Annotated in this window: 45 protein-coding genes and 1 riboswitch (1 of these 46 running past the window's edge); of the genes, 24 read left to right on the top strand and 21 right to left on the bottom strand. The window is 42.1% G+C overall.

Annotated elements, in window-relative coordinates; genetic code table 11:
- A protein-coding gene (locus OLM34_RS02055; RefSeq protein ID WP_264404894.1) for an aldo/keto reductase crosses the window boundary here: on the bottom strand, positions 1–164 show its 5' portion. The gene continues 832 nt to the left of window position 1, outside the view; 164 of the gene's 996 nt are visible here — the first part of the coding sequence; it begins with the start codon at positions 162–164; its stop codon lies beyond the left edge, outside the window.
- Positions 165–354: 190 nt separating this feature from the next.
- Between OLM34_RS02055 and OLM34_RS02050 the strand changes: the two genes are divergently transcribed.
- The 3 genes from OLM34_RS02050 (at position 355) to yihA (ending at position 3154) form a co-directional block, all read left to right on the top strand.
- Entirely contained in the window at positions 355–987 is a 633-nt protein-coding gene (locus tag OLM34_RS02050) for an HAD family hydrolase (protein WP_264404892.1), read from the top strand.
- A gap of 79 nt (positions 988–1066) precedes the next feature.
- Complete coding sequence (locus tag OLM34_RS02045) at positions 1067–2551, top strand: sodium:solute symporter (RefSeq protein WP_264404890.1); 1485 nt, start codon at positions 1067–1069, stop codon at positions 2549–2551.
- A 3-nt stretch (positions 2552–2554) separates the two neighbouring features.
- Positions 2555–3154, top strand: coding sequence for a ribosome biogenesis GTP-binding protein YihA/YsxC (yihA, locus tag OLM34_RS02040; RefSeq protein WP_264404888.1), 600 nt, complete (start codon positions 2555–2557; stop codon positions 3152–3154).
- 7 nt (positions 3155–3161) lie between these two features.
- On the opposite strand, the gene aroB is transcribed toward yihA, so the two are convergent.
- The gene (aroB, locus tag OLM34_RS02035) at positions 3162–4217 is read right to left on the bottom strand and encodes a 3-dehydroquinate synthase (RefSeq protein ID WP_264404886.1); all 1056 of its coding nucleotides are present in this window, start codon (positions 4215–4217) and stop codon (positions 3162–3164) included.
- A gap of 30 nt (positions 4218–4247) precedes the next feature.
- Complete coding sequence (locus OLM34_RS02030) at positions 4248–7211, bottom strand: glycoside hydrolase family 3 N-terminal domain-containing protein (protein ID WP_264404885.1); 2964 nt, start codon at positions 7209–7211, stop codon at positions 4248–4250.
- 234 nt (positions 7212–7445) lie between these two features.
- Between OLM34_RS02030 and rplS the strand changes: the two genes are divergently transcribed.
- The 3 genes from rplS to OLM34_RS02015 all read left to right on the top strand — a co-directional run bounded on the left by rplS (position 7446) and on the right by OLM34_RS02015 (position 10247).
- A complete protein-coding gene (gene rplS / locus OLM34_RS02025) occupies positions 7446–7796 on the top strand; it encodes a 50S ribosomal protein L19 (RefSeq protein ID WP_264404884.1) in 351 nt (116 codons plus the stop codon).
- A 111-nt stretch (positions 7797–7907) separates the two neighbouring features.
- The gene (recO, locus tag OLM34_RS02020; protein ID WP_264404883.1) at positions 7908–8630 is read left to right on the top strand and encodes a DNA repair protein RecO; all 723 of its coding nucleotides are present in this window, start codon (positions 7908–7910) and stop codon (positions 8628–8630) included.
- Between the two features lie 189 nt (positions 8631–8819).
- Positions 8820–10247: an MATE family efflux transporter gene (locus tag OLM34_RS02015; RefSeq protein WP_264404882.1), complete on the top strand. Its 1428-nt coding sequence runs from the start codon at positions 8820–8822 to the stop codon at positions 10245–10247.
- Here OLM34_RS02015 and OLM34_RS02010 read toward each other — a convergent pair.
- The 4 genes from OLM34_RS02010 to OLM34_RS01995 all read right to left on the bottom strand — a co-directional run bounded on the left by OLM34_RS02010 (position 10208) and on the right by OLM34_RS01995 (position 14571).
- Complete coding sequence (locus tag OLM34_RS02010; RefSeq protein ID WP_264404880.1) at positions 10208–10882, bottom strand: thiamine diphosphokinase; 675 nt, start codon at positions 10880–10882, stop codon at positions 10208–10210. The genes OLM34_RS02015 and OLM34_RS02010 overlap by 40 nt on opposite strands.
- Before the next feature lie 73 nt (positions 10883–10955).
- The gene (locus OLM34_RS02005) at positions 10956–11657 is read right to left on the bottom strand and encodes an SIMPL domain-containing protein (protein ID WP_264404879.1); all 702 of its coding nucleotides are present in this window, start codon (positions 11655–11657) and stop codon (positions 10956–10958) included.
- A gap of 57 nt (positions 11658–11714) precedes the next feature.
- Entirely contained in the window at positions 11715–12329 is a 615-nt protein-coding gene (gene pnuC, locus OLM34_RS02000; RefSeq protein WP_264404878.1) for a nicotinamide riboside transporter PnuC, read from the bottom strand.
- A gap of 4 nt (positions 12330–12333) precedes the next feature.
- Positions 12334–14571 carry a TonB-dependent receptor gene (locus OLM34_RS01995; RefSeq protein ID WP_264404877.1) on the bottom strand — a complete coding sequence of 746 codons (2238 nt, stop codon included), beginning with the start codon at positions 14569–14571 and terminating at the stop codon, positions 12334–12336.
- A 108-nt stretch (positions 14572–14679) separates the two neighbouring features.
- Positions 14680–14777, bottom strand: a riboswitch (TPP riboswitch).
- 422 nt (positions 14778–15199) lie between these two features.
- On the opposite strand from OLM34_RS01995, the gene OLM34_RS01990 reads away from it, so the two are divergent.
- The 4 genes from OLM34_RS01990 (at position 15200) to OLM34_RS01975 (ending at position 18613) form a co-directional block, all read left to right on the top strand.
- Positions 15200–16060, top strand: coding sequence for a YicC/YloC family endoribonuclease (locus OLM34_RS01990; RefSeq protein ID WP_264405067.1), 861 nt, complete (start codon positions 15200–15202; stop codon positions 16058–16060).
- A 13-nt stretch (positions 16061–16073) separates the two neighbouring features.
- Positions 16074–16637, top strand: coding sequence for a guanylate kinase (gene gmk / locus OLM34_RS01985; RefSeq protein ID WP_264404875.1), 564 nt, complete (start codon positions 16074–16076; stop codon positions 16635–16637).
- 3 nt (positions 16638–16640) lie between these two features.
- Positions 16641–17567 (top strand): alpha/beta hydrolase, encoded by a 927-nt coding sequence (locus OLM34_RS01980; RefSeq protein WP_264404874.1) that lies wholly within the window; start codon positions 16641–16643, stop codon positions 17565–17567.
- 131 nt (positions 17568–17698) lie between these two features.
- Positions 17699–18613, top strand: a complete 915-nt coding sequence (locus OLM34_RS01975; RefSeq protein WP_264404873.1) for a bile acid:sodium symporter family protein — start codon at positions 17699–17701, stop codon at positions 18611–18613.
- Here the strand turns inward: OLM34_RS01975 and OLM34_RS01970 are convergent.
- Positions 18610–21165: a beta-mannosidase gene (locus OLM34_RS01970; RefSeq protein ID WP_264404871.1), complete on the bottom strand. Its 2556-nt coding sequence runs from the start codon at positions 21163–21165 to the stop codon at positions 18610–18612. The two genes, OLM34_RS01975 and OLM34_RS01970, sit on opposite strands and share 4 nt — an antisense overlap.
- A 235-nt stretch (positions 21166–21400) precedes the next feature.
- On the opposite strand from OLM34_RS01970, the gene rnr reads away from it, so the two are divergent.
- Positions 21401–23545, top strand: coding sequence for a ribonuclease R (gene rnr / locus OLM34_RS01965; RefSeq protein WP_264404870.1), 2145 nt, complete (start codon positions 21401–21403; stop codon positions 23543–23545).
- Positions 23546–23651: 106 nt separating this feature from the next.
- Here the strand turns inward: rnr and OLM34_RS01960 are convergent, their stop codons facing one another.
- The 3 genes from OLM34_RS01960 to OLM34_RS01950 are packed head-to-tail and all read right to left on the bottom strand — an operon-like array spanning position 23652 to position 26892.
- A complete protein-coding gene (locus OLM34_RS01960; RefSeq protein ID WP_264404869.1) occupies positions 23652–24560 on the bottom strand; it encodes a glycosyltransferase family 2 protein in 909 nt (302 codons plus the stop codon).
- Positions 24545–25438 carry an FkbM family methyltransferase gene (locus OLM34_RS01955; protein WP_264404868.1) on the bottom strand — a complete coding sequence of 298 codons (894 nt, stop codon included), beginning with the start codon at positions 25436–25438 and terminating at the stop codon, positions 24545–24547. Before OLM34_RS01955 ends, OLM34_RS01960 begins: the two co-directional genes overlap by 16 nt.
- 2 nt (positions 25439–25440) lie before the next feature.
- Entirely contained in the window at positions 25441–26892 is a 1452-nt protein-coding gene (locus OLM34_RS01950) for a lipopolysaccharide biosynthesis protein (protein WP_264404867.1), read from the bottom strand.
- A 93-nt stretch (positions 26893–26985) separates the two neighbouring features.
- Here OLM34_RS01950 and queG point away from each other — a divergent pair, with 93 nt between their 5' ends.
- Positions 26986–27906 (top strand): tRNA epoxyqueuosine(34) reductase QueG, encoded by a 921-nt coding sequence (gene queG / locus OLM34_RS01945; RefSeq protein ID WP_264404866.1) that lies wholly within the window; start codon positions 26986–26988, stop codon positions 27904–27906.
- A 53-nt stretch (positions 27907–27959) separates the two neighbouring features.
- Positions 27960–28994: a Holliday junction branch migration DNA helicase RuvB gene (gene ruvB, locus OLM34_RS01940; protein WP_264405066.1), complete on the top strand. Its 1035-nt coding sequence runs from the start codon at positions 27960–27962 to the stop codon at positions 28992–28994.
- Between the two features lie 82 nt (positions 28995–29076).
- Here the strand turns inward: ruvB and OLM34_RS01935 are convergent, their stop codons facing one another.
- Both OLM34_RS01935 and OLM34_RS01930 read right to left on the bottom strand, forming a co-directional pair.
- Entirely contained in the window at positions 29077–30423 is a 1347-nt protein-coding gene (locus OLM34_RS01935; RefSeq protein WP_264405065.1) for a DUF4270 domain-containing protein, read from the bottom strand.
- A 79-nt stretch (positions 30424–30502) separates the two neighbouring features.
- Positions 30503–31318: a glycogen/starch synthase gene (locus OLM34_RS01930; protein ID WP_264404865.1), complete on the bottom strand. Its 816-nt coding sequence runs from the start codon at positions 31316–31318 to the stop codon at positions 30503–30505.
- A 216-nt stretch (positions 31319–31534) separates the two neighbouring features.
- On the opposite strand from OLM34_RS01930, the gene panC reads away from it, so the two are divergent.
- The 7 genes from panC to OLM34_RS01895 all read left to right on the top strand — a co-directional run bounded on the left by panC (position 31535) and on the right by OLM34_RS01895 (position 38618).
- Positions 31535–32392: a pantoate--beta-alanine ligase gene (panC, locus tag OLM34_RS01925; RefSeq protein ID WP_264404864.1), complete on the top strand. Its 858-nt coding sequence runs from the start codon at positions 31535–31537 to the stop codon at positions 32390–32392.
- Positions 32392–32745 (top strand): aspartate 1-decarboxylase, encoded by a 354-nt coding sequence (panD, locus tag OLM34_RS01920; RefSeq protein ID WP_264405064.1) that lies wholly within the window; start codon positions 32392–32394, stop codon positions 32743–32745. The genes panC and panD overlap by 1 nt, the downstream gene beginning before the upstream one ends.
- Before the next feature lie 11 nt (positions 32746–32756).
- Positions 32757–33782, top strand: coding sequence for a hypothetical protein (locus OLM34_RS01915; RefSeq protein ID WP_264404863.1), 1026 nt, complete (start codon positions 32757–32759; stop codon positions 33780–33782).
- Between the two features lie 45 nt (positions 33783–33827).
- On the top strand, positions 33828–35825 hold the full coding sequence (ligA, locus tag OLM34_RS01910; RefSeq protein ID WP_264404862.1) for an NAD-dependent DNA ligase LigA: 1998 nt from the start codon (positions 33828–33830) through the stop codon (positions 35823–35825).
- A gap of 300 nt (positions 35826–36125) precedes the next feature.
- Positions 36126–36626 (top strand): PEGA domain-containing protein, encoded by a 501-nt coding sequence (locus OLM34_RS01905; RefSeq protein ID WP_264404861.1) that lies wholly within the window; start codon positions 36126–36128, stop codon positions 36624–36626.
- Positions 36627–36805: 179 nt separating this feature from the next.
- Positions 36806–37240 carry a LexA family protein gene (locus OLM34_RS01900; RefSeq protein WP_264404859.1) on the top strand — a complete coding sequence of 145 codons (435 nt, stop codon included), beginning with the start codon at positions 36806–36808 and terminating at the stop codon, positions 37238–37240.
- A 124-nt stretch (positions 37241–37364) separates the two neighbouring features.
- Positions 37365–38618, top strand: coding sequence for a Y-family DNA polymerase (locus OLM34_RS01895; protein ID WP_264404857.1), 1254 nt, complete (start codon positions 37365–37367; stop codon positions 38616–38618).
- 118 nt (positions 38619–38736) lie between these two features.
- On the opposite strand, the gene OLM34_RS01890 is transcribed toward OLM34_RS01895, so the two are convergent.
- From OLM34_RS01890 to OLM34_RS01855, 8 genes are all read right to left on the bottom strand, one after another.
- Positions 38737–40887 (bottom strand): GH92 family glycosyl hydrolase, encoded by a 2151-nt coding sequence (locus OLM34_RS01890; RefSeq protein ID WP_264404856.1) that lies wholly within the window; start codon positions 40885–40887, stop codon positions 38737–38739.
- A 20-nt stretch (positions 40888–40907) separates the two neighbouring features.
- Positions 40908–42038, bottom strand: a complete 1131-nt coding sequence (locus OLM34_RS01885) for a glycoside hydrolase family 76 protein (protein WP_264404854.1) — start codon at positions 42036–42038, stop codon at positions 40908–40910.
- Between the two features lie 182 nt (positions 42039–42220).
- Positions 42221–43363, bottom strand: coding sequence for a SusE domain-containing protein (locus tag OLM34_RS01880; protein ID WP_264404853.1), 1143 nt, complete (start codon positions 43361–43363; stop codon positions 42221–42223).
- Positions 43364–43374: 11 nt separating this feature from the next.
- A complete protein-coding gene (locus tag OLM34_RS01875) occupies positions 43375–44499 on the bottom strand; it encodes a SusE domain-containing protein (protein ID WP_264404851.1) in 1125 nt (374 codons plus the stop codon).
- 39 nt (positions 44500–44538) lie between these two features.
- Complete coding sequence (locus OLM34_RS01870; RefSeq protein ID WP_264404850.1) at positions 44539–46161, bottom strand: RagB/SusD family nutrient uptake outer membrane protein; 1623 nt, start codon at positions 46159–46161, stop codon at positions 44539–44541.
- Positions 46162–46176: 15 nt separating this feature from the next.
- Positions 46177–49566 carry a SusC/RagA family TonB-linked outer membrane protein gene (locus OLM34_RS01865; protein WP_264404849.1) on the bottom strand — a complete coding sequence of 1130 codons (3390 nt, stop codon included), beginning with the start codon at positions 49564–49566 and terminating at the stop codon, positions 46177–46179.
- A 205-nt stretch (positions 49567–49771) separates the two neighbouring features.
- Positions 49772–50962: a FecR family protein gene (locus tag OLM34_RS01860; protein ID WP_264404848.1), complete on the bottom strand. Its 1191-nt coding sequence runs from the start codon at positions 50960–50962 to the stop codon at positions 49772–49774.
- Between the two features lie 90 nt (positions 50963–51052).
- Entirely contained in the window at positions 51053–51592 is a 540-nt protein-coding gene (locus tag OLM34_RS01855; protein ID WP_264404847.1) for an RNA polymerase sigma factor, read from the bottom strand.
- A gap of 680 nt (positions 51593–52272) precedes the next feature.
- Between OLM34_RS01855 and OLM34_RS01850 the strand changes: the two genes are divergently transcribed.
- From OLM34_RS01850 to OLM34_RS01835, 4 genes are all read left to right on the top strand, one after another.
- The gene (locus tag OLM34_RS01850) at positions 52273–53331 is read left to right on the top strand and encodes a metallophosphoesterase family protein (RefSeq protein ID WP_264404846.1); all 1059 of its coding nucleotides are present in this window, start codon (positions 52273–52275) and stop codon (positions 53329–53331) included.
- A 6-nt stretch (positions 53332–53337) separates the two neighbouring features.
- On the top strand, positions 53338–55956 hold the full coding sequence (locus tag OLM34_RS01845; RefSeq protein WP_264404845.1) for an ATP-binding protein: 2619 nt from the start codon (positions 53338–53340) through the stop codon (positions 55954–55956).
- Between the two features lie 88 nt (positions 55957–56044).
- Positions 56045–57238 carry an MFS transporter gene (locus OLM34_RS01840; protein ID WP_264404844.1) on the top strand — a complete coding sequence of 398 codons (1194 nt, stop codon included), beginning with the start codon at positions 56045–56047 and terminating at the stop codon, positions 57236–57238.
- Between the two features lie 241 nt (positions 57239–57479).
- The coding region (locus tag OLM34_RS01835) for an apiosidase-like domain-containing protein (protein ID WP_264404843.1) at positions 57480–57671 on the top strand (192 nt) is incomplete at its 3' end.

Genomic DNA, 57671 nt, shown 5'->3' with positions numbered 1-57671 from the left:
ACCGGAAAAACTTCATATCCCGTTTTTCCGAGCTTCCTTTTCGTGACGTTTCCTTTTTTGGGAGAAATTGGCATCATCTCGGCAGGCGTAAGGGAAATTTTTGTTGAAGCTCCAAGAACAATTGCTCCTGCCATACTTCGTTTAATGAATTCTCGCTTATCCATAGCTGTTTATTTATCATTTTTATTTATATAACAATATATATAAAAAATGGTTTATAAGGGTATTGTTATATTGTGTAGAAATATTTTACACAAGAGCGAATTTATACCCCTTTTGTTTTTAACGTTTGTTTAATTGCCCTTTCGCTTATTGTTACGTACTTTTGCATTCAAAAAACTTTAAAACAGAAGAATGTTAAAACCCGACAGTTTGATTTTTGATATGGACGGTACCCTGTGGGATAACGTCGATACGTATGTTAAGGCCTGGAACAAGGGACTGGAAACCAAAGGGTATGAATTACGCATTCGTCGGGAGGACTTGGCGGGATTGATGGGAAAAGAAATCGGAATGATGCTTAATAAAATCGTTCCGGAAGGTTCGCCTGAAGAACAAAAAGAACTGTTCGATGCTATTGTAAAAGCATATCATGCGTTGCGAAAAACCATGACCCCCAAAGTATTTCCCGGTGTGCGAGAAGGATTGGAGAAATTAGCGACCAAATACAAGCTTTTTATGCTGAGCAATTGTGAAAAGGACGGCATATTGAATTTCATGAATTTTACCGGAACTCGCCACCTTTTTACCGACTATATGGAGCATGGGCAGAATTTTCAACCTAAAAGCTTCAATATGAAATTATTGATAGAGAGGAATCACCTTCAATCTCCGGTATATATTGGGGATACCGATTCCGATAGTCGTGAAGCGGCGAAGGCGGGCGTTCCTTTTGTATATGTGACTTATGGTTTCGGGAAAACCGATAATTATGTCTTAAAATTTGACTCTTTTGCCGAATTGACTGACTATTTTATGAACCTGTAAGATTAGGATTTCAAAAGGAAGTTACACTGAAGTCAAGTTAAGTAATCTATTTTTTATGAACATAAGGGATTAGGATTTTATGCAGGGAATTTTCGTACTGATTGTGATTGCCCTCTATTTGGGGTTATTGATGCTGATTTCGTACCTAACGAGCAGGAAAAGTGCCGATAACGACGCTTTTTTTCGCGCCAACAAGCAATCCAAATGGTATGTGGTGGCGTTTGCAATGATTGGCACTTCCATTTCGGGGGTTACTTTCATATCGGTGCCCGGTATGGTTAGGAATCTGGATATGACGTATATGCAGATGGTTTTCGGCTTTTTCTTCGGATACCTGGTTATTGCGTATGTGTTGCTCCCTTTGTATTACAAACTCAATCTGACCACCATTTACGGCTATCTCGATCAACGTTATGGACCCCAATCCTATAAAACCGGTGCGTGGTTTTTTCTGATATCAAAGATAGTGGGAGCTGCTGCCCGTCTCTATCTGGTGGCATTTATCCTTCAGTCGTTGGTTTTTGATGCCTGGGGTGTTCCCTTTGTGGTTACCGTTATCGGCATCATTTTGGTCATATGGATGTACAGTCATAAAAGTGGTGTTAAAACCATTATATGGACCGATTGGTTACAGACATTGCTTTTCCTTACCGCGTTGATCCTTATTATTTTCGAAGTCACATCCCGACTCAATTTTAATTTGGGCGATACCGTTGTTGCCATTAAAAACAGTCCGCATTCACGTATTTTCGTTTTCGACGATTGGGGCAGTACGCAAAACTTTTTCAAACAGTTTTTCAGCGGTATGTTCATCACCATTGTGATGACCGGCTTGGATCAGGATCAGATGCAGAAAAACCTCACCATCAAAAGTTTGAAAGATGCACAAAAAAATGTGGTTTCGTATGGTTTGGCTTTTGCTCCTGTCAATTTTCTCTTTTTGTGCCTGGGTGTGCTTCTGCTTGTTTTTGCAGAGCAAAACGGAGTCGTTCTTCCCGAAGTTTCCGATAATATATTGCCCCATATTGCCAGTCAATATCTCGGGAATACAGTCCTGGGTATTTTTATCGTTGGTATCGTGGCCGCTGCTTTTTCAAGTGCCGATTCGGCTTTGACAGCTCTCACCACCTCCTTCTGTGTGGATATTCTGGGAATGAAGAATAAGGAGAACGATCCGGAGGCAGAAAAACGAAATATCAGCATCCGTCGCCGGGTGCATTTGGGAATGAGTGCGCTATTTGTGGTTATTATTCTGATTATAGAAGCCATTGGTTCCGACAGTATTATCACGGCTATCTATAAGTTGGCATCCTATACCTACGGCCCGTTGTTGGGATTGTATTTCTGCGGCTTATATACCAAAGTAAAACCTGCCGACAACTATGTTCCCTATGTGGCGTTTGCCGCTCCCGTTTTGTGTTTCGTTATCGAAATCGGTATGAAAGCGGTTTTCCAATACACCGTAGGGTATGAGTTATTGTTAATTAACGGTGCTCTCACGGCTTTCGGGTTATGGATTATCTCGTCAAAAAATCGTCAATCACAATCTATCCAAAAACTTTGATCTATGGTTATTCATGATGCTCAATTTATAGTCAGCAATATCGATTATCGGCAATGTCCGCAAGATGACAAGCCCGAATATGCTTTTATAGGACGTTCCAATGTGGGAAAATCTTCGTTGATTAATCTGCTCACGAATCGCAAATCACTTGCCATGACCTCTTCAACTCCGGGAAAAACATTGCTCATCAATCATTTCCTCATTAATAACGAATGGTATTTGGTGGATTTGCCTGGTTATGGTTATGCACGAAGAGGAAAAAAAGAGCGTGATCGGTTAAAAAAAAGAATCGAGGAATATGTGCTGTGTCGTACTCAAATGACGCTTCTTTTCGTATTAGTGGACAGCAGGCATGAACCTCAAAAAATCGATTTGGCATTCATTGAGTGGTTGGGCGAAAACGGCATCCCGTTTGCTCTTGTTTTTACCAAATCCGATAAATTGAGTGCGACTAAACTGCAACATCAAATCGAACAGTACAAGCAGACGCTTTATGAATCGTGGGAAGAGTTGCCACCCATTTTTGTTACTTCTTCAGCAAAAGGAACAGGTCGCGATGAGTTGTTGGATTATATTGAACAGATCAACAGGAGTTTGAAATAACAAAATTTCATAAACCTACCGAATCGCGATAAAAATCGAGCGCTTCGTAAATCAGTTTTTTGTCGGGAGTCTGATTGATTTTTACATTGCCGATATCCGACAGGAGGGTAAAATTAATGACCTCTCCTTCGTTTTTCTTGTCGTGGGTCATAATTTCATAGAGCGTTTCGTAGTCGTCGCACGTGATCGGGAAAGCTCCGTAATTTTTTTCGATAAAATGAATGGTTTTTAGCAATTTGTCTTTTGGAAAATCGCAAAGACGATGTGAAAGATAAAGTTCTGCTATCAGTCCCCACGCAACGGCATAGCCGTGTAGTACCGGTTTTTTATTGTCGATGGCAAAGCTTTCAAAAGCATGACCAATGGTATGTCCAAGATTCAGCGCTTTGCGGATATCTTTTTCGTAAGGATCTTTTTCAACGATATGTTCCTTGATGGAAACCGAGCGGAAAACCAGTTCGTTTAGTTCTTCAAAATCAACGGGATCGAAAGGAAATGACAATAGTTTTTCCCAATCCGTTTGTGAGTGGATGAGAGAATGCTTGAGCATCTCTGCAAAGCCGGAAAGGAGGTCTTCTTTGTCGAGAGTTCGGAAAAATTCTGACGAGATAAGGACATATTCCGCCGGATAGAATGCACCAATTTCGTTTTTATACCCTTCAAAATTGATTCCCGTTTTTCCTCCCACCGCAGCATCTACGGCACCCAAAAGCGTGGTGGGGATGTTGATATATTTGATCCCTCGCTTGAATGTTGCTGCAGCGAAACCGCCCAAATCGGTAACCATTCCTCCTCCCAGGTTAATAAGCAGTGAGTGGCGTGTGGCGCTGTTTTCGGTGAGATTTCTCCACACCCACGAAAGATTTTCAATATTTTTATTGGTGTCGTCGGCCGGAATCACGATATGTTTGGCTGTCCGGATCAATTCCGAAGAAGCTATCAGCGGAAAACAATACGTTGAGGTGTGGTCATCGGTGAGAACAAAACGTTTGTCGTGATGAATGTTATGCACCACTTTTTCCAAGTCGTTTCTAATATGGTTGCTTTTTATGATCTCTTGCATATGAGTACGTGTAAATGATAGATTTGGTAGTTATTTTGTAAATGCATTATAGATTTCATCTTGAATGCGCTCTCGTATTTCCATTGATGAAAGTTTGTTTGGAGTGCGCGAGGGGTAAACTCTGTTCGATAAAAAGATATAAATCAACTGATTTTCAGGGTCAACCCAAAAACAGGTACCCGTGAAACCGGTATGCCCGTAAACCGAAGATGGCGTTTTTTTACCACACGGACTTGCTTTGGGATTTTGAGGGTCGGGTTTATCGAATCCCAACCCACGACGACTGACGTTGCTTTTTGTCGTGGTAAACAACCGGACGGTTTCTTTGCTGAGGAAGCGTTCTCCGCCATATTTCCCTTCGTTTAGCCACATTTGATATATTTTGGCCATATCGTTGGCATTCGAAAAAAGTCCGGCGTTTCCCGAAATGCCGCCAAAAAGTGCAGCTCCCTCATCATGAACATAACCGCGTACCAGCTGTTTGCGGAAAAAAGGATCGTTCTCGGTGGGAGGTATATCGTTTATCGATAAATAGCGTATGGGTTGAAAGGTAGTTGTCGAGGCGCCAAGTTTACGATAGAAATTTTCTTGGACAAAGGTATTCAGGTCTTCCCCCGAAATGTTTTCTATCGCTTCTTTCAGCAGCATGAAGTTGAGACAACTGTACGTATATTTTCCTCTGCTTCCCAACTGGGTATCGATGATGTCTTTCAACAATACATCATGCATTTTTTTGCTTGCGTACATATCTTTCGCCACCGGCATATCAAAAGTATCCGATAATTGATTCGAAATCAAATCGGAACGAAATCGATAATCGGTGCGCCCCCATGCGCCTGCATAGTAGGCAGGATAGGTTTCCGATTTGCTGCCGAACAAGGGTCCGACGTAACTGTTTTTGTCGATGGCCGACGTATAATAGGGGATGAAGGGCGCGATTCCCGATTCGTGAAACAACAATTCCCGTATCGTAATGTTGGCTTTGTTGCTTCCTCTTGTTTCGGGTACAAATTTACGGAGAGGATCCTGCAATTGTATCTTTTTTTGGTCGTACAATTTCATCACTGCCGGAAGGGTGGCAGTGGCTTTGGTAACCGATGCCAAATCGTAAACCGTTTCGTCGGTAACAACTGAACTTATGCCGTATTCAAATTTTCCGAACGATTTTTCGTAAATCACCACACCCTCCTTGGCGATCAGAATTTGGCAACCGGGGTATGCCCGGTTTGTTATCCCTTCCCTTGCAATTTCCTCAATGCCGGCCAATGTTTCCGACCTGATTCCTACTTCTTCGGGCAGATTATAGGCCAGTCTCGTTTTGGTGGTTTCGATCCCTGTATTGAGGGGAAAATTCGCTGCCGATACTTGTAATTTCCCTTTCAGGGGGATCCCTCCAAAAATTCCCTGAGCTGCACTTTTAGCGGCAGCAGGGTTATTGTCTTGTGCCAGAACAACGGCTTGCGCATTTTCGATGGAGGTTTTGTATCCCTCTAATTCGTAAGGGGAAGTAAAAAAAACGAGAATGGTATTTTTGCTTTTTATCAGCTTTTGTAATGTTTCATCTTCTGTGTTTTGGGCTCCGTGAATAGAAAGGATCAGCAGATTACAATCGGACACTTGCTTTTCGATTTCCTCCAGTCCTTTTGTGTCCGAAAGCTGAAAAGTTCGTATATTGTCGTATTTTTTCAACATCCGTTGAAACTCATTTGGTGTTGTTTCACCAATGACTATCGAGGCAATGATTTTGGCATCTAACTCGTTGATGGGAATGAGGTCGGATTTGTTTTTCAGCAGTGTCACCGCATTATCATAAAGTTTGCGTTTTAGCCACTCGGCACCGGGGGTGTTTACCTTTTCGTACACTTTTGCCGTATCGATGGGTTTGAAATTATGCACTCCCAATATGTATTTGTAGGAGAGAATTTTACGCACTTTTTCCTCCACCAGCTGTTCAGAGATAATTCCTTTGGCTATGGCTGCCTTAACCGATTCCAATTCATTTGCCTGATGGGGTACACCCAGAATGATATCATTGCCGGCCAGAATGGCTTTCACACTCAAATCAGATTGTTTGGCTACTCCACGCATTGCCATTCCGTCAGTGAATATCAGTCCGCCGAATCCCATTTCTTGTTTCAGCAATTTTTCTCCGATGTTGGGCGACAGGGAAGCGGGCGTGCCGTTTGTGTTTAATGCCGGAACATTTAGATGCCCGATCATGATGCCCGATAAACCGCCTTCGATGTATTTACGGAACGGTATAAGTTCCACCTCATTCAACCGTTCGGATGAATGCCTGATGGTAGGCAGGGTTTTATGGGAATCTTCCGAAGTATCGCCATGACCCGGAAAATGTTTAGCTACAGCCATCACGCCGTTGTCTTCCAATCCTTTGGCGTAGGCAATCCCTTTGCGGGCTACATTTTCGGGATCGGAACCAAAGGCACGTATGCCGATGACAGGATTTTGCGGATTGCTGTTAACATCAATGGTTGGCGCAAAATTGATATGGATGCCCATTTCGTGACATTGTCGGGCTACTTCTTTTCCGTAAAGATAAAGCAAGGTATCGTTTGTAATAGCACCCAACACCATGTTCTTGGGAAAATCGGGGGCATCGCTTAACCGCATCGAAAGTCCCCATTCGGCATCTGCAGCAATAAAAAGAGGTATTTTGGTTACGCTTTGTGCATAATTGATGAGTTCGGCTTGTTGCGATAGCGTTCCTTTACTGAGCAAAAGTCCCCCTACTTTCTGATTGCAAATGTAATCGTTTAATTTGGGTTTATTTCCGTTATTGGTTTCCACGACCGGCATAAACAGTTGCCCTATTTTTTCGTCGAAACTCATGCTTTTATAAACCGAATCTACCCACGCTTGCATTTTTTCTTTATCGGCTCTCTCCTGCAGATGAGTTTGGTGCTGGCCGTATAACGATCCGTACAAAGAAACGAAAGTAAATAACGCTGAAATCAGGAAAAGAATGTTGTTCATTTTTACGTTTATTCCGAAGTCTCCGGTGATGTTTTTATGATCGTGTCAAAAGTACACATTTTTCCGTAAGCTGCCAAAGGAAGAAAATCGAAAAATAATATAAAAAGACTTGATTTTTGAAGGAATGAATAATTATTACTATCTTTGCAACCGCTTTGCGCAATCTCTGTCGGGAAAAAACGCCGTTATATTGCGTTCTTATTCGTTAAATATTAACATAAAGCTTTATCAGTTATGGATTTAATTAAAGTAGTGGAAGAATCTTTTGCAAGAGAGAAGAAAGAATTTCCTAAATTTAAGAGTGGGGATACCGTTACGGTGGCCTATCGTATTGTAGAAGGGAACAAGGAACGTATTCAGCAGTATCGCGGCGTTGTGATCCGTATTTCCGGACATGGCGACAACAAGCGTTTCACTGTTCGCAAGGTTTCCGATAATATTGGTGTCGAACGTATTTTCCCATTGAATTCTCCTTTCATTGAAAATATAATTTTGAACAGCGAAGGTAAAGTTCGCAGGGCAAAACTGTATTATCTACGATCGCTTCGCGGAAAGAAAGCCCGCATCAAAAAGAAAGCTTTTTAATTTGGCTTTTAAAAGAAATAACAAACGCTCTGAAGTTTTCAGGGCGTTTTTTGTATTTTTGCTTTGCGTTTGTATGTTATTCTGTTAAAGTTGACGATTGAAAACGGTTCTATGCAATACAAAACACAAGGTCTTGTTCTCTATACGTCGCGTTACAGCGATATGTTTTCCGTAGCCCATGTTTTCACACGTGATTTTGGCCGCATGGCTTATCTCTTGCCGAAAAACGGCGGGAAAAAGTCAAAAGTAAAAGCTTCACATTTTTTCCCTCTCTCGCTGTTGAATATGGAGGTAGAGCATCTGCCCTTGCGTGAAATTCAGCGGCTGAAAGAAGTAGAAAGGGAGTTCCCTTTATATGAAATATGCACGGACGAGGCCAAGATGTCGATTTCGTTTTTTTTGTCGGAATTCCTTTCGAAAGTGTTGCGCGAAACCCATGAAAGCAACCTGCTTTTCGATTACCTCAAACAGTCGGTGCATGTTCTGGAAGAATCGCACCGGGGGCTCGGCAATTTTCACCTGGCGTTTATGTTCGGACTAACTCGTTTTTTGGGAATTTCCCCCAATCCGGACGATTACCGCCCGGGGGCTTATTTTGACTTGCTGAACGGCATATTTGTGCAACAAATGCCCTCTCACCCTCATTACCTTACTCAAGCACAAAGCACTTATCTCAGTGTCTTTCGCCGAATCAACTATAGCAATATGCATCTTTTTCGCATGTCGCGTGCCGAGCGTAATGCCCTTATCGATTATCTGTTGGTGTATTACCGTCTGCATATATACGATTTTCCCCCATTGAAATCGCTGGAAGTGTTACGAGAACTGTTTTGAGTACGTATCCGCAGCGTAGATACGTAATAATTACAGCATAACAATGAGCGTTGTCAATTATGCTTGATACTTACCTCGAAAGAGAGGGGATGGATAATGCATTGGGATGCCTTGTTAAGGAAGAAATACATTTGGATGCATTTTGGAAGCGAAGGGACGACTATAGTAATCAGACATAAAAACATAAGAATGGAAGAACAAAGAAAACGAAAAGTTGAGGAAGGGTTAGTAGAAGGAAAACTCTCCGGCTCCATTTGGAAACTTGCTGCTCCAATGATGATTGGAGGAGCTCTGCAAGATCTTTTCTCCCTCGTGGATTTGTTTTTCGTGGGGAAACTCGGACATGTTGAAGTTGCAGCGCTCGCTATTGCGGGAACCACAATGGCAATATTGACCATGCTGGTGCAGGGTATCGGTGTAGGAACAATGGCGCTTATTTCTCATTTTACGGGAGAAAAAAATTATGAAATGTCGGACAAGGCTTTAGGTCAAACGTTTGCCCTCGGTGTTATGGGGTCGATCCTGATGTTGATCGTTTCTTTTTTTCTGGTAGAACCCCTCTTGAAACTTTTTGGCGGCACGGGCAATGTCTTGGTATATGCAGCTGATTACCTTCAAATCAATTTTGCTTTTTCTATTGTTATTTTTCTTTTTTCAGGCATGACCAATGCATTGCAAGGTTCAGGCGATGCCAAGACTCCTCTTTATGCCTTAATCGTTGCCAACATTCTTAATATTATTCTTGACCCACTGCTTATTATGGGGTATGGGCCTTTCCCTTCCATGGGTGTTGCCGGTTCTGCCGTGGCAACGGTAATTACACGGGGATTTGGCGTTTTGTACCTTTTTTTTCATCTTTTATTTGGCCATTCTACACTTCATTTCAAGTGGAAATACCTCAAGCCGTTGCCATCTTTGATGGGAAGAATTGTAAACATCGGTTTTTTTGCTTCGCTTCAAGTATTTATTCGCGAAATATCGTTTCTGTTTTTGATGCGTTTGGTGACATCTTTTGGCGATGCAACCCTTGCTGCCTATGGCATTGGTTCTCGACTCCGTACTTTCATTATGGTGCCCGGTTTTGGGTTTGCTAGTGCTGCCGCAGTGTTGGTGGGTCAAAATTTAGGCGCAGGAAAGCCCGAACGAGCAAAAAAATCGGCGTGGCGAGCCGTGATCTATTACGAGTTAATTGCCATTCCGTTGGCTATTCTTTTTCTGATTTTTGCGCAGCCTATTGTTGGAATTTTTAATGATCATCCTGAAGTAATTACAGTAGGGAGCTCTTTTTTGCGCTATCTTGCCGTTACTTTCCCTTTCCTTGCTTTTTCGCTGGTGTTTTCGCAGGCCTTAAACGGTGCCGGCGATACCAAAACGGCTACCCTTATCAATGCTATCGGTCAACTTGTTTTCCGTATACCCTTTGCATACCTTTGTGCGTTAACGCTCGGATTGGGCTACCAAGGCATATGGTTGGGTATTAATGCTTCCGATATTGTTCAAGGTCTCGGGATGATAGTTGTTTTTAATTCGGGACATTGGCAAAAGGTATTTATCGAACACAAAAAGAAATTGAGCCGTCATAGCGATGCGGATGCAGGTGAAGCGGGAGCAGGGTAATGGCCACAAAAAACAAGTGTTCGGCCCCACGTCTCAATGGAAAAGGCATCGCCAAGCGATTCGTTGAGTGTGCCTTGCCACCAATTGGTGAGTACGGCTTTATCCAGTGGATACCGCAAACCGTGTAGGGTTACCTCAGTGCGATCGATGCAGAAAAACGAAATGCGCTGCCCTCGAAAACTGGGGAAAGTAGTAGGCGAATGAATGGGGAATATAATGCCGTAATCGGTTATCATGGCCACGTTGGAATAATACATATATTCGGCCAGGAGGGAGATGTTTCCCAATGCGTGATCTTCGCTTTTGCCGGTTGCAGCAACAATAATCAGGTTTTCCATTCCTTGTTGTACACAAAACTGAACCGACTTGGTGAGGTCGTTTGTAAACTGGTCGGGGTCGGGATGAATGATATCGGCAAAGCGGATTTTGTTTTCTTCCGAAATGGAATCGCAATCGCCCACAATGGCGTTGGGATGCCCTCCTCGGGCGATAAAACCGTTGGCAGCCCCGTCGCAACAAACAATGTAGGTTGCTTTTTCAATGTATGACAGGGGTATCTCATGCGTGGGGTAGTTGCCGTTTGCAATGATCACCGCATCGGGATTGCCTATGAGAGAGGTAAAAAAATCGGACATGAGAATCCTTCTTTTTTGTATGAAAATCACAAATAAAGCATTCAAGTTCGAATAAAAAGCTTGATGCGCATATTTAATCTTTTAAATAATAACTTACCGTGCTCACTACCCGTACGTTTTTGATGTAAGGAGTATTGGCATCGCGATCGGTAATGGAAAACTGCCCTTGATTGGCGCTTTGTATTTTACCGAGTTTACTGCCGGAATCTTTGGCAAATTTTTCGGCAGTTGCACGTGCATTTTTGGTAGCCTCTTCAATCATTTTGGGTTTGATATCGTTGAGTTTAGTGAAGAGAAACTGCACTTGATGTTGATAATCTTCACCCATTACGGCAATGCCCTGATTTAGCAGTTCGCCCTGTTCGCTCATCAGTTTGCGCACCAAATCCACATTATCCGACATTACCGTTACTACCGAAGTAATGTTGTAGCGGTAGGGAGATTTGGACACATTGTATCGTTCTGCTTGCATATCCACTACCTGAGGGGCAGAGATGCTTATTTCTTCGTCTTTTATGCCTTTGCTCTTCAGGAACGACAGAATGGTTTGATTTTTCATTTTCAGGTTGTTATAGAGGGAGGGCAAATCATTGCCCACCTCTTTATAAGGGAGAGGCCAGATGACTTTGTCGGCCGGCATTTCTATTTCTGCAAGCCCTTTTACCGTAACGGTGCGGTTGCGTTGCGAAAATGCGTTGATGCCGCTCCTGATGGACAGTCCCAACAAAAGCAATCCCAACGCGACGATGGACGATTCAACGATTCTATTCTTCATTCTATTCCGTATTTTAAGTTAAGTAGTGTTTTTACGTTGAAAAACAAAGATAAACATTTATTTGTCTATATGTTGCATTTGTGGAATTTTATATTCGGAGTCCATCATCATTTTTTTCCACCGGAAATAGCCGAATACCGAAATGACGGAATAAATCATGAATAAAACGGAAGTGGGGTATAATCCTTTCCATAAATAAAGCGCACTCGACACCACATTCACCACAAACCACAACCACCATTGTTCCAGGTATTTGTGTGCAAGCATCCACATACCGATGATACTGACGGCAGTGGTAAAGCTGTCGCCATAGGGAACCGGACTATCTGTGAAACGGATAAGAATAAAAGCAATGAGGGCGAAAAGCAAGGCACACACGATGCCCAACGGGACGACGTATGCAGTCGGCGTGTGGCTGATGCGGTTTTCTGTTGGCATGTTCTCGATTTTTGTCCATCTGATCCAGCCGTAAATACTGGCGAAAAAATAGTAAATGTTGATGGCCATGTCGGCGTAAAATTTGCCTTCGTAAAAGATGATGATGTAGATAAGCGGCATGAGTATGCCCACCGGCCACAGCCATTTGTCGGCCTTGTATTCGAGATAAAGATACACAAGGCCGACAATTGCGCCGATGATTTCGAATCCTGTGGATTGAAAGAAGTCTGTCATTTCGTTAAAAGTTTACGGTCAGGTTTGCCAGTATATTGGTTCCGGCTTGGGGAAAATAGCGTTTTTTGTTCACGCGTTTGTCGTCCACATAGTATGTCTCCGAGTTGTACCCGTTGGTTTCGTATTCCACGTTAAAGAGGTTATTGATTTCCAAACCTGCTGTTACCGATTTCGTGTGAGGCAGTGAAAAGGTATATCCCAGGCGGAGGTTGTTAACGAAATACGGATCGATAGAACGGTCTTTGCATGACGTGTTGTCGATGTATTGACGACTCACATAATTGCTGTGTAGCACGGCTTCGAATCGATTGTACGTGAAGGTGAGCATACTGTTGGCAATGACGTTGGGAGAATAGGCAATGTCGGTGGTGCCCAAATAGGTCGAGCGCGATTCGAGCCAGTTACCTTCGACATCATACACGTTGATATCTTCTTCAGTGAAGTTTTTGATTTTGTTTCGGCTGAGGGTGAGGTTTCCATCCCAGCGCAACAAAGGATTGAACCGGATGGCCGAGGTAAGTTCCCATCCCATCCGGTAGCTGTTCGGAATATTTGTGGTGAGCATTTCGCCGATTTCGCTGATTTTTCCGGTGAGGATGAGCTGGTCTTTATACTTCATGTAATATACATTGCTTTCGAAACTAAACGACGGTGATTGATAACGATAACCGATTTCCGTATCGTACAGCTTTTCATCGGTAGGTTTTTCGTTGGGGCCGGCTTCGGTGTAATTGTCGCGATTCGGCTCGCGGTGGGCAACCGAAAAGGAGGCGTACACACTGTTATTGGCATTTGCGCGGTATGTAAATCCTACTTTGGGATTGAAGAACGGAAAGGTGTGTTCTTGCGTAATATCGCGCATGGCACCGGTTTCTTCGTCGTATTTGTCGTCTGTGCCTTTCATCGTATATTTAATGTAACGAAACTGCACATCGCCGTACATCCAAAAATTTCGGGCAATTTCCACATTAGCCTTCAGGTAGGTGTTTACATCGGTTTTTTTCGAAGTATTTCGATACCAGTCTTTATCGGGATCGAAATTGTTTGGAATGCGCACCCACCGTATTTTGCCGAAATGATCGCCTTCAAAATTGCTGCCTGCCCCGCCAAACACAACATTCCAACTGCTTTTTTGGTAATGAAGAGCAAACGTGGCACCGTAAAAATCGTTATCGAGCCATTTTTGGCGGATAAGATCGGTCTTTTTCAGCGGAACACCGTCAATGACAGGTGGCGTGAGCAGATATTCCGTGTATTTACGGTCGGTTTTGTATTCTTCGTAAAAGCCTTCGCCTGCCGTATAATGCAGGGCGGCATTCAGATACAGGTTTGGGGAAAATTCCTGCGTCAGGTGAAGCTGATAGTGCGTTTGCGTATAGTTGTCGGTCTGATTATCATAAAACTGTACTTTTCCATCGTCGTCGATATACCTCCCCAAGTCGTTGTAGTGACGCGTATAGTTCAAAGGGTCCCTTTGCACCAAATCCAAATCGACCCCGTTCCATGCCTGATATGTTTTTTCTTTTCCTCCGAAAGTAAGGAATTTAACCAGCGTTTGGTCGGCCGAGTAGGCCAGAGAAAGGTGATACGACTGCATATCTACCCATGCCCGGTCGATGTAGCCGTCGGAGTTGACCACAGAATAACGTCCGTCAACGACAAAATGATTGCCGATAAGTCCCGAACCTGCTTTAATCGAAGTTTTAACGGTGTTGAAAGAACCTACACTCGAACCTATTTCGGCATAAGGCTCCGTGTCAATATTATCTGTTTGCATGTTAACACTTGCTCCAAATGCAGCGGCACCATTGGTAGAAGTGCCCACACCCCGTTGTATCTGCATGGACGAAAGCGATGAGGCAAAGTCGGGGAGATCCACAAAAAATGCCCCGTGCGACTCCGGATCGTTATACGGAATGCCATTGATAGTGACGTTAATACGGTTCACATCCGTTCCGCGCACGCGAAAAGCGGTGTATCCGATGCCTGTTCCTGCGTCGGAAGTGATGGTTACCGAGGGGGTCAGTGCAATAATGTAAGGGATATCCCTACCGAAATTGTTTTTCTTGATGACGTCTTCCGGGATATCCGAAAAGGATATCGGTGTAGTTTGTTTGGCACGTGTGGCGGAAATCACCACTTCTTCCAGTTGAATGTTTCTTAACGTATCGGGTTGTATTTCTTCTGCAACCAAAGGACATAACGTGGTTAGTCCTGAAAGCACAATAAAAACCTTTTTCATTTTACAATCAATTTTTGGCATCCGACGTTTATTCCTTGCCGGATAGTAGTTGTGAAACAAAAAAGGGGATTGATTAAGAGAAAAATACCGAAGAAAAATGAAGCCGCGAAGGCACGTTTTTCTCTTTTCCCTACGCCGGCATTATCCGGATCAGGTGATTGGGTATGATCTCAGCCCGTTATTATAAGGCACCCCTTGTGAATTATTAGAATGCAAAGATAGGAATATTTTTTAAATTTCCGTCATTTTTTATTTGCAGATTCAACATTGTAGAGTCAACAGAAATGTGAAAAAACGAATTACACCTTCTCCGTACCAAGTCCGTACCAAGGCTGCACCATCCTCGCTCCAACTCCGCTCCCGGATTTTGCTTTTTTTGCTGTAAAAACGCAGGTGGGTCTTATCACAAATCAACAACATCCGATGTTTTTCTCCTTGCCTTGATGCAAGCATGAAGCGAACCTAATACTTACTTAGTGGCTACTTTTGTTTAAAAACTTTTTCTATTGTCTATTTCACAAAATACCGTATCTTTGTGGGTGTCGATGCGGCTGCTATCATGCGACCTTTGCATTTGCTTTCATTGTTAGATATTCATTCATTAAGATTAATAAAAATGGTATATTCGATGACCGGATACGGCAAGTCGACAGCCGAAATCCCGAACAAAAAAATAACCGTCGAAATTCGCTCGCTTAACAGTAAACAATTCGACTTGTCTGCGCGCATACCGATGGCATATAAAGATAGAGAAATTGCTTTGCGCAACGATTTATCTCGTCGACTTGAACGGGGAAAAATTGATCTTACCATTACGGTTGAACTATTGACGAAAGATGTTTCTTCAAAAATCGATCATCATGTGGTGGCTCAATATTACGAAGAAATAAAGGATATTGCCGACGAACTGCAGATTGAAGAACCCAAGGAATGGTTTGCCGTGTTGTTTCGTTTACCCGACGTGATGAAGCAAGATGTCGAAGAAATCAGCGAGGAAGAATGGCAAGCCATCGAAAAGGCTGTGGAAGATGCAGTGAACGAAGTCATTGCTTTTCGTCAGCAGGAAGGAGAGATGTTGGGTAATGTGTTGCGGGAAAAAATCGAAAATATTCGCAGTTTGCTGGGTATGATAGACCCTTACGAAGCGGAACGCATCGAAAAGGTGAAGCTTCGCCTTTATGAAGGGTTGAAAAGTTTGGAAGGCATTGAGTACGATAAAAACCGTTTCGAACAGGAGTTGATCTATTACATCGAGAAACTCGATATCAGCGAAGAAAAAGAACGGCTTGCCAATCATTTGGACTATTTCATCGAAACGCTCGATAAGGAACAATCGCAAGGCAGGAAGTTGGGATTTATTGCTCAGGAGATCGGTCGCGAAATCAATACGATGGGCTCAAAATCCAATCACAGTGAAATGCAACGTCTTGTAGTGCAAATGAAAGACGAATTGGAGCAAATTAAGGAACAGGTACTCAACGTGCTGTAAAAAATACGAAACTATGGGGAAACTAATCATTGTGTCGGCTCCGTCCGGAACAGGAAAATCCACATTGGTACGCTATCTGCTTTCAAAAGATCTGAATCTGGAATTTTCTATTTCGGCTACGAGTCGGCCTCCGCGCGATGGGGAGCAAAACGGGGTAGATTATTACTTTCTTACGCCGGAGGAATTTAAGCGGCGTATAGCTAACGGCGAATTTCTGGAGTATGAAGAAGTTTACGAGAATACCTTTTACGGTACATTGAAAAGTGAGGTCGATCGGCTGCTTGCCAAAGATAAAAATGTGATTTTCGATGTGGATGTGAAAGGCGGATTGAACATAAAAAAAATCTATGGCGATCAGGCGTTGAGCGTTTTTGTGATGCCTCCTTCGATTGAAGAGTTGCGCAATCGTCTCGAAAAACGCGGCACGGAGACACCGGAAGCAATCGAAAAGCGTTTGGCTAAAGCCAAATATGAAATGAGTTTCGCACCGCAGTTTGATGTGGTGATACTCAACGATGACTTCGATCGGGCTAAAGAAGAAGCCTATGAAGTCGTAAAAAAATTCTTGGAAAAGTAACGGATGACAAGGTACAAAAGATTATTGGTATTTTTTTCGGTTGTCTTGCTCCCGATGTTGCTTTTTGCGGCAAAACCAGCGAAAGATACACGAGTATATGCCGTGAAAGACGGACAGGAACTGAAAATGGATATTTATACTTTTCCGTTTGAAACGAAAATGGAACAACCCTGCCTCATGTTTGTTTTTGGAGGTGGATTTAAGGAGGGATCGCGTGACGCCGCAGACTATGCCGATTATTTTACGTATTTTGCCGAAAGAGGCTTTGTTGTTGTTTCCATCGATTATCGGCTTGGAATGAAGGATGCACCTGCACCGGGAATTTTCAATACCCAACCGCTTCGCAATGCCATCGCTATGGCTGTGTCCGACTTGTGTAGCGCAACCGATTATGTGTTGCGAAATGCGCAGGAGCTGAATGTCGATTCTACCCGCATCATCATCAGTGGTTCGAGTGCCGGTGCCATCACGGTGTTGCAGGCCGATTATGAAGAACGCGATCATAAACCTTCGGCCGATGTGTTGCCCGAAAAATTTCATTATGCCGGCGTTGTTTCGTTTGCCGGCGGAATTTTTAGCACCGAAGGCGTTCCTTCATATACCCGGGCTCCTGCACCAACGCTTTTCTTTCACGGAAGTGCCGATAAATTGGTACCTTATGACAAGACGCGTTTTTTTCGTCTCGGTATGTTCGGTTCTTTTTCGTTGGCAGCGCGTTTCAGAGAAAAAGGCTACCCCTACCTGTTTTACAGTATGGAAGGCATGGGGCACGAAGTGGCCGGTTATCCGATGAAGGAGTTTTTGCCTGAGATCGAACAATTTATCGTCGATTTTGTGTTCAATCGCAAACAGTGGTTGGTCGATGTCCGTTTTAAAGATAAGTTGCGACGTTCGGACAAAACGGTTACTCCTAAAAACTACTACAATTAATGTGTTGGCTATTTCGGCAACGAATTATTTTCTTTAGGTATTTAAAGCTCATTACACCTTTAAGCTCTTCACGCATTAAAACCCATTACGTATTTTAAAGCTTTCAGTTCACATTTTAAAACGAATCTGTTGTGAAACGGTTTTTGGATAAATATCTTCTTCTTATCGCTATGGTTATCGGGATAGGGTTCTACCGGCCTCTGTCCGTTTTGTCGTTCCTCACACCGTTCTTGCTCTCGACAATGTTGTTCATTACTTATACGCGCGTGTCGTGGCATGATATACGGTTGACCAAATTTCATTACATTTTGTTGGGTATTCAATATGTCGGCAGTGCTGCCGTGTATCTGGTACTTCGTCCGTTGAACGAAATACTGGCACAGTCGGCCATGATTTGCGTATTGGCTCCCACTGCTACGTCGGCTCCGGTGGTTGCCGGCTTGTTGGGCGGAAGTATCTCTGCCGTAGCTGCTTATTCCATGATCAGCAATTTGTTGGTGGCATTTATTGCCCCTTTGTTTTTGTCGGTAGTGGGCCAAACCGGCAGTGAAGTGTCGTTTGCGGTCTCTTTCTGGTATATTTTTAAAAAAGTGATGCCGGTGCTTATTTTGCCATTCGTTTGTGCGTTGCTTCTTCGGAAGGTGTCCTACAAGGCATATAAAAAAGTGCAGTCGGCACAGATTGTTTCGTTTTATTTGTGGGCCATAGCCATTACCATTGTCATAGCCGGCGTTACACGGTTTGTGGTGGAACAGAACACCGGAAGCTATACCCTGGAGATTTTTATTGCACTTGCTTCTCTGATGATCTGCATCCTGCAATTTGTTTCGGGAAGGAAAATCGGTGCTGCTTTCGGACGAGCCGTTGCCGGAGGACAAAGTCTGGGGCAGAAAAATACCATTCTGGCCATATGGCTTACCCAGACTTATCTCCATCCGTTGGCTTCGTTGGGACCGGGCTTGTATGTGTTATGGCAGAATTTGGTAAATTCATACCAGATCTGGCTCAAAAAACATCAAGAAGAAAAAGCAGCTTCGTCGTCTTAGTAGGTTTCCCTGATATGCTTAACCGTGATCGGTGTTCTTTCCGATGCTTTCAGTTGAGGTGAGGTGATGACTACGGTCTTTTTTTCTCCCGGCAGAAGGTCGAAAAAGTTGTCGGTGAATTTGGCCCCTTGAATGGGTATTTCCACGAACACATCCTTTGCCAGATAGTTGCTCCACAGTGTGACCGTGTATTTACCATCGGCATATGCGACCTTTTGTTTGATGGCGGTTTCGGGGAGATTCAGTTTGTTTGGCCAGTAGAAATAATTATTTTTCTCTGAAATCACTTTGCCGGTTTTATCGCTCAACCAAGCATGAATCACACAGTTGTGTTTTTGCTCTTCCGTTACCAGGTCGGAAACAAGGTAGCTTTTTACCTTGCTCGATGTGTTGGCTTTTGCCGATACCGTTTCTTTGAACGTTTTCAGTTTTTTACCCGTAAAATCGATAACCTGCACATGAAGGTGCAGTGGGTTTACCTCTTCGAGTTTATCCGACATAACGAAATAACTCAACTGGTTGTCTTTTATTTCTGAACCCAATGCAATGGGAGCAAAAACATCGCGGACTCTGTAGTGTTGCGCCTTCCAATTGTTGTAGTAATCGATACTCGACCACGAAACTACAGGCCAATCGTCGTTCAATTGCCAGTAAAGCGTTCCCATGCAATAGGGTTGATTGCGCCGATGTGCCTCTATCCCTTCCCGCATGCCGTTTCCCTGCATGACGAGGCCTATGTACACGAAATCTTCGAAATTTTTCGGCGTATGGTAGTACATGTCCATATAGGTTTTGATGACCTCGTTGCCGATACCGCTTTTCTGGTGGATTTTCATTACCTCGGAATTGATGTCCAAATCGTTTTCGGAAGCAAAAGTTCGAATGGTTTTCATTTCGGGAAATGCCTGGAACCCGAATTCGCTCATGAAGCGCGGGATGCGTTCGTTCAATATTTCGAAAGGTTCACGCCCATGCCACAACCCCCAGTAGTGAGCGTCGCCGTATTTCAAGGTTTCGGGATTTCCCCAGTTTGATGTGTCGGGCGAACTTTGAATGTATCCGCGTGTGCCGTCGTATTGGCTTACCAGTCGGGGAATCATCCTGCGGAACGTTTTGTCGTATCCTTTGCGCCAGTTTTTCATGATTGCCGGAGGGTATTTTTTATCCCATCCCCAGTGATCGAGCCCTTCGTCAACTTCGTTGTTCCCGCACCACAAGGCCAGTGAGGCATGATTGCGCAGTCGCTTGATGTTGTAGATTACTTCATCTTTCACGTTAGCCAGGAAAGCGTCGTCCGACGGATAGGGGGTACAACCGAAAATAAAATCCTGCCAGATTAAGATGCCCTTTTCGTCGGCTAGGCGGTAGAAATAGTCGTTCTCGTAGATGCCGCCACCCCATACACGAAGAAAGTTCATGTTGGCAGCAGTAACATTTTCGAAAAGGCGATTGTAAAAAGCTTCGTCTTGTTGCGAAATCATGATTTCCCCCGGAATGTAATTTGCTCCTTTGGCAAACAGGGGAATGTCGTTCACTTCGAAATGAAATTTCTTACCGTATTCGTCGGGTTCGTAAACCAGTCGTATTTTGCGCAAACCGATTTGTTCCGTTTTTTCGGCGATGGTTTGATCGTTATGGGTAATTTTTGCCGTGAAATCGTAAAGGTGTTGTGGTCCCCAACCGGCAGGCATCCACAATGCAGGATTTGCAATCTCCAGCGGTATACTGATGCGGTTTTTGCCCGGTACGAGGTTGATTTCTTTGCTGATGGTTTTTTTCTCCCTTCCTTTCAGTCCGTATTCAATCACTACTCGTGCTTTGAGGGGTTCTTTCTTTGCAGAAAAAACTTCAATCTGATTGTCAATGTTGGCCTTTTGTGCCGTGACGGAGGTTTGTTTCACGTAGTAGTCGTCTATCCTAGCTTTGTTGTAGAATGTGAGTGAAACCGGTTTCCAGATACCCATCTGCACTAACCGCATACCCCAGTCCCACCCGAAATGGTAGGGAGCTTTGCGCGAGTAAACACTCATTTTTTTATCGCTGTGGTCGTTGTCGGCAGGATAATCGTATCCGTTGGTCAAACGGGCAGGCTCCATATGGGTGATGGGGGAGTAAAAGCGGATGTAAAGTTGATTTTCCCCCTTGCGCAGGCTGTTTTTCACGGGCACACGGTATCCGATAAACATGTTTTGTGCATGCAGTATTTTCGCACCATTGAGAAAAACATCGGCATGGGTGTCCAACCCTTCGAAAAACAACACGGCATCGTCGTGTTTCAGTTGCTCGTCGGTAACCGTGAACGTTTTTTTGAAATCCCAGTCTTCGTTTTCAGGCCATTGCACCCGGGTTTCGTTTGTCCCGTAATAAGGATCGGGGAGCACGTTGTGGCGAATCAAATCTCGTTGCACCGATCCCGGTATTTCGGCATCGCGCCATTCGTTTTTGCCGGTTTGCGTAAATTGCCACCCTGTGTTAAGTTCAATTACAACAGGTTGTTGAGCAAATGTTAAAACCGATAAGAGCAGACTAAAAAGAAGAGCAATTTTTCTCATAAGACTGTTTTTTGTGAATTTATCCTGTTAACTTTTACAAAGGTGCAAAAAATCTTTGTAATTTGGCTTTTCGGAATTCATTTTTCTGATCGGTTTTTCGAAATCGGCTTGGCTGATGCTTCGTTGTTTGATCGAAATTTTTGTGTGACAGTGTGTAAATTGAAAATTATCATGTAAATTTGTAATGAATTAAATTTGATTTTAATCTTATTTAGAAAAACGTAATAAAGAAATAATGAGTAAGAAAACATCCTCCTCCGAATCAAAACCAAGACTTGGCAAGAAAGCGCTGACACAAGCTGCTGTTGATTTTTTAAGTCAAAACAAGGGGAAAGAATATAACTATAAACAAATTGCTGCCGCTATCCATGTGAATAGCGAAGAAGGACGCCGCTTGTTGATAAAAGTCCTTGATAATTTACGTGACGAAGACCAGGTTTTGGAAACGTCGCGGGGAAGATACCGCATCAACGATCGCGGGTTGATGCTCGAAGGTCGTTTTGAACGTCGCAGCAATGGCAAAAATTTCTTTGTGCCGGATGACGGCGGGAATATCGTTTTCGTCAGTGAGCGCAATTCCAAACATGCTATGAATGGCGATCGGGTGCGTGTTCAATTGTTGGCAAAGCGCAAACATGCCGACACTGAAGGAGTGGTTGTCGATATTTTGAAACGTTCCGATACCCGTTACATCGGAACACTTGAAGTGAAAAAGCATTATGCTTTTTTGGTTATGGACAGTAAGATATTGGCCAACGATATTTTTATTCCTTTTGAATTTCTTGGCGAAGGTAAAGATGGCGACAAAGTGGTGGTGGAAATTGTGGAATGGCCCGAACGTGCCAACAATCCCATCGGAAAAGTGGTCGATATTTTGGGTAAACCCGGCGAAAATACGGCAGAAATGCACGCCATTTTGGCTCAATATAATTTGCCTTACACGTATCCGCGTGAGGTGGAGATATTTGCCGAATCTCTTCCCGACGAAATACCGGAAGAGGAGTATGCCAAACGTGAAGATTTTCGCGATGCAGTAACCATAACTATTGATCCGGCCGATGCGAAGGATTTTGATGATGCGCTTTCGTTGCGTAAGCTTTCCGAAAATCGATGGGAGGTGGGGGTGCATATTGCCGATGTGACGTATTATGTGAAACCGGGAGACCTTATTGACTATGAAGCCGAACAACGGGCAACTTCCATCTATCTGGTTGACCGTACGGTTCCGATGCTTCCGGAGAGGTTGAGCAACTATATCTGTTCGCTTCGTCCGAATGAAGAGAAGCTTTGTCATTCGGTGATTTTCGAAATGAATGATAAGGCCGAAGTATTGAAATACCACATTGCTCATACGATTATCAAGTCCGACAGCCGACTGACATATGAGGATGCTCAAGCAATAATCGAAACGGGGAAGGGCGATTTCAGTTCCGAAATTCTCATGCTGAACAACCTGGCCAAGCAGCTTCGCGAACGCCGTTTTGCCAATGGTGCAATCAATTTCGAACGGTATGAAGTAAAATTCAATCTCGATGAAAACGGTAAACCGTTGGGAGTATATTTCAAAGAATCGAAGGAAGCTAATCATCTGATTGAGGAATTTATGTTGTTGGCCAACCGTACTGTTGCCGAACATATCGGGAAAGTGCCGAAAGGGAAAAAAGCCAAAACGTTTGTTTATCGTGTGCACGAGGTTCCCGATATCGATAAGCTGGAAGATTTCAATGCATTTATTTTGCGTTTCGGTCATAAAATAAAAACTTCCGGAACCAAAACGGAAATAGCCAAAAGCATCAACTCGCTGCTCGATAAAGTGCAGGGACGCCCCGAAGAAGATTTGGTGGAAACCCTTGCCATACGCAGCATGTCAAAAGCTATATATTCTACTAAAAATGTAGGGCATTATGGTTTGGCGTTCGATTATTATACCCATTTTACTTCTCCTATAAGGCGTTGCCCCGACATGATGGTACATCGCCTGCTCGATAGGTATAGCGAAGGAGCTCCTAGTGTTGATGAAGAACAAACGGAGGGGAAATGTAAGTATTGTTCAGAGATGGAACAAGTGGCTGAAAATGCCGAGCGCGATTCGATAAAATACAAGCAAGTGGAATTCATGTCGGATAAGGTTGGGAAAGTATATGATGGGGTAATATCCGGTGTAACAGAGTGGGGGCTTTATGTGGAAATCAACGAGAATAAGTGCGAAGGAATGATTCCCATCCGCGAATTGGATGACGACTTTTACGAGTTGGATGAGAGAAATTATCGGCTGATCGGGCGTCGTACCAAGCGCGAATACCGATTAGGGCAGCAGATTTCCATTAAAGTAGTTCGCGCCAATTTGGAACGCAAACAGCTGGATTTTACACTGGCGTAGTGAAAAACAATTCCTTTTGTTAACTTTTTTGTGAATAGCAACACCCTGCTCTACATACCCGGTTCCATTGTGAATAACGGTTTCTCATGACACATACCCGGCAGCTCTAGTACAAATAATGGGCTCCCGGCGTTAAGGTTTCTTTGCGGGTGCGGCAAATGGCGGGTGTTTGGATAATCAAACGGCAAGCAATGTTCATATATTTTGCGAAGATGTAGATTTTTCCCTTGAAGAGGGATACAAACGCTTTTTTGACGGCAGCAAGAATACTGTAAGCAAATGCTTTGAAGTAGGAATAGAAGGGATTGACGGCTTCGGTTAAAAAATAGATGTACTCCGAGTAAAAATAGGCGTTGGGTGAAACTTTCCTTTGTTGTCGGTGGTGATAACCGATGGCCGACTTTACAAAACCCACGCGGTAGCCGTTTTTGCGTACCCGTTGGGCATAATTGCGGTCTTCGCCGTAATGGGGAAAAATAGGGGCAAAACCGCCAATTTCTTTTATTACCGATGTTGGAATAAGCCACATGGCCGCATTGATAAAGAGACATTCCGTTATTTCGTTGGGCAACTGTTCGATTTCTTCTTTGCTTGTTAATCGGGTGTATTCGGCAAAACCGAAATCGAGCCGGTCGCCGGTTCCATTGAGATGAACAGGAGAAAGGATACCGTAGTCTGTGTTGCCCGTTGCTGCAAGAATCAGCGTTTCCAGTGCTCGGGGATGTAGTCGTGCATCCTGATTGAGAAGAAAAACATAGTCGAAACCGTTTTCCAATGCATACTTCATTCCTTGGTTGTTTGCTTTTCCGAAGCCGAGATTTTGGCTGTTTTTCATCAGCACCACGTCGGGATATTGGTAACGGATGATCTCGCAGGTGTGGTCTTGCGAAGCATTGTCGATCACCACAATCGTGGCGGGTAAGGTGGAGGCTTTTACCGATGGCAGACAAAGCGGTATCCATGGTTCAAAATTATAGGATACGATGATGACACAAACTTTTATTTTTTCTTCCATGCTTTAATTAAACCTTTACGGAAATAGGGCGGCTGCATGTTATCTATATCGTTTTGATAGATCATTACACCGTTAGTAGGGCGATACGTGAAATCGTTTTCTTTCAACAACCGACTAAACTTCTCAAAATCTTCTGCATGATGATATGTGCATAAAGCGATTTTTAGTAGCGGTTGTTTCAGTATACTTTTCATTCCGTTGAGAACCGCTGTTTCCGCACCTTCAACATCAATTTTGTAAAACGTGGGTTTGTCTTTTTTCCCATGAAAATAATCGTCCAGTCGTATTTCAGAATCGGTAGTCTTGTCAGACACAAATTGGGGAATGAGGATTATTTTTTCTTTCCAGGGTGCGAAAGTTGCTTTCAGTGCTTCAATCCAACAGCGATCTTGTTCAAAAAGATACACTTTTTCTACTTTCTCTATATTAAGCAAAGAAAAAAAGCCTTCTGCACAACCGATATCAGCTAAAATATCCCCCTTTTCGACATTAAAATTTTTGTCGGTGTAACAATGAGGAGAATTTTGATCTTGCTCAATGCGTAGGCCGTTGAATACCAATTGGACAGTGTATTTATTATATGAGCGTTTGAAATATAATCTTTTGTCGTTGATCGTTACATAAGGTAATTCGTTTGACGGATCACGGTAAACCCTCACTTCTTCTGCGCGATATTGTTCTTGAAAAGCACCGAAGAAACTTGTCAACGAATGGCTTGAAAGGTAGTCGACCGCAAAATTTATTTCTTCGTTGGTGGTAGGATGATGGCGATAATACGTTAAAATGGTTTTTCTGAGTTTATTTAGCTTATGGGCATGAATCCTGCTTTTACAAAAAGAGCATATTTTATAATCAATTTGTTGTATATAATTTTTCATTGTTATCTTTCTTTTTTTGATGAAAACCATTCGCCGAGTTCTTTGGTCATTTCGAGTTTCAGCAATCTACACATCAGCCAGTAGCTTCCTCCTGCAATTGTGGCGCTGACCAACAGGTAGAGAAAGCTATTGTGTATTGCCCGACTTGCTGCATAGCCGATAGCCACGCTCACAAGAGCTGTAGGCATGTAGGGTAGCACATCTTTCAGAAAATCAACAAGAGAATAGCGAATGAGCTTTCGAGATAAGGTGAGCGAAATGAGGAGTGTGATTGCCATATAGATTACCCAGCTTACGGCCAGTCCCATAATGCCTTGTCTGAAAAACAGAAAAATGAGCAACACCAGGATGATTCGTTTGGCGATTTCCACTCCCAGAAAAAAATCGGCCTTCTCGCGTGCGATAAACAGTTCGTTCAGGATGTACGAAAAAGGAGAAAGCATTCCTCCCAGACAGAGAACTTTGAAATAGGGAACAGCGGCATCCCATTTGTTTCCGAAAAGAAAGGCAAAGGCGGGTTCGGCTGCAATAATCATATACAGGCCGAGAGGAAAAACCAAAAAAGCAAGCGATTTCATCATTTTACTAACCACCCGTTTCAATCGCTCGATTTGTTGATTGATTTCGGAGAGGATGAGCATGGAAACGGAACGAAACGTATTGGACAGGATACTGAAGGGGATATCCTGATATTTGTTGGCCTGGGCATAATAGCCTACCTGATTCATGGAATTGGGATAGAAAAAGGCAATGATCGAGGGATAAATGTTGTTAAACACAGCGCCGATTAATCCGCTAAGCAACAATTTGTTGCTTAATCCCAGGAACGAGCTCAGCACTTTTATGCTGAAACGGGCGATGGGGCGCCATTTCGAATAGATCCACAAGAAAACGGTACGAAAAAATCCGTAAACAACGTTTTGCGTCACGAGCGACCATACGCCGTATCCTTTGACTGCCATTGCAATGGCAATACTTGCTGCGATGAGCAAGGCGGCAATATTCACTTTTGTCAGGCCTTTAAAGTCGGCCTTTTTTATCAGCAGTGTTTGCTGAATAAGGCCGGGTGCCGTGAAAACGAACGAAAGAAAGAGGACTTTCGATACCGGTTCGATGCGGGGTTCATGAAAAATATCGGCAAGAAAAGGCGAGGCAAGAAACAAGATGAGATACAAGACGAGACTGAGGGCAATATTGAAATAAAAAACCGAACTGTATTCCGTTTCTGTGAGGTTTTTGCGGTTGAGCAACGCACGGGCAAAACCACTGTCGATGAGTAGCCCGGAGAAGGCAATGAAAACATTGAGAGCGCCAATCAAGCCGTATTCGGCGGGAGGCACAATGTTCATCAACACAATACTGCTTGCAAGATAAATGAGTTGTTGCCCGAATTTGTCGAGAAAACTCCAAAAAAGAGAGGAGACCGTTTTCGTTTTCAGTGTCGATTTTCCCATTGAACCGTTTCAAACCGATTTGTTTGCAAAAATACGTAACTTTTTTAATGTTATGGAATTTATCGCTATTTTTGAATTCGATTAAAAGATTTCATGCGTTTTTCGGAAGAAATAAAGGCGTATGCCTTATCGTTGGGTTTTGATGCCTGCGGAATTTGTCCTGCCGGCGATACGGGAGAGGAGGAGCATTATGTGCAGTGGCTCTCGGAAAAATGTCATGCCGGCATGGATTATTTGGAACGCCATATCGAAAAACGACTCAATCCTGTTCTGTTAGTCGAAGGTGCCCAATCCATTATTTCGGTTGCGTTGAATTATTATCCTCACCGGAAATTGCCATCCCACGTGCCGCAGTTTGCCTACTATGCTTATGGCAAGGATTATCACGATGTGATGAAAAACAAGCTGGAAGTACTCTTCCGATTCATTCGCCTTCGTTACCCGGAAGTTCGGGGTCGCTATTTTGTGGATTCCGCACCTGTATTGGAACGTTTTTGGGCTGAGCGTGCGGGTTTGGGTTTTATCGGGAAAAACACGTTGCTCATCATTCCGAAAAAAGGATCGTATTTCTTTTTGGGCGAGCTTATTATCGATAAGAAACTCGATTACGACGAGCCGCTGGAACTTTCATGCGGCAATTGCCGCAGGTGTTTGGATGCCTGCCCGACGGGTGCTCTCGAAAAACCGTATTGGCTGAATGCCGGTAAGTGTATTTCCTACCAAACCATCGAAAATAAGGGAGAGATCGATCCGACACTTATTCCCTGTTTGCAGAATAACGTGTATGGATGCGACATCTGTCAACAGGTTTGCCCGTGGAATCGTTTTGCCGTTCCCCACCGCACGCCCGAATTTTTCCCTTCGGACGAATTTTTATCGCTCAATCAGGATAACCTAGAGGAAATGGATGAGGAAACTTTTCGGCGGATATTTCGGGGTTCGGCGGTGAAGAGAGCAAAATTTCAAGGGTTGAAACGGAATATACAAGCACTGCGCAGGTTGGCACAAAAATAGCGATCGTTTCCTGAAATTGGGATAAATCGTTATCTTTGTAAACGCTAAAAATGATGGAAGATACTTTTGATATACGAAATAACCGGGATCTTCAGGAAACGGAACGCGAGTTCGAAAACGCTTTACGACCCTTGTCGTTTAGCAGTTTCAGCGGGCAAGACAAGATTGTTGAAAATCTGAAAATTTTTGTCAGTGCAGCCCGTATGCGTGGCGAACCATTGGATCATGTGCTTTTGCACGGACCTCCGGGATTGGGGAAAACCACCCTTTCCAATATTATTGCCAATGAGTTGGGAGTGGGGTTTAAGATTACTTCCGGTCCCGTTCTCGACAAGCCGGGCGATTTGGCGGGGATACTCACTTCGCTTGAACCCAACGATGTGTTGTTTATCGACGAAATCCATCGTCTCTCGCCGGTAGTGGAAGAATATTTGTACAGTGCAATGGAGGATTACAGAATCGATATTCTTATCGATAAGGGTCCCAGTGCGCGATCCATCCAAATCGAACTCAATCCGTTTACCCTAGTGGGTGCCACTACCCGAAGCGGCTTGCTCACCAGTCCGCTTCGCGCACGTTTTGGCATCAACTTGCATTTAGAGTATTACGATGCCGAAACGCTTGCGAGCATTGTGTTGCGGTCGGCAACTATTTTACAGATTGCATGTGCCCATGATGCAGCAGAAGAAATTGCTTCGCGAAGTCGCGGCACACCGCGTATTGCCAATGCACTTTTGCGCCGCGTACGCGATTTTGCTCAGGTTAAAGGTTCCGGTGAAATCGATAAAGACATTGCCATTTATGCGTTGGAAGCATTAAATATCGATCGATATGGACTGGACGAAGTCGACAATAAAATTTTATTGACCATTATCGATAAGTTCAAAGGCGGACCCGTTGGCATTACCACCATTGCTACTGCCGTGGGTGACGATGCCGGAACCATTGAAGAAGTATACGAACCTTTTCTTATCAAGGAGGGTTTCATCAAACGCACACCACGCGGACGTGAAGCAACTGAGTTAGCCTATACCCATTTGGGACGAAAACGAACAGAAAAACAAAGCTCCCTATTCTCCGATATATAGATATTCATTTTATGGACTACCGTTTCAACTAAAAAAAGCTGCTCGATAGGCAGCTTTTTTATGTATGGGGTAATTGTACTGTTCAGAATTTGCTGAATATCAATTTCAAATTTAAATCTTTACTGGTTTTGCTCAATGTTACGGCCGAAGGGGTCATCAAATTATAGAAATTGGTAGGAATCTGATATGTTTGGCTGTAATAATCGGATTGCGACGTAAAGGTAATGTCTACAGGGATCAAATAATACGTTAAATCGGGAATTTCTCCCTTGTTTACTTCCTTGTAATGATTTATCAATGCCGAGATATTGGAAAAATCATAGGAATATTCTGTTTTATTGAAGCTCGTATAGAAAGAGGTGATATTATCAGGCATTTTTCGTTTTTCGAAGAAACCCTGCAACGAGTCTTTGTTGATCAGCAATAGATAATTGGGCGGACTTAGCTTGAATTTCAGGTTGGTTTGATCGTCCGGAATGGCATATATTTTCAGGTTGGCCTGATTTAACGCTTGCGCTTGGAGTTTATCCGAGATCTGAGAGAACGGGAAAACGATTTCCGTATTCACTCCGGCAGGACTTTTTATATGGGTTTCCGTATCATCCGGAATCAACAGCTGATTGTTCTTGTTTTGTATGGAATTAATCTGGGTTACTTCAGGAGAAAAATTTAACCGTATATAATCGGTAAACGTGGTATCCACACCGGTAGTCGAACTTTTACCGGGATAGTGGTAATGTACTACAAAATAGGTATAGGCAACTTTAATTATGGTTCCTGTTCCAAATGTAGTGGTTACATATAATCCCTTAAAGAATTCCTTGAATGTTTCCGTGTCGATGAGTCTATCGGGGTTGTCCAACATGCGTTGTCCGAGCGAGTCGGGCAGATTCACTACAGCCATTCGATAATCGGTTTGGGTTTTTTCGTCTTCCGACAGTTCCAGATTGGCTGCAGTAAACAGTGTCTTACCCAATGGGGTAGGAGAAACATAGTTTTGGGGGTTAAAATCGGTATAATAATAAGATGGCAATGTTTTGGTTACCTCATATACCGATACTTCCATCGGTGCGAGCGAATCGCCTACCCAGGAATCAAAAAAAAGTGATAGTCTTACCGAGTCGATGACTGCTCCCGACTGAAACGATTCCCCTTCGGGATAGTAAAATTCGCCTACATAGTCTGATTTTATGGTTCCAAAAAGAGGATCGATATATTCGCCAAGTATGGGATTTTTTGTTTTTGCAAATATTTTGTCGACCTGTACTGTGGAGGCTTGTAGAGCAAGGGTATCGGTACCCACCGTTATCCGGTCTTTTCCGGGTTGAATGGTAAATCCTATTTCTTTGAGCGTGTCGTCGCACGATGTCGCTATTGCCATTATCATGCTCGAGATAAAAAACAGTTTATACAAGGGTTGGAGCTTCATCCGTTTCAAAAATTTGTTTTTTAACTGCGCAAATATCCGAAAAAATAACGGGATAAAAAAATGGCAGACGCGAAAACTTTTATTCGAGTTCTTCGTAGAAATTTTCGATTGCCTCGACACTTTTGTTAAAATCTTTTTCGTAATCCAAGAAATTAACTTTCTTATCGGCAATATAATTTTTTATTTCATGCGGTATTTCTTCACTTCCTTGCACCACTCCATCCGAATAGTCAATTGCCAATTTGGTCAATGTGTTAAAATCGAATATGCCACGTTTGGTTAATTCTTCAATTTCTTTGTCGCCGAGTGTATCAAATTTCAATTTTTTTGGGAAATCGGGTTGAAACTCTTTTTTAAAACCGTTATCATAAACCGAATAAATTACTTTTGAGTTAGTAAAACAGGGATCGTCGGCATATCCCTTTTTAATATAAAGAGGTGCTATCGCTGTCATCCATCCGTGGCAATGAATGATATCGGGTATCCATCGGAGTTTCTTGATGGTTTCCATTACACCGCGGATAAAGAAAATGCTGCGCTCGGCATTATCGTCATATTCTTCACCATTTTTGTTTACTACGGTTCCTTTTCTTTGAAAGAAATCGTCGTTATCAATAAAATAAACCTGCATTCTCGCCGGTTGAATAGATGCCACTTTGATGATGAGTGAGTGATCGGTATCGTCTATAATAAGATTCATTCCCGAAAGACGAATCACTTCATGCAATTGATTGCGTCGTTCATTGATATTGCCGTATTTAGGCATAAAAGTGCGTATTTCATGCCCCCGTTCCTGTATGGCTTGCGGTAAATTTCTGGCAGTAAGTGAAATTTGTGTTTCCGGTAAGTATGGGTAAATCTCCTGTGAAATAAATAAAACTTTTTTCTGACTCATTTTGGCTATATATCTAAAATTCAGTACAAAGATAATAAAAAAAATCCGCATAATAACAAAATAAATCGAGATTGTTTTTCTTATTACCTTATTTTCAGGGATTTATCATTTTTATTAAAAAATGATAGTCGACAGAAAGACAAGATAATGGGGAAGAGGTTTCGTTATGTGACAAAAATTTTGTTGCTTTGCATGTTTTTCTGACAATGTATAAAAATGGAAATTATAAAGACTGTTGCTGATCTCGATCGGTTTCTCCAACCTTTAAGGGATAAGGGAAAATCGATAGGTTTGGTGCCGACGATGGGCGCATTGCATCAAGGGCATGCTGCATTGGTGAAACAATGTGTCGGAGAGAATGAAGTGGCAGTGGTCAGCGTTTTTGTCAATCCCACCCAATTTAACGATAAAGAAGATTTTCGTCTTTATCCCCGCAATTCGGATGCCGATTGTGCGTTGCTCGAGAGTATAGGGGTTACCGTTGCTTTTGTTCCTTCGGTAGAAGAAATGTATCCCGAGCCGGATACGCGCGTTTTCGATTTCGGGATGCTGGATAAAGTCATGGAAGGCCGTTTTCGTCCCGGGCATTTCAATGGCGTTGCACAGATTGTGAGCAAATTGTTTTATGCCGTAAAGCCCACCAGAGCTTATTTTGGAGAGAAAGATTTCCAACAACTGGCTATTGTGCGTGAAATGGTGCGACAATTGGCCATACCGGTTGAAATTGTGGGTGTTCCTATCGTTCGCGAAACGAGCGGTTTGGCCATGAGTAGTCGCAATTTGCGATTATCGGAAGAGCAACGCCAAGAGGCGGCCGAAATCTATCGAAGTTTGCGCCTAAGTACCGATTTCGTTAACGAAAAAAGCATACAGGAAACTCTTGATTTTGTGACTAACCGAATCAATCAAATCGACGGCTTGCGCGTCGAGTATTTTGATATAGTAGATGGAAACACATTGCAGGCTGTTTCGGATTGGAACGATTCGGCTTACGTGGTAGGGTGCATTGCCGTATTTTGTGGTGATGTGCGATTGATTGATAACATTTCATATAAAAAAATTGAAAACCAATGATGTATATTGAAGTATTGAAATCGAAAATTCACCGGGCAACCGTTACCGATGCTGATCTTAATTATGAAGGCAGCATTACCATCGATGAAGATCTTATTGATGCAGCCAACATGTTGGTTAACGAAAAGGTTTCCGTAATGAACAACAATAATGGCGAACGTTTCGAAACCTATGTGATACCCGGAGAAAGAGGATCGGGAATAATTTGTTTGAACGGTGCTGCTGCTCGCAAAGTACAAAAGGGCGATATCGTGATTATTATGAGTTATGCCATAATGACGCTTGAAGAAGCCAAAGCCTTTAAACCTACCATTGTTAAGGTAGAGGAAAAAACGAACAAAATAAAAAGGTAATATTTTTGCTTGTGCAACGATTGTTCTTGTCTGCCGCGTTGATGCTTTTTTCGCTATTTCTTGTTAATGCTCAAGAATATCGTTGGAAAGCGGGATTCGAATATTTTTTCGACAATACCGAATATTCCGGATCGTCTTTCGTTGGTTCACAAACAATGAACGGCATATGGCTCAATCCCATCGGAAGTGTGAAGTGGGATTCTGTTCACGCTCTTTACGGAGGAGTGAATTTGCTGAAAATCCCCGGAATGAAAAAAGCAATCGATAAGGTCGACGTTACGCTTTATTACCAATATCAAACACCGAAAATTCTTTTCCGTGCAGGCGCCTTTCCACGAAAAGATGTCCTCTCTAATTACAATACTTTTTTTTTCAACGATTCCGTCAATCATTTTCTCCCGCTTATTCAGGGTGTATTTTTTCGGATAGGCAGCAGGGATAATTTTTTTGACGCATGGATGGATTGGACCGGATATGCCACACCCACCACACGTGAGAATTTTTTTATCGGTTTTTCGGGAAAAGCTGCCCATGAATTATTTTTTGCCGATTTTCAATCGTATATGTTTCATTATGCGAATACCCGTCCTTCGACACCTGATTGGGGCGTAAGTGAAAATATGCAGTTGCAGGCATCTGTGGGATTGCAGTATGACAATCCCGGAACAGTTGGAGGAATGGTTTCGGCAGGAATATTGATGGGATACGAGAGAGATCGTCACATTGAAGGCAGATTGTTTAAACCGGTAGGGTTTATAGCCCGCCTCAATGCCGAATATCATGGCATAGGTACACAAAATACATTCTATGTGGGCGATCCGCGGATGCGGTTGTTCGAAACTTTCGGGGGCGATCTCTATTGGGGTACTCCGTTTTTGAGGGGAAAATCGTATGCTGAAAGCGAATGGTATATTCGGTTTGCGGAAACGCGGAGAACCAAAGTGCGATTAAATATCAACCTGCATTTTTCCGAAGGCAAGTTGTTTTTTCAACAAATGCTGAACGTTTCGGTTGATATCGGCAACGACGTTCCCTAACCATCTCTCGTCTCTCACTATTTAATTATAGCTTAAAATATAGCGATGAAAACTCCCAAAGAAGAAATCGAGGAATTACGCAGGCAAATCCGTGAACACGATTATTATTATTATGTTCTTGCACAACCCGTCATCTCCGATTACGAATACGATCGCCTCATGCATCGATTGATGGAACTGGAAGCCCAATATCCCGAATATTACGATCCTAATTCGCCGACCGTGAGGGTAGGCAGCGATATCAACAAGAACTTCGAACAAGTGGAACATCGCTATCCCATGTTATCGTTGCAAAATACTTATTCTCCGGGTGAGGTAACCGATTTTTATAATCGGGTAAAACGTTTGCTGAATGAAGAGGTTGGGATTGTGTGCGAGCTCAAATTCGACGGGGTATCCATCTCGTTGATTTATGAGGATAAACAATTGATACGGGCCGTGACGCGTGGCGACGGCAGAAGGGGCGACGATGTAACCGATAATGTGCGTACCATACGGAGCATCCCGCTGGTCCTTAGGGGCGACGATGCTCCTTCGTCCATCGAGGCACGGGGCGAAATCATCATGCCGTGGAAGGTGTTTGAGGAGTTGAACAAGGAGCGGGAAGAACAGGAAGAGCCGCTTTTTGCCAACCCGCGCAATGCTACTGCCGGCACTATTAAGTTGCAAGACTCGCGAGTGGTTGCTCAACGCAAGTTGGAATCGTTTATCTATTATCTGTTGGGCGACGAATTGCCTACCGACAGTCATTTCGAAAACCTGACTTCTGCCCGCAAATGGGGATTTCGTGTTTCCCACGAGATGAAAAGGTGCAGTACATTGGAAGAGATTTTTGACTACATCAAGTATTGGGATAAAGAGCGCAAAAATCTTCCTTTTGCCATCGATGGGGTAGTTTTGAAAGTCGATTCGTTGAAGCAACAGGAACGTTTGGGAGCTACTTCAAAATTTCCACGCTGGGCAATAGCCTACAAATTTAATCCTGAAAGAGCCCTGACAAAACTCTTGTCGGTTACTTTTCAGGTAGGACGAACGGGTGCTGTGACTCCTGTAGCCAATTTAGAGCCTGTGTTGTTGTCGGGTACTGTGGTAAAGCGCGCTTCCTTGTACAACGAAGATATGATCAATGCACTTGATCTGCATATCGGCGATATGGTATATGTGGAAAAGGGTGGCGAGATTATCCCCAAAATTACAGGAGTCGAGAAAGAGGCCCGTTCTGAGGATGGCGAAAAAGTGCAATTTATCAAATTTTGTCCCGAATGTGGTACACCTTTGGTACGCGACGAAGATGAGGCCATTTACTATTGTCCGAACATGGAAGGTTGCCCGGCACAGATTAAAGGACGCATCGAGCATTTTGTTTCGCGCAAGGCCATGAATATCGACATGGGACCCGAGACCATCGACTTGTTATATGAAAAAGGGTTGATAAAAGATGCTGCCGATTTGTATGAGTTGAAGTTCGAAGATCTGGTCAACCTTGAACGATGGGGCGAAACCAGTGCCCGCAACTTGCTGAATAGTATCGAAAAGTCGAAATCGGTTCCTTACGAACGGGTTTTGTTTGCTCTAGGTATTCGTTATGTGGGCGAAACGGTTGCGCAGAAACTTGCTCAAGCTTTTCCCTCCATTGATGCATTGGAACAGGCATCGTTGGAAGATCTTATGGCTGTTGACGGAATAGGCGAGCGTATTGCCCAAAGTGTGAAAGATTACTTTGCCAATCCTAAGTTTCGCGATTTTGTACAACGATTACGCTCACACGGATTGCAATTTTCTCTGAATCAGGAAAGCCTTACATCCAAAACCGATAAACTAAAAGACAAAACATTCGTTATCAGCGGCATATTTAAGTTTCATTCGCGAGACGAGTATAAAGCTCTTATTGCGCAAAACGGTGGTAAAGTAAGTAGTTCGGTATCAAAAAATACCGATTATATTCTTGCAGGAGAAAATATGGGGCCTGCCAAGCTGGAAAAAGCCAATCAACTTGGTATAAAAATCATCACCGAAGAAGAATTTCTTAAAATGATTGAATAAGGTTTTATCAATACCCTTTTAAATCTGAAAAAAATTAAATAGTTTTTGATGATTTTAAAAAAGAGTAATTAACTTTGGACGGCAATATAAATCATGAAATAAAGGGATGAAATAATGGCGTAACGAAAGATGGAAACAAGAAGACCGCCGGAAATGTATTATGACGACTCTTAAAAAAGTGTTTGAACATAAACCACACTAAAAATTGGAAACCGCAAACCAATGAAAAAAACAGGGCGAACCGAAAAGCCTTACGAGTAGGGTATAGATTTATAATCAAATAAATAAAATAAGATAAACATGAAAAGTCGTTATATTAAAACCGCGATCATTTTTATTGTCGGAACAATCCTTTTATCGAGTTGTGCAACCATTGTAAGCAAAAGTACATATCCTCTTTCTATCGAGAGTGAGCCCAATAATGCTAAAGTGAGCATTACCGACAAAAACGGTAAAGAAGTATTTTTAGGAAATACACCTGCAACAGTAAAATTAAAAGCAGGTTCAGGCTTTTTCACCAGAGCCGAATATCAAGTTAAGTTTTCGAGTCCGGGATGCGAAGATAAAGTTGTACCCGTAACATTTAAGATTGATGGTTGGTATTTTGGCAATATACTGTTTGGGGGACTTATAGGTATGCTTATTGTTGATCCGGCAACAGGAGCTATGTGGAAAATTGAAACCGATTATCTGAAAGAAACACTGGAAAAGTCGGCAAACATTGCTGATGCCGAAATGAAAATCGTTGATATTAACGATATTCAGGAAAGTTGGAAGTCGCATTTAGTCAGAGTAAATTAAAATCGGATAATTGATAGCGTGTAGGGGGCTATTTTGCTTCATACACGCTAAATTTTTTTTATTCACTCCATTGGCGATTTGAGAAGAAGAAGTGGTGACCCGTCTCATTTCATGAAAAACATTCGAGTACACTCGAAAAAGCAGTACATTTGTTACGAAAAAACAATTATATTTGCTGCATGAGTGAAGCGATAAATACCCAGATCATAGAGATTCTTCGTCCCGAAATATCGGAATTGAAAATTCCGTTTGTGGGAGATATTGCGGCCGGTTTTCCTTCGGCAGCCGAAGACTTCGTAACCGACAGCATCGACCTTAACGAATTGCTGATCGAGCATAAAGAATCTACATTTCTTGCACGCGTCAAGGGGTCGTCGATGGATAATGACTTTAAAGATAGAGACCTGCTTGTTATCGACCGAAGCCTCGAGTGGGAGGAGAACAAAATTGCCCTTTGCTACGTGGACGGAGCTTTCACCCTGAAGCGCATTAAAATAAACAACGGCAAATGTTTTCTGGTGCCTTCGAACAAAGATTTTCCCTTAATTGAGGTGAACTACGAACAAGGGGTTTTTGTTTGGGGAATTGTCCGCTATTCCATTCGCAAACACTGAAGTACTGTAATTTATGTCCGTCTGTTTTTTTGATAGTGATCAGCCGTTTTAATGCACTCTGTAGTCATCTTCAGCATTCATTCGAAATATTATTGCTATATTATATTGATTTGCAAACATAGATATGTACGCTCTTATCGATTGCAATAATTTTTACGCTTCCTGCGAACGGGTGTTCAACCCGTCGCTCATGGGCAAACCCGTTGTGGTGCTCAGCAACAACGACGGTTGTGTTATTGCCCGCAGCAACGAAGCCAAAAAGCTGGGTATCCCGATGGGCGCTCCTGCCTATCAATACGAGGCTGTCTTTGAAAGGCGAGGTGTGGGTGTTTTTTCGGCTAATTTTCCCTTGTATGGAGATATGAGCAGGCGGGTAATGTCGATATTGAGTAGCTACAGTCCGCAGCAGGAAATCTATTCCATCGACGAATGTTTTCTGGATTTTTCCGGCATGAGCATCGATTTTCGGGAGTACGGTCTGAAAATGAGAGCCCATGTAGAGAAATGGACGGGCATCCCCATCAGCATTGGCATTGCACCCACAAAGGCGTTGGCTAAGGCAGCCAACCGAATTGCCAAGAAGTTTCCTGGACGAACAGACGGTTGTCATGTGATTGACACCGAAGAAAAGCGCATCAAAGCCCTGAAATGGCTCGATATAGAAGATGTTTGGGGCATTGGCCGAAGAAATGCCGCCAAACTTCGTGCCATAGGTGTGCGCAAAGCGTGGGATTTTGTCAATCTGTCTCCATCGTGGGTACAGAAATACATGACTGTTACCGGATTGAGTCTCCAAAAAGAGTTGAACGGTATCCCTTCCATCCCGATGGAATTGCCCGAAAAAAGACAAAGTATTGCCATTACGCGAACCTTCGATGCCGACAAGGGCGATGTTGAAGAAATCAGGGAACGCATCGTAACTTTCACGAGCATGTGTGCCGAAAAGCTGCGCTTTCAGCAGTCGCTTTGCCGAAAAGTGATGGTTTTCCTCGAAACGAACCGTTTCAAGGGGAAGGAAATGCAATATAATCCAAGTATCCTGGTCAGGCTTCCTTTTGCTACCGATTCCACTCTTGAGTTGGCCAAATTTGCCGTCGGTGGTCTGAAACAAATCTATAAGGAACAATTTCTTTACAAGCGGGCAGGCGTTATACTGATGGATTTTGAGGATGCCGACCGTTATCAGCCTTCACTGTTCTTAAATTCGAATCCCAAGCACAAGTTACTGATGGAGAAAATGGATGCGATAAACCGCAAGTACCATAAAGACGTTGTTCGTCTGGGAGTGCAGGATTTCACCCGCCACCAGATGCGCCAGGAACACCTTTCCCGTCAATACACCACCAATATTCGCGATATTCTCGTCGTCGAAATATAAGATTTCCTCTATCCTGCAAATCCTATAAATCCTACGCTACTTCTATGCGTCTGCATCTCTCTCCAATCTTTCCAATCCTATGAATCCTATAATACTTAGGATAGAGAAAGCGCGATATTTATTCAACATAAACTACCAGATCCTTACCTTGAACGAGTTGATCATGAGAAATAAACCACCCATCTATTTTTTTATTGGCATACAGAATTTTATTAATCTTTTTGCCTTTCCCCTTTTTTATAATCGATATTGTTTTATTCTTGTCCATCGAAATTTTGATTTTATCGAATAACGGGACAGTAATAATATATTCAGGGTCGGCGGGTGAAAAGGTATATAACCCGATTGCATTGAATACATACCATGACGACATTTCTCCCGCATCATCCATGCCGGCATAAGCAAGTTTATCGGATCCCATGTCGTAGAAGCGGTTCATAATGCTGTCTAATATATGTTGAGCTTTTTCCTGTTTGCCAACAAAATAATACAGGTATGGTATACTATGATCCGGTTGATTCCCGTGACAATAATTTCCGATAAAGCCGGTCATGTTATGAGCTTCATATCCTCTCCACGGTTCTGAAAACAACGAATCGAGTTTTTGTTCAACGGCTGTTGGACTTGGATAAAGTGCAATCACTCCTTGAGGATCGTGAGGTGCATAAAATAAGGATTGCCAAGCGTTGGCTTCTCGATACATATAGGCATAATAAGGATAATAGGGATCAAAATCTTTTATCCATTGGCCATTGTCTATTCGTCCCCTCCAAAAACCGGTACTCGGATCGAATAAATTTTTATAATTAGATGAACGTTTCATCAATAAATCGTAATTGTCTTGGTCGCCGAGTTCCTTTGCTATTAATGCAGTTGCATAGTCGTCATAAGCATATTCGACAGTTTTGGTGACTGCAGCTTTATATTCCTCCCACGTACGAACATTCGTTGTATCTTTTTCTGCAATCCATCCTCTTTCCATATATTCATCCAGGTAAGGTCTTCCGCCTTTTCCGGGAACAGTTGCGTTTTTCAACAGGAGCTTATAGGCGCGTTTCAGGTCAAATCCTCTTAATCCTCGCAGATACGAACCGGCTACAAAAACTGAGGCATGATCGCCATGAAAAAATGTAGGCATATAACCGTTTTTCTTTTCTCCCCGATCGGTAATAGACTTGATGACGTCAACCGTAACGTCAGGAGATAATATTCCCAACAAAATCAATTTGTTTCTGTAGTCGTCCCAAAAGGAAGGATCGGTATAGTAGCGAAATCCTTCGTTTGCAATATTACCTTTGGCATCTCTAAAATCGCCATTGATATCGCTACGTAAGGCAGGCCATAGAAACGATCTATACAAGCAGGAATAGAATATTCCTCTTTGACGGTCGGTTCCACCCTCCACAATTATTTTTGAAAGCAGCTTATTCCATGTTTCATTGGCTTCATTTCTAACTTGATCAAAGTTTTTATGCATCATTTCTTTCTCGAGATTCATTTTGGCGTTTTCGATACTGACGAACGAAAAGCCAATCTTGAGTTCAAGAGGTAGTTTCATGTCGGCATTTCGAAAACTTACAAGTGAAATTTCGCGTACACTGTCTTTTAGCTGACGAATGTCCATTACCGGATAATTGCAGGATGCATAGAAATACATTTTTTCGTCCGCATCCTGATATCCTGCAAACGCACAATCGCCTATCTGATTAATATTCCAGTCTTTTACCCGATTATTGGCACGGCTCAAATCGGCCACAAGTTCCATTTCTTCCCCTTGCGGGAAAGTGTATTTGTGGTATGCACAACGGAGTGTGGAAGTCAATTCGGCATTGATGCCATATCGTTGCAAAAATACTTGATAATAACCGGGTTGAGCCGATTCATTTTTATGACTGAAAGTTGAGCAATAATTGCTTGGAGATATTGGTCCCGTTACCGGAAGCAAAGGGATATGAAGCAAGTTCCAGTGTCCCTTATTGGTATGGGTAAATCCATAAATTACCGTATCCTCATATTGATAACCTGCTCCACTGCGAAATTGGGTGACAGGGCTTACCTGAACCATCGCATTAGGTAATGAGGCTCCGGGAAAGACTTCTGCTCCCCAGGTACGCTCCTTTATTGATCTCACATATCCCAGATCTTCCGGATTCCACAGCGTAGCTGTTCCGAGAAACGGATTCACGTACTTGGTCAATTGTTTTTCTTGAGCGCAGACCGTTATCGATATTAGTGTTGAAATTAAAACGGATATGAATATCTTTTTCACGACTTTATCCCTTTCGATTTTTATAATAGACCTTTGTTGTTTAACATTGCTGCAGCTTCCATCAGCATGCATCCACTCAATTGTTCAGTTAATCCGGTAGTTGGGCCGGGCGATACTCTCCAATTCGGTCCAAAAAGTGTGGAGGGTTTGTATGTCCCTTCATTCCAAAGTGTTTCGGCATTGTGCTTTATGAATTGAAGATAACGTTTTTTAGCCGTTGGATCCAGTCTGTTTTGCTGAATTAATTGGGTAAAATATCGGATGAAAATTCCTTTGAATAAGCCACCATCGCCGGTACCTTCACTTTTTAGAATAGAATTATCCACCAACGTACTAATGGTATAGTCAGCTGCTAAAACAGCATCATTTAAATATGCTCTTTCATTGAATATTTTAAATAATTCGACGGCTGAACCAATGAAGGTTCCTTCGTTGTACGTAAATATCCATTCCTGAATCTTTCCGGTTTCACTGTTTATGTTATCATATACGATGCCGTTATTGGCATTGAATAAGGTCGATTTTTCCCAATTATATATTTTCAAAGCCCATTCCTTGTTGCTTTCGTCTCCAAATTTCTGATATAAACGCGCAGCAAGAATACAGGCAGGACCGTTTGAGCAGGCATTTTTGCTGTATTCCATTCCTTTTTTCCAGGTAATTCCACCTCCTGCATTGTCGTTCCAACCTACTTTAATATATTCCCATATTTGCAAGGCTGCATTTTTAAATTTTTCATCTTTGGTGGCATCATAGGCACGAAGAATAGCCAATGCATTCCACTCCATGTCATCGTAATAATCATTTTGGAATGTATTGCCATTTTTAATTTTCACTCCTTCAAACCATTGGTCGAAGTAGTTTCGATAAGTTTGATCGTTTGTTCTTTCATAGGCATCGATTAACACATCCAGGGCATGAGCTTGAGGCCAATATTGGAAGCTGTTGTCACCACTATTATTCGTATTGAAATACTTACCATTTACATTCCAAAATTGGTTTATTAGTGCCCGACTGCTGCTATTGGCTGCGAGTGTCCAATCAATTTGTGGATTGTCGCTATTATTGTTTGCTTGATCAGCTTCTTTTTGACATGAAAATGAAGTAAATAATAGAGAAGCGCTCAGTAAAAGAGAAAAAGTCTTTTTCATTGAATTGAAATTTATTTTTTGATATATCTAACGAAAAAAGTCGAGACAAAATTTTGTATTTAAGTTATGGGAATTAAGACAAATAATGTAATAAATAAATCGGTTTACATTTTTACCACTAATTATAAGCGAAGAATTAATACTCCCATTTTAAGGGAGCATTAATTCTTAATCATTCAATATTATTTGCAAATCGAATGCGTATAGGGTTTGTCGGCTTGCAAATAAACGGTATAATCAGCCGGTACACCGTCAAAATCACCCATCAATTTCCATTTATTATCCCATTGAGTTGGCGTGACCAGTTGCATGTGATAATATGATTCGGGACTTGTGGCTGTAGGGGGTGAATCGGTTTGGTTCAATGTTCCCCATTCCAGTTCTTCTGAATCGCCTTGACCTCCATTTTCTCTTACAAACATTCTAAATTTATACCTTTGGTCTCTTCCCCAACTTTCTTGTTTGAAAGTGACGGTTTGTTTGGTTGCTTTGAAAATGCCATTACCAATATAGGGGAGTTCAAAAAGGACTGCATTCGATGGACAGAAAAAGAATCCGATTTTTTCAACCAGGGTATACGTAGCCGCACCCGTATTGAAATCCAGTATGATTCGATAAACTCCGCCATTAGACAGTGTGGTTGTCCCATTTTCTTTAACCAAACCATTTGAAGTATAAAATTGTCTTGGGGTACCTGTAATTCCATCCGTAAAGTAGAAAGGCTTATTTGCCAATACTTGAGTATATACTTCAAAAGTTCCGTTGGAAACAACTTTCATCTTTTGAGCGTGAGCCAAATCAGTTCCACCCTCTGAAGCTTCCCCGGTGATATAGACATCGATAGGCAAATCGGCAAAACCGGAAAGCCGTGTGATTGTAAGGGAGTTAGACTGACTGGCTTTCATTATTTTTGTCCCTTTGATTGAAAAAACGGTCCATTTCAGCGTACCTGTTTCCGATGGCATGATGTCTGCCATTCCTGCAATCTTGTTTAGAAGTTTGTGCGTAATAGTAACATGATTGTAATATCCATTGTTATCGGCATACATCACATAAACAGGATTGGAAAAATCCCCCTCCTGTGTATCGAAAGCGATTTGGTATATGGCCGTGCCACTCTCTTCGGCTTTAACATAATCCCATTCAAAATATACGGAAGCAGATGCCGAAGGTTCAAGAGTAATTGTTTTTCCGTCTGCAGGTTCTATCAGCGTTTTCACTTCTGACAATCTGGTGTCAGGATCACCCATTGAGTCATTGCAAGACACAAATATCAACGATATAAGTGTGACAATAATTGATAAGTTAATATCTATTTTATTCATAATGAATGCGATTATTTGATTACTAAATTATGGGTATAGGGACGTTCCGGATTTAACGAGAATGTTACATCATATGTTTTGTCGCTCCAACCGGTTGTGGATGGGCTTTTCCATACTTGATTATTCGTCCATTGCTCCACATTCGTTTTCTCTACCATGTAATAGTACGACTCGTTTCCGGTAGGCTTGCTGTCGTTATTGATTGCTCGCCATTCTGTTTCACCGGTCGAGCTTTCCATCCTGAATTTATACCTATCGTCGGTATTGTCATTACCCGTAAGTCCGGTGATGGTGTAATTGGTTATTTCCCAAACACCAAACCCTTTGTAGGGTAATTCAATTTTTTTCTGCGACCAGTTTAAATACCAGTTTACTTTATAGACCTCTTTGGTAGAAAAGGAACCAATATTAAAATCCAGATAATATTTGTAGATTCCCGTTTTTGTTGCAGTTGTGGTTCCTCCTTCAACAATTTTTTCACCACTTAAAGAATATTCGGTTGGCGTTCCTGTATTGGCACTGACGAATTTAAAAGTTTTACCTTCGGTAAGCTTGGTGTAGATTTCGAACTCTCCGTCTGCTACTTTTTTCATAATTAATGCTTTTGCAAGATCGGCACCTCCTTCGGTTGCTTCGCCTGTAATATACAGCGAACCGGGGATATCTGCGAAACCGGGTAAACGAGTCAACGTCAACATGCGTTCTTCTTCTGCTTTAACAGGATTTATACCTTTCGATGAAAACACAGTCCATTTTATGGTGCCCTGCATTGCCGATTCTATACCGGCTAAAGCCGCAATCCGATTTAATTGCTTGTGTGTAAGTGTAGCGTGGGGTTGACCTCCATTATTATCGGCCGTTACGATTGCGATTGGATTTGAAAAATCTCCATCTGCCTTGTCAAAAGCAACTTCATAGAGTACATTACCGCTGTCTTCAGCTCTTGCCGGCTCCCATTCAAAATAGAGGATCGCCGAAGTAGAAGATTGCAATACGATGGCTTTGTTATTGCTCGGTTCATAAAGTTTGCTCACGGCAGTTACGCCGAAATCTCTTACTTCTCCATCGTTACTGCATGCTGCCCATGTTAAGATGAGAGCACTTATTATTGTTAATTTAATTGCTGATAGTTTCATTGTCTTTTTTTTAAAGATTCATCCATTGACATCATTTGATTAATAACCAGGATTTTGAGTGAGGTTTTTGTTGATGTCTCTTTGAGACTGAGGAATTGCAAATAAATAATCTCGATCTTTATTGAATTTTCGTTGATCAAGTTGAATGTATTGGGTATTATTTGCAGCAAATTTTGCCCCATGCGGATATCCATTCATAACGGTTTCGATGGTTTTCCAACGGCGTATATCGAAAAGTCGCAGACCTTCAATCGCTAGTTCGCATCTGCGTTCGCGACGGATAATATTTTCCAAATCGGTCAATCCGGGATAATTTAGTGCTGATGCATCTGTAAATCCGGCACGCACACGAATAGGCTTGATTGTCTTGTTCCAGACATCTTCGCTCATTTGATTCAATTCGTATTTTGATTCGGCATACATCAATAAAACATCGGCGTAACGCATCAAAATTAAATTCAATCCTGCTTCCATTCCGGCAGGTGCAGTCGGGTCGAAATATTTTCTGAGATAATATCCTGTTGCCGTAGAGTTTTGTCCCGGTCCTGCATATTCGTCCAGATTTGATGCTCCTGCTGCTTGAGAAGAACCGGGTTTTATGTAAATAGTCGATACCGTTCCGTCTCCTTTTTTCCATTTATATCCATGATAAACAATTGTAGCAGCAAAACGGGGATCCCGGTTGGAATAAGGATCATCTTCATTGTATCCTGATCCTTCTTCTTTGATTCCTTTGCCATTTTTCATAATATAATCATCTACCAGTTCCTGTGTAGGAGCAAAAGCATTGATTCGACCACCTACAGAAAGAGGTATCGCATCATAAAAGTCGCTCCATGTTCTATAAGTCAATGTGTAGCCCATATCGAGGATTACTTCATTGTTGTATTCGTTTTCAGGGAGGAAAAGTCCCGAATAACTGGGGAAAAGTTCATATTTTCCATACTCGCCATTCATAATTTTTTCGCATAGAGTAGCCACATTAGCCCAATCATTTTCATACAAATAGGTACGGGCAAGCAGCATTATTACAGCGCCCTTTGTTATTCTGCCATTGTCGGATGCCGAATACTCTTGTTTTGTAGGAAGAACAGATACAATTTCATTTAATTCGTTTCTCACAAAGTTAATCACATCCGATTTCGCTGAACGAACAATGCTATTAGCTTCTTCCACAGTTAAGTTATGGTCAAACAAGGGAACATCGCCGTATTGAGAAGCAAGACGGAAGAACAGAAAAGCCCTGATGAAACGAGCTTCGGCTTTCATCCTTGTTTTCAATGTTTCATCCATTTTGGGAACCCTATCTACATTTTCCAAAAAAGTATGGCACGTTTTGATTCCTGCATAACAGCTGCTCCATTCATTGGCAAAACGGCCCAACGCTGCATCAGCCTGCCCTGAGGTAATAATCTTTTCATCCGTATTTCCACGACCTTCGTATAAATTGTCGGATAACCTTTCATTTGCAAAAAAATAACCGGATCCAAACATTTGATTGTATGCCATACTTAAAACAGCAGAGGCTTTCGATTCAGAAGTCCAATAATTCAAATCCGTAAATTTGTTCGTTGGGGCCAGATCAAGATCGTTACAGGAGGGTAACGATATAATTATAAATAATATGATGCTAAAGCAGTATTTTAATTTATCCTTTTTCATGATGATACACTTTTTTTAAAATTCAACATCTATACCTATTCCATAATAAACCAAGGTAGGATAATTGCGGGCGCTGTTTGCTCCAACTCCTCCAATTCCACCCATATTATTACCGAATTCGGATGATTCGGGATCAATAAATGAATTTTTGGATAAAGTAAGGGGATTTTGAGCGTTGACATTTAACCGTAGTTTTTCAATTCCCATTTTTGAAGTTATTGTTTTTGGTAAGGTATATCCAATCCGGACATTTTTTACACGAAGATAAGCACCATTCAATAAATAGATGTCTGTTCCTGCTTTTCCCCAGTTATTTGCGCTGGATGCCGATCCAGGAGCAACTAAACGAGGCCATCTCGCATCGGGATTTGTAGGTGTCCAGAAATCCAATTGATGCTGGTATATAACGTAAGAATAATTGGAGTGAAACGGCTCGATCAGTTCGCCTCGCACGAACATCTCGCGTTTGCCGACTCCCTGAATAAGAATACCCAAATCGAATCCTTTATAAGTGACGTCATAAGTCAGTCCGAATGTCATTCTCGGAAAAGCATTTCCAAGAACAACCCTGTCTTTTTCGTCGATAACTCCGTCTTTGTACGAATCCACATATTTAACGTCTCCGGGTTGTACGGAAGCTCCAATCGGAAGTGCACTATTGGCTATTTCTTCATAACTTTGGAAATAACCATCCGTTTTGTATCCGAAATATGAACCCAATGCTTCTCCTTCACGGATGATCTTATACATTTGATCGCTTTGATCTATACGTTCATTTCCACCAAAATTGGTAACTTTATTTTTTGAATCTGCGATATTGAGGCTGATGTTGTGATCAAAATCACCCGATTTTAATTTGTAAGTAATAGTTGTCTCCCAACCCCTGTTTTGCATTTCTCCCAAATTTTCTTTTGCGGCAGAGCTACCATATACCGATGAAACTTCTCGGGATAAAAGAATATCCCATGTCCTTTTATTAAAATAATCCAACGATACGTATAAACTATTATTTAAAAACGTAGCATCGACACCGATATTGAAGTTGGCAGACTTTTCCCATGTTAAGAGAGGATTCCCAAAAGTATAGCCTGTCCCGGGTACCGATTGATTATTGAATACATAGATATTGCTATACATTTGATAAACTGTCTGATAAGAGTAGTTATCGACATTTTGATTACCTAAAATACCATAAGAAGTACGAAGTTTCAAATCGCCGAATTGTGATTTATAATTTTCCATAAAAGATTCTTCTGAAATTCTCCATGCAGCTGAAAATGATGGGAAGAACCCCCAGCGGTGATCCTTTGCAAATTTGGATGATCCATCGTATCTGAATGAAAAATCTCCATAATATTTATTTTGATAATCATAGCCGAACCGGCCAAATAGTGAGCTTATACTTGTTTGATCGGTATCGGCATTTGTGTTGTAATTGTCTTTGCTTTGGACTGAATTATCAGTGGTTGGAAGTCCCAAATCTTCGTCTGTATATTCCCATGCTATTCTACTTGCTTTTAAAGTATAAGATTCATTTGACACTCCCAGTAAACTCGTTACATGATGCAATGAATTAAATGTTCGATCGAAGTCGAGTAAAAATTGTGTACTTAATGTGTACCTCTTTTGGTTGTAATCTTCGGTCATTGTTTTTGGGTTCATATAGAGTACCGGTGTTTCTAAATCAGCAGCTGAATATAAAGGGACCTTTTTATCGCGACGGAAGCGGTGGTGTTGGGTAAGATCGAGTCCTACAAGACCTTTGGCTGATAATCCGGTAATTATCTTATAATCAAGATTCAAACTTCCTATAAAATTATCTTCGTCTTTTTTCTCATAACCTCCGTCTTTTAATTTTGCTAACGTATTGTCATCTCCGATCACGTCATTTACGAGGTATTTACCGTCTTGTTGAAATTTATAGTAATAATAGGGAGGAATTCGTGACGAATTGATTATTACATTCCCCGTTCCCCCGGCAATTGTACGTTCGTCCTTGCGATTGTAAGCCATTAAAGAAGTAAGTTTAAGCTTACCGTATTCGGTGGTCAGGTTGCTGCGAAAGTTATAGCGTTCAAGCCCAAAGTTTCCCACAAAATTGCTTTCCTGGTTAAGATAGCCTGCCGAAACCATGTAAGTTGTATTATCATTTCCTCCGGAAACATTTAAATTGTAGTTTTGTTGGAGCGCTTTTTCCATGATTTCATTAAAATACCAATATTCTTCGTTTCTATGATCATAAAGATCGCGTATTTGTGTAGGTGTAAATGATGGATCGCTACCCACATTCATGTTGGCTTCGTTTCGATACATCGCATTTTGCCATCCTTCGACGGGCTGGAAAAGAATATCCGGATTTTCATAGCCGAGCATGCCACTTAGTTTGACTACAGGTTTTTTCGATTTTGATCCCTTTTTTGTGGTAACTAAAATTACTCCATTTGCCGAACGCGATCCATAGATTGCCGCACTTCCGGCATCTTTGAGGACCGATATGTTTTCGATATCGCCGGGATTTAAATTATTGAGAGTGCTTGTGCTTGAAATTAACCCGTCGATTACGATCAGAGGATCGTTGTTTCCCATTGTGCTTACTCCACGAATATTTATGCTGAGGTTATTGTCATTGGGGTTCATATTTTTCTGCTGAACAATAAGATTAGCCGATGCACCTTGTAAAGCCTGCATAGCATTTGTTACCGGCCTGTTTTCGAAAGTCGCGGTATTGATTTGATCAACAGCTCCCGTTATACTTTTGCGTTGTCGTGTACCATATCCGATGACGACGAGTTCGTTCAATATTTCGGCTTGAGAAGCTAATACTACATTAATAGTGGTTCTGCTGTTAATGGGAACAATTTGAGTTTTCATGCCAACATAACTAATTCTCAGAGAAGCATTGGGAGAAACATTATTAATGACATAATTCCCATCCATATCGGTTACCGTTCCTTGACTTGGATTCTCGTCAACGACAATAGTCGCGCCTATTAATGGTTCTCCGGATTCATCGGTGATTTTTCCTTTTACTGTAATATTCCCCTGTTGAGCAGATTCTTTTGTTTCCGTTTTTCCGGCCTCTTTAGCGTCATTTTTCGAATGATCGGCATAAACCACTATCTGCTTGTCTAAAATTTTGTATTTCAGGCCGGTTGATGAAAAGACATTTTCCAATAGATCTTCGATATTTTCGGAATTTGAAGAAATATCTATTTTCTTATTCAGTTCATTTTCGGCATTATCCGAAAAAACGAAAATATAGTTGCTTTGTTTTTCTATTTGTTTACATACTTCCTTAACCGTCGTTGAACGTAAGTTAAGCGTAAGTTTGACACCTTGCGAATGACCGGTTTCGGCATGAGCGAAGAAGATGCCAAGAAATAAGAAAAATGCTGTAATCTTCATTATTTTTAGAATTCGATGATAATTATCAAGGGAAATTGCTCCCCTAATAGCATTTTTATTCATATCTTTGTGTTGATTTAATGATTGTTGTGATAAATAAGAATTAAATTAGCGGCCGGATGGTATGTGGGGTATCGTCCGGCTTTTTTTTGTTTGGTTTTCAAATTTTTTATGTTATCATAGGCGTTCCTGTTTTAAAAAAGGTTTATTTTTCGTTGAGAATGTAGATTTGTTCGTTTTGTTTGATGTAACGGGTTGATGAAAGCAAGGCAATAGTTGTCATCACATTGTCAATATCATCAGACAGGTATATTTTTCCTGAGCAGGTGCGTTTTTGCAGGTTTGTATCTTGATCGAAATTGAAGGAAAGGTTGTAATAACGTCCAATTTGCTTCAGCACTTCGGTCATCGGCGTTTTATCAAAAGAAAGATAGCCGTTTTTCCAGCTGACAAATTCAGTTGCATCTACTGCTCGTTTGTTGAACATACCATTTTCGCCATAAATAACCTGTTCATTCGGAGACAATTTTATTTCAGTCGATTTCGTTGTGGATTTCAGTCCCACGCTTCCTTCCACCAGCACAACATAATGAGGCGAATCATTATACATGGATACATTAAATTTTGTTCCATACACTTTTACGTTGAAGTCGGATGTGTGAACGATAAACGACTTATTTTTGTCGGGTGCAACTTCGAGGTAAATTTCACCCGACGACAACCGAATTTCTCGATTTTTTCCGGCAAATTGCGTCGGAAATTCCAATACCGATCCCGAATTTAACCAGATTTTAGTTCCGTCGGAAAGATTCAATTGCGTGCGTTTGCCGTAAGGTACGATCATTTTATTGACGGCGGTGGTTGATATATCGATCTGTTCTTGCTCGTTATTTTCCTTTTGCATCACCTTTGCTCTACCTTTTTCATCAATTTTAACTTCAATATCGTTTTGATATTCATGCGATTTTTCCCCCGAAATCAATTGGATATCTTCACTTTGCAGCAAATTGCCGACAATCAATTCCTGATTATCCGCTTTTTGGGGCTTTTCTCCGAAATTGAAATAATTCAAACCGATGATGAGGAGCGCTATGGCTGCACAAGCTGCTGTGCCGTATTGAAGGATACGCCTGAAGTTGTTTTTTCTTCTTTTTTCGTTGATGGTGGATTGAATTCGATGGAACAACTCGAGGCGATCGGAATCCGATAGTATATTCTTATTCAATACAGCAGCTTTTAAATCTGCAATCGCGTGCTGTATTTCTTTGTTCAATTCAGGATTTTCCCGGATGAAATCTTTCCAATATTCATCCAACGTCTCATCCGGTAACAATTGCCAACGAAGAAATTTTTCGTCTTTCAAAAAATCGGTATATCGGGAATAAAAATCGGACATCGTTTGCTTGTATGTTTTTATATAAAGACGATGAAGCTATTTTTTTATCCCCTTGTTTTCGTAAAAACTTCAAAATTTAACAATTGAACTTTAAGGTAAAAGCAGAAAAATGATCCATGAACCGTATTTCTCACGAAGTGTTTCCATGGCTTTCGACAGCAGTTTCCGGCAACCATGAATGCTGATATTCAATATGTCCGCTATTTGTGGGTAATCATATTCCTGAATATACCGAAGATACACAATCTCGCGTTGTCGGTCGGTCAGCGATTGAAGCATGGTTTCGATTTGTTTTTTGATGCCGGCTTGCTCTTCGGCATCGATAAAGTCGTCTTCGATGGATACATTGATATTGAATGGAAGTTCATCCGTATTTCCAATATCCGAAAGACTGAGATCGTGTTTTTGCATGCGGTAAATATCATATAGCCTGTTTTTCAGCGATTTAAAGAGATACGATTTTTTGTTGGAAACCCGTTTGATCAGTTGCTCATCTTCTGCCAGTTTGCAAAAAACATCGTGAATAGCGTCCATAATTGCTTCTTTCGGGAATCCAAAATACGATGCATACGTAAATAAATCGTTCACATAGCGATTATACATATCGGCGATATCATGCGTATTTTTCATCCCCTTCAAAAATTTTTTCTAAAAATGCAGGTTTTTATCGTTATTGTGCTGATTTTTCCTCAAAAATAGGGTACTTTCCGATAATTTCCAAAAAGTCAATTTGACCTTTTATAACAAATTAACGATGGTTAGTGGCAAGTGAGGTTAAATTCAGTTTCGTTTTTAACCTGTTTTTTCAATTGCCGACTTTTGTATCGTACTTTGTTTTAGGCGTTGGGTAATGAGTTCAACGAAATTTTGTTCGAAAAGACAGATTTTTGGGCCTTTTTGTCGCTTCTTCTTCGCTTCTTCTTCGCTCTTCCTTCGCTCTTTGTTCGCTTCAAGGCAGGTACGACAACATCGGATTCCATGGAATCGGTGTAAAACAAATCGATGTCTTTGCTGCATGTAGAGCGGGATACAGGAGTGGAGACAGTGCAAACTTTATGCGAGGATGACGCAAGCCTGATGCAAGCATGGAGCGGAGATGGTACGGACTTGGTACGGCGAAGGTGCGGAGAAGGTGTGTCTCGTCCTGAAATAGGTTTGTCTCGTCCTGAAATAGGTTTACACTCAATGTAAATTAAAAGCAGGACAATACATACAGTGAATGTAAACAAAAAAAGGACGATACAAACAAAAAAACGTTATATTTGTTGCATGAGTGAAGAGAGAAAGAACCGGACTAGAGTTAACGCATTATGAAAGTAGGTATAACAGCAGATTTACATTTAAAATCGAAAGATGAGACTCCAGAAAGATACAACGCCCTTAATTACATCATTTCCGATCTTCGCAGCAAAAATATAAACCGACTCATCGTAGCCGGAGATTTGTTCGACAGGGAACGATACAATTATAACGATTTTGATACCTTTTGCAATCAGCATCAGGATTTCGTTTTTTATATCACACCCGGAAATCACGATGTCGGAATAGAACGACGCTTTTTCAGTGCAAGCAATATCCGCCTGTTTACCACCCCCACGTTGGATGAAATCGATCACACCTCTTTTTTCTTTTTGCCCTATACCGCAGTCGGCTACGGCTCTATGGATGAGCTCCTAACTACATTTTTTGTCGATAAATCCTTGCCGGATAAATGGATACTGGTTGGCCACGGCGATTATCTGGAGATAAACAAATCGGCCGACGAATACGAAGGGAACTATTACATGCCGCTGTCAAATAAGCTCATCTGGGAAATGAGACCGCTGAGAGCGTTCCTCGGGCATATCCACAAACCAAGCGACGCCGGCATTGTTTCCTATCCCGGTTCTCCCTATCCGCTCAATATCAATGAGACGGGGAAACGCCGATTTTTGATTTACGATACCGATACCGATGGTATAGAAAACGGTCATCTCGACAGCGATGTCATTTATATGATTGAGAAATTATTGATTATCCCTACGGAAAATGAAATTGACGACACGTTAAAAAAAATAGACGCCACGATAGCAAAATGGGGATTCACCGAGGAAGAATTATCAAAAGTAAAGTTGCGATTGATTCTGAGAGGATTCACTAGCGATAAGGGGGCATTGATGGATGCCGTCACACGGCGAATTCGGCAAAGAGGGCTATCTTTTTACGATGCCGAAGGTCCGCAGAGCGAGGCGCTGAATATCGTCATCGACAAAGAAAGAGAAGCCATCATGAATCGTATTCTTGAAAATATCAACAGTTTGCCCGAATTCCGCTATGTCGACAAGGACGGGATCGTGGAACAAGCATTGCATTTAATTTATAAAGGTTGAACAGGTATGGCTATACGGATTGAGCAGATTAACATCGAAAATTTGGGACCTATTCAACGAACGTCTCTCGAGTTTGACGATATTAATCTGATTTACAGTAAAAATGAAGGGGGAAAATCGTTGTTGGTAGAATTTATCGTTCGTTCTCTGTTCAGTAAAAAAGCACAATGGGGTTATAACAGAGAATATGGGCAGGGCAAAATCATTGTTTCCGGCGTCGATGACAGTATCAAAAATTATTCACCCGGCAGCAGGGACAAGTTGGATAAATATTTCGAGAAAAACATTCAAGGCGTTCCGTCGTCTTTAGCCAAACTGTTAGTCATCAAAAGCGGAGAGTCAAATATTAGCGAAAAACCCGAAGGTATTGACACCGATACGCTTAAAGAGCTGCTATTTGCTAAAAATATGTTGGACGATATCGATAAAAACATTTCTGCCACAGTAAAAAGTGCCATCATTGACGAGGGAAGAATCACCATCAGAAAAACGGGAGAAGGCAGTGAATACCTTAATCTTCAGGAAGCCCTCGAGCACATCGATATGACGATAAAAAAATTGTCGGAGGAAAACAAGATAAGCGAAGAAAGAAAATTAAGAATCGAACTCGACAAACTCAAAGCGCAAAAAGAAACCCTGATCAGCGCTAAGCGCCATAAAGCCTATCTTTTGGAAAAGCGCAAAGAAGAACTGAAAAAAGAACGGGCAACCTATCCGGAGGAAGAACTGGATAAGATAAAAAGTCGGATCGACCGGTATAAGAAACTGACCGAAAAAAACGAGGAATATGCTAACAGGAACAGTGAGCTGGACAACGCCGTAGATCCGCTGGAAGGTGTGCGACAAGCCTATGATTGTCAACGAAAAGCTAAGCGGCACTTGGCCTGGAAGTTAGATCAAAAGATAAACCAAATTAATCGTGAGTTGAGCATCGTCACGGACGATGAGCTTGGCAAACTCGATAATAAAATCACCAATTACAACGAGAAAATTATTGAGCGCGATAAAAAATCAGACGAATTAGCAGCGTTAGCGAAAAAAGATCAAGCATACAGCCATGTGCAAAGCATGAAAAATGTGTATTCAACATTGGTGCAAAGTGCGCATAATCAGAAGGTAGGCTTCACAGTGTTGTTACTTGCTTTCCTTGTGTTTATTGTGGGATTGACTGTTTCGTTTGCCGCTCATAATCCTACTTTAGGCTCCGTTTTAATGTTGGTTGGCTTTGGATGCAGCGTGTTCTTTTCATTCAGGTTGCGAAAACAATTGAAATATAAAATCCACAGTGATGAATTGGAAAAGTTGGAGAGCGATTTCAGGGAAAAATTCAACGAAGAACTCAATTTGGCCACCCTGGACAATATCACCAAAACGCTTGAAAAAGAATTGGCCATCCAACAGCGGGTGCAGAACGATCAAAACGAGTTGGAAAATACTATCGGTAGATTAAGAGCGGAGATTGAGAGCGGACTGTTACAATTTTTTCCCAAACCCGTGGCTCAAGAAGAGTGGGGAAGGGCTTTGAGTGAATTAAAGCAGGGCAGAAACGCTCTAAAAACAGAGCTGGGAAAATTAGAAAAACAATTGGCCGGTCTCAATGTAGATCCTTCGGATTACGATTTGAATGATCCCGGCGAAGAATACAGTGCACAAAAACTATCGGAGCTGGAAGAGGAATTGCAGAAACTTAAAAATCTGGAAGAGGAAAAACAACGAATAGAGGCGCTGCTGAAGAGGAATGAAGAGGAGTTGGAAGAGGTGTCCGAACAAATTTCGGTAGATTTTTTTCATTTACTCCACAGCATGGTGGAGGAAGGCGATTGGGAAAACAGGCTAAACGAGTTGACAGAGCAAAATACACGTATTACGAATGAAATCAACAAGTTATCCGGCGAACTCACCGGACTGGGCGTGAACCCTGCTCATTATATTGAAAACGATCCCGGAATCGAATACGATGCCAACAGGCTTTCGGATATCGAAAAAGAAATTCAAGAGTTGGAAAACAACCTGAAAGCGCTGGAAGAAGAAAATAGGGCACTCAAAGGCGATGTTGCCAAACTTGTGGATGCTTCCGTCAACGACGATTGGAACACCATCATCGAAAAATTGTATGAAAAACAAAAAGATACGTTGGAGCAACTGAAACAAAAGGAAGCATCGATAGTGGCCGGTATTTTGGTTCATCAGGCTATCGACGAATTTCAAAGTAAGGAAGACGAACGCGTGCAAGCAACTATTAATTCGCCCGATTTTTCACGCACCTTATTGTATATTACCGGCCGATACGATAAGTTGATGCCGTATGGCGATCAGATTGCAATCAGCAGCGATATGGGCGATTTCGATATGCGGGATTTGAGTACGGGGACCAAAGAGCAAGTGCTTTTTGCATTGAGGGTATCGCTGGCTAAAAAAATAATGAACGACAGCGCCTTTTTTATTCTTGACGATGCTTTTCAGCACAGCGACTACGATAGAAGGCCCAAGCTCATCGATCAACTTTTCGATTTATCGGACGCGGGTTGGCAGATTATCTATTTGACGATGGATGATCATATTCGCGAGTTGTTTGCGGAAAAAGCTTCGCATCGGAATCGTTACAAAGAGATTGTTTTGGGGTGATTTCCCTGCGACAACATTTTCGACAGGTTTGTTGTTAAATAGCGAATTTGCCCTAAGTCGTGAAAAACGAACGGAAAACGAACAGAAAATGAGCAGAAAAAAGGATAGAGAAACTTCCTCTCGGAAAACCAATGCCTTGCGGTTCATCGTTCTAATGGGGGTAGTAAGTCTTTTTGGCGACATTGTTTATGAAGGTGCAAAAGGTGTGACCGGTCCTTACTTGGCTTTGCTGGGCGCAAGTGCCACAGTGGTTGGCCTCATTGGCGGACTGGGTGAGTTCATTGGCTACGCCCTTAGGCTTTTTTCGGGTTTCATGTCCGACCGCACCAAAGCATACTGGCTCTTTACCTTTATCGGGTATGGACTTCTTGTATCCATCCCTCTTCTTTCTTTTACCCAAAGTTGGCAGATTGCTGCGCTGCTTATCCTTCTGGAAAGAGTCGGCAAGGCTTTTCGTTCGCCCGCTCGCGATACCATCCTTTCGTATGCCACAAAAGAAGTAGGAAGAGGATTCGGCTTTGGCCTTCACGAAGCATTGGATCAAATCGGAGCCATCATTGGTCCCCTCATTTTTTCGACGATTCTTTTTGCAGGCGGCAACTACCGCTCGGGCTTTTCTGTTCTGTGGATACCGGCAATGATAGTGTTGGTTGTATTATGCATAGCCCGAAACCGGCTGCCTCACCCCGAAAAACTTGAAACTGCCCACGAATCCGGATCAGCGAGCAGCGGGCTGTTTTCAAAAACTTTCGTACTTTATTCTTTATTTACCTTTTTTGCCGTGGCGGGCTTTGCCAATTTTCCGCTTATCGGTTACCATCTTAAAATGAAGAATATTGCGGGCGATGCACAAATTCCCGCTCTCTTTGCGTTAGCCATGGGGGTTGATGCGTTAACGGCACTGATAATAGGAAAAGCCTATGACCGGGTGGGGCTGAAAACCCTGATGATTGTTCCCCTGCTTTCGCTCTTCATCCCTTTCCTCACTTTTTCCGACACGCTTGTTGCCGTGATTATCGGTACTGTTTTGTGGGGAATTGTACTTGGCGTTCATGAAACCATTATGAGAGCGGCAGTAGCCGACCTCACCGGTATACGTCGTCGTGGTTCGGCCTACGGCATTTTCAACACCCTTTACGGTCTCTCATGGCTGTTGGGTGGTGCCCTGATGGGAATGTTATACGAACGTTCGGTTTATACCCTGATGATATTGGCCGCTTTATTCGAAGCAGTCTCCATTCCCTTTTTCCTGATGCTGGCAAAATCGATCAAATCCCGCTGATTCTTTTATTGTTCATCCATCAAATCGCGGCGTTTTCATTATTGCTATTCTTCAAGAAAGATCTATACATGAAGCCCATCAAATAGCAGCGGACAAATCGGCTTTCGGTTGTACCCGACATGGAACAAGGGTTTCTCGATAAAATAAAGCATAAATTAAAAAATAGTTGTCTCTTAAATTATTTTAAATCATGTATATAGAATTAATGATCAACACGATGAACATAAAAAACACAAACACGATGAAAACAAATTTATTGCTGCTGATAGCCGGCCTTTTAATTTGCACGGTTCAGGCACAAGAAACGAAATGGGAGGGGAAATCTGTCGATTTTTCTCATGGCAGGCTGAAGGTATCCGACAACAGGCGGTTTTTGGTGTTTGAAGACGGTACGCCGTTTTTTTACTTGGGCGACACGGCATGGGAATTATTT

The organism is Anaerorudis cellulosivorans (assembly GCF_025943985.1).
Taxonomy (GTDB): domain Bacteria; phylum Bacteroidota; class Bacteroidia; order Bacteroidales; family Dysgonomonadaceae; genus Anaerorudis; species Anaerorudis cellulosivorans.
This window is presented reverse-complemented; position numbering and strand designations above follow the sequence as displayed.

Excerpts from the sequence above, each read along its gene's own strand:
- panD (WP_264405064.1), top strand. The coding sequence starts at position 32,392 with ATGTATATTGAAGTATTGAAATCGAAAATTCACCGGGCAACCGTTACC.
- panC (WP_264404864.1), top strand. The coding sequence starts at position 31,535 with ATGGAAATTATAAAGACTGTTGCTGATCTCGATCGGTTTCTCCAACCT.
- pnuC (WP_264404878.1), bottom strand. The coding sequence starts at position 12,329 with ATGACAGACTTCTTTCAATCCACAGGATTCGAAATCATCGGCGCAATT.
- OLM34_RS01865 (WP_264404849.1), bottom strand. The coding sequence starts at position 49,566 with ATGAAGATTACAGCATTTTTCTTATTTCTTGGCATCTTCTTCGCTCAT.
- yihA (WP_264404888.1), top strand. The coding sequence starts at position 2,555 with ATGGTTATTCATGATGCTCAATTTATAGTCAGCAATATCGATTATCGG.
- OLM34_RS02030 (WP_264404885.1), bottom strand. The coding sequence starts at position 7,211 with ATGAACAACATTCTTTTCCTGATTTCAGCGTTATTTACTTTCGTTTCT.
- ligA (WP_264404862.1), top strand. The coding sequence starts at position 33,828 with ATGAAAACTCCCAAAGAAGAAATCGAGGAATTACGCAGGCAAATCCGT.
- OLM34_RS01935 (WP_264405065.1), bottom strand. The coding sequence starts at position 30,423 with ATGAAGCTCCAACCCTTGTATAAACTGTTTTTTATCTCGAGCATGATA.
- OLM34_RS01885 (WP_264404854.1), bottom strand. The coding sequence starts at position 42,038 with ATGAAAAAGACTTTTTCTCTTTTACTGAGCGCTTCTCTATTATTTACT.
- OLM34_RS01875 (WP_264404851.1), bottom strand. The coding sequence starts at position 44,499 with ATGAAACTATCAGCAATTAAATTAACAATAATAAGTGCTCTCATCTTA.
- OLM34_RS01880 (WP_264404853.1), bottom strand. The coding sequence starts at position 43,363 with ATGAATAAAATAGATATTAACTTATCAATTATTGTCACACTTATATCG.
- OLM34_RS01840 (WP_264404844.1), top strand. The coding sequence starts at position 56,045 with ATGAGCAGAAAAAAGGATAGAGAAACTTCCTCTCGGAAAACCAATGCC.
- OLM34_RS01990 (WP_264405067.1), top strand. The coding sequence starts at position 15,200 with ATGACCGGATACGGCAAGTCGACAGCCGAAATCCCGAACAAAAAAATA.
- OLM34_RS01980 (WP_264404874.1), top strand. The coding sequence starts at position 16,641 with ATGACAAGGTACAAAAGATTATTGGTATTTTTTTCGGTTGTCTTGCTC.
- rplS (WP_264404884.1), top strand. The coding sequence starts at position 7,446 with ATGGATTTAATTAAAGTAGTGGAAGAATCTTTTGCAAGAGAGAAGAAA.
- OLM34_RS02050 (WP_264404892.1), top strand. The coding sequence starts at position 355 with ATGTTAAAACCCGACAGTTTGATTTTTGATATGGACGGTACCCTGTGG.
- OLM34_RS02045 (WP_264404890.1), top strand. The coding sequence starts at position 1,067 with ATGCAGGGAATTTTCGTACTGATTGTGATTGCCCTCTATTTGGGGTTA.
- OLM34_RS02010 (WP_264404880.1), bottom strand. The coding sequence starts at position 10,882 with ATGTCCGATTTTTTTACCTCTCTCATAGGCAATCCCGATGCGGTGATC.
- OLM34_RS01895 (WP_264404857.1), top strand. The coding sequence starts at position 37,365 with ATGTACGCTCTTATCGATTGCAATAATTTTTACGCTTCCTGCGAACGG.
- OLM34_RS01845 (WP_264404845.1), top strand. The coding sequence starts at position 53,338 with ATGGCTATACGGATTGAGCAGATTAACATCGAAAATTTGGGACCTATT.
- rnr (WP_264404870.1), top strand. The coding sequence starts at position 21,401 with ATGAGTAAGAAAACATCCTCCTCCGAATCAAAACCAAGACTTGGCAAG.
- OLM34_RS01850 (WP_264404846.1), top strand. The coding sequence starts at position 52,273 with ATGAAAGTAGGTATAACAGCAGATTTACATTTAAAATCGAAAGATGAG.
- aroB (WP_264404886.1), bottom strand. The coding sequence starts at position 4,217 with ATGCAAGAGATCATAAAAAGCAACCATATTAGAAACGACTTGGAAAAA.
- OLM34_RS01930 (WP_264404865.1), bottom strand. The coding sequence starts at position 31,318 with ATGAGTCAGAAAAAAGTTTTATTTATTTCACAGGAGATTTACCCATAC.
- OLM34_RS01960 (WP_264404869.1), bottom strand. The coding sequence starts at position 24,560 with ATGGAAGAAAAAATAAAAGTTTGTGTCATCATCGTATCCTATAATTTT.
- ruvB (WP_264405066.1), top strand. The coding sequence starts at position 27,960 with ATGGAAGATACTTTTGATATACGAAATAACCGGGATCTTCAGGAAACG.
- OLM34_RS01995 (WP_264404877.1), bottom strand. The coding sequence starts at position 14,571 with ATGAAAAAGGTTTTTATTGTGCTTTCAGGACTAACCACGTTATGTCCT.
- OLM34_RS01900 (WP_264404859.1), top strand. The coding sequence starts at position 36,806 with ATGAGTGAAGCGATAAATACCCAGATCATAGAGATTCTTCGTCCCGAA.
- OLM34_RS01955 (WP_264404868.1), bottom strand. The coding sequence starts at position 25,438 with ATGAAAAATTATATACAACAAATTGATTATAAAATATGCTCTTTTTGT.
- OLM34_RS01970 (WP_264404871.1), bottom strand. The coding sequence starts at position 21,165 with ATGAGAAAAATTGCTCTTCTTTTTAGTCTGCTCTTATCGGTTTTAACA.
- OLM34_RS01855 (WP_264404847.1), bottom strand. The coding sequence starts at position 51,592 with ATGAAAAATACGCATGATATCGCCGATATGTATAATCGCTATGTGAAC.
- OLM34_RS01860 (WP_264404848.1), bottom strand. The coding sequence starts at position 50,962 with ATGTCCGATTTTTATTCCCGATATACCGATTTTTTGAAAGACGAAAAA.
- OLM34_RS02005 (WP_264404879.1), bottom strand. The coding sequence starts at position 11,657 with ATGAAGAATAGAATCGTTGAATCGTCCATCGTCGCGTTGGGATTGCTT.
- gmk (WP_264404875.1), top strand. The coding sequence starts at position 16,074 with ATGGGGAAACTAATCATTGTGTCGGCTCCGTCCGGAACAGGAAAATCC.
- OLM34_RS02015 (WP_264404882.1), top strand. The coding sequence starts at position 8,820 with ATGGAAGAACAAAGAAAACGAAAAGTTGAGGAAGGGTTAGTAGAAGGA.
- recO (WP_264404883.1), top strand. The coding sequence starts at position 7,908 with ATGCAATACAAAACACAAGGTCTTGTTCTCTATACGTCGCGTTACAGC.
- queG (WP_264404866.1), top strand. The coding sequence starts at position 26,986 with ATGCGTTTTTCGGAAGAAATAAAGGCGTATGCCTTATCGTTGGGTTTT.
- OLM34_RS01950 (WP_264404867.1), bottom strand. The coding sequence starts at position 26,892 with ATGGGAAAATCGACACTGAAAACGAAAACGGTCTCCTCTCTTTTTTGG.
- OLM34_RS01905 (WP_264404861.1), top strand. The coding sequence starts at position 36,126 with ATGAAAAGTCGTTATATTAAAACCGCGATCATTTTTATTGTCGGAACA.
- OLM34_RS01870 (WP_264404850.1), bottom strand. The coding sequence starts at position 46,161 with ATGAAAAAGGATAAATTAAAATACTGCTTTAGCATCATATTATTTATA.